The following is a 53226-nucleotide window of genomic DNA, read 5'->3' as shown; positions in this document are numbered from 1 at the left end:
GCTGCTGAAGGCACTGACGGGCTATGTGCCGGGCACACCGGTCGAGGACGGCGTGCGCGCGTTCGTGGACTGGTATCGCGGGTTCTACGGGGCCTGATCTTCATCCCGCCGACAACGCCTCCTCGCGGCTTTCGCTGGAAAGGCGTTCAAGGCGGGCGGCGACCGGCTCGGTCGGTGGGTTGCAAAATAGGAATTGAGCCGCGAACCTGGTCGCAGCTCTTTCGCATCGTCGATCCACCCCTGTCGCCATCGAGGGACGCGTGCGGGTCAGCTTATCCCAAACAGGATTTTTTCACATGGTTGGTGTCAACCGTGTAAACTGTATTATCAAAATAATACACAAGGCAACGTCCGGTCCGATGGTCGCGGACCGCTCGATCGTGCCTCAGCGACTCGCCTTGCCGATGCTCACCAGCTTGAGCCCCGCGCGCTCGGCCTCGGCGGGCGGGTAGACGTTTCGCAGGTCGACGAGCAGCGGCGTCTTGAGCGTCTGTGCGATGCGGCCGAGGTCCAGCGCGCGGAACGCGTCCCATTCGGTCACCAGCACCAGCGCGTCGGCGCCCTCGGCGGTCTCGTAGGGGCCCTTGGTGAACTCGACGTCGGTGAGCAGCTTGCTCGCCTGCTCGGCGCCTTCGGGATCATAGGCCTTGATCGTCGCGCCCGCGTCCTGGAGCGCGGCGATCACCGAGAGGCTCGGCGCGTCGCGCATGTCGTCGGTGTTGGGCTTGAAGGTGAGGCCCAGCACGCCGATCGTCTTGCCGCGGACGTCGCCGCCCATCGCCTTGATCACCTTGCGGCCCATCGCGCGCTTGCGGGCGTCGTTCACCTGCACCGTCGCCTCGACGATGCGCAGCGGCGTGTCGTTGTCCGCCGCGGTCTTGAGCAGCGCGAGCGTGTCCTTGGGGAAGCACGAGCCGCCATAGCCCGGGCCGGCGTGGAGGAACTTCGAGCCGATGCGATTGTCGAGCCCGATGCCACGCGACACTTCCTGCACGTCGGCGCCGACCATCTCGCAGAGATCGGCGATCTCGTTGATGAAGGTGATCTTGACCGCCAGGAAGGCGTTGGCCGCGTATTTGATCAGCTCGGAAGTGCGGCGGCCGGTGAACAGGATCGGCGCCGACTGGTTGAGCGACAGCGGCCGATAGACTTCGCGCATCACCTGGCGCGCGCCCTCGTCGTCGGTGCCGACGACGACGCGGTCTGGGCGCTTGAAGTCCTCGATCGCGGCGCCTTCGCGCAGGAACTCGGGGTTGGAGACGACCTTGGCGCCGCTGTTCGGAGCGACTTCGGCGAGGATCCGCTCGACTTCGTCGCCGGTGCCGACGGGCACGGTCGACTTGGTGACGATCACCGAGGGCTTGGTGAGCGCGCGGCCGATCTCCTCGGCGGCGGCGAAGACATAGGAGAGGTCGGCGTGGCCGTCGCCGCGGCGCGAGGGGGTGCCCACCGCGATGAACACCGCGTCGGCGTCCTTGACGCCTTCGGCAAGGTCGGTGGTGAAGGAGAGCCGCCCGGCGCGGACGTTGCTGCTCACCAGCTCGGCGAGGCCGGGCTCGTAGATCGGCATGACGTTCTGGTGGAGCAGCTCGATCTTGCGCGCGTCCTTGTCGACGCAGACGACTTCATGGCCGAAGTCCGAGAAACAGGCACCGGAGACCAGCCCGACATAGCCCGTTCCGATCATCGTAATGCGCACGCTGCACCCCCGGGGACAGTGAATTCGCCTCGGCTTTAGCGCGCCTTGGAGCGAGCGCAAGCGCGGCGGGCGATTCTTTGCTGTGGTGCAGCATGAATCGGTGCCGCGGCGGGACGAGCGATGCTGCGGGGTGGCGTGGCTGTTCCAGGCGGCTTAGGCTTGTCCCCCGTCGTCATCCCGGCGAAAGCCGGGACCCAGGGCCGCGAGCGACGTCCTCTGCAACCCTGGGTCCCGGCTTTCGCCGGGATGACGGTTGGGTGTGGGGCGAGGGAGGGGAATCGATGACGCTACCGACGGCAACCACCGCGAAGCCGAAGCCCTGGTACGCCCATCTCTATTTCTGGGTCCTCCTCGGAATCGCCGCGGGCGTGACGGTCGGCACGGTCTGGCCCGCGACCGGCGCGTCCTTGAAGCCGATCGGCGACGCCTTCATCTCGCTGGTCAAGATGGTGATCGCCCCGGTGATCTTCCTCACCATCGTCACCGGCATCGGGGGCATGCGCCACATCGGGGCGGTCGGTCGCGTCGCGGCCAAGGCGTTCGGCTATTTCCTCGCGGTCTCCACGCTGGCGCTGGTGATCGGCCTCGTCGTCGCCAACGGGCTGCATCCGGGCAGCGGCATGCATGTCGACCCGAAGACGCTCGATCCCGCGGCGACCGCCGAATATGTCGAGAAGGCGCGCCACCTCTGGGACTTCGTCAGGGAGATCATCCCCGAGACCTTCGTCTCGGCGCTGACGTCGGGCCAGGTGCTTCAGGTGCTGCTCGTCGCAATCCTGTTCGGCATCGCGCTCGCGCTGGTCGGCGAACCCGCCGAGCCGGTGCTCGACCTGCTCGAGCGGGTCGCGCAGATCATGTTCCGCGTCGTCGGCATCGTGATGTGGGCCGCCCCGCTCGGCGCATTCGGCGCGATGGCCTTCACCATCGGCAAATATGGCGTCGCCACCTTGTGGAGCCTCGGCGCGCTGGTCGGGCTGTTCTACGCGACCTCGCTGTTCTTCGTGCTCGTCGTGCTCGGCGCGATCGCCTGGACCTGCGGCTTCTCGATCCTCAGGCTGCTCGCGTACCTCCGTGCCGAGCTTCTGCTCGTGCTCGGTACCTCCTCGTCCGAATCGGCGCTGCCCGCGCTGATCGAGAAGATGGAGCGCGCCGGCTGCAGCCGCCAGGTGGTGGGGCTGGTGGTGCCGACGGGCTATTCGTTCAACCTCGACGGCACCAACATCTACATGACGCTCGCCTCGCTGTTCATCGCCCAGGCGCTCGGCATCCACCTCAGCCTGTTCGAGCAACTCGAGCTGCTGGGCGTCGCGATGCTGAGCTCGAAGGGCGCGGCGGGGGTGACCGGCGCGGGATTCATCACGCTCGCCGCGACGCTGGGCGCGGTGCCGTCGCTGCCGGTCGCGGGGATGGCGCTGATCCTCGGCGTCGACCGATTCATGAGCGAATGCCGCAGCTTGACCAATTTCGTCGGCAATGCAGTGGCGACGATCGTGGTGGCGAAGTGGGAAGGCGCGCTCGACCAGGAGGCGCTGCGGCGGGCGCTCGCCGGCGGCTCCGGTCCCGGCGTGGCGCAGCCCGGGACCGAGTCGGATCCGGACTGAGTCGCAATCCGCGCAGGAACGGCCTAAATAGTCGTCATGTCAGCGTCCCCTTATCGCAATAGCGGCGCGCAGAATGAGGCCGGAAAAACCCCGGCCACATTCGCGCGCGATCTCGACTGGATGACCAGCGAACCCGCCGCCGAGCCCTCCGCCACGTTGCTCGTCGTCGACGACGACCGCGACATCCGCCAGCTTCTCGCCAGCAGCCTTGGTGCGCGCGGCTATCGAGTCGAGACCGCCGCCAGCGTGCGCGAGATGGACCAGATCCTGGCGCGCACCGGCGTGGACCTCATCATCCTCGACGTGATGATGCCCGGCGAGGACGGCATCTCCGCCTGCCGCCGGATCGCGCGCGCCGACGGGCCCGAGATCGTCTTCCTCAGCGCGCTCGGCGACGAGCATGACCGGATCCTGGGGCTCGAGGTCGGCGCCGACCATTATCTTCCCAAACCGTGCAGCCCGCGCGAGATCCTCGCGACGGTGCGCGCGGCGCTGCGCCGGCGCAACGCGGGCGGACCCTCCGAGGGGACGCAATATAGTTTCGAGGGCTGGAAGATCGACCTTGGCAGCCACGAGCTGTTCGATCCCGAGGGCGTGCTGGTTGGCCTCACCGACGGTGAGTTCGCGGTGCTGCGCGTGTTCATCGAGCGGCCGCGCCGCGTGCTGACGCGCGAATCACTGCTCGCCGCGGCGCGCGGGCCCGATTCGGACGCCTATGACCGCGCGATCGACGTGCAGGTGAGTCGCCTGCGCCGCAAGCTCCGCTCGGGCGGCGACGAGATCATCCGCACCGTCCGCAACGAAGGCTATCTCTTCGTGCCGCGCGTGGCGCGCGCGTGATCCGGGCCGCGCGCACCGCATGAACAATGCGCGCGCGAAGCTGCCGTGGGGCACCGGCGACGCCGCGTCGCCGCTTTTCCTGCGCATCTTCCTGCTGATGCTCGTCTGCGTCGCGGTGGTTCAGCTGCTGAACTTCGCGCTGCTCGTCGCGGTCCAGCCGCCGACGCCGCGCGCCTATACGATGGGCGAGATCGCGCGCGTGCTCAAGGAAGGCCGCGATCCCAGCGGCCAGCTCGTCTTCACCGAGCACCAGCAGATCGACCGCTCGATCCTCGCGCCGCGCGCCGAACGTGCCCGCCCGGCCCTGGCGATGGCGCTTGAGGTGCCGCCGGATCAATCGGACTTCGGCTTCGAGCGCCCGCCCTTCCCGCAGCGCGCGCCGACCTATGAGCGCAACGCGCTGCCGCGCGCGCAGCCACCTCGCGACATCGCCGCGGCGCGCGCCTTCATCGTGCTCGATGCCTTCGTCGCTTCGTACAAGCGGCCTGACGGCAGCTGGGTGACGATCCGCCCCGCCTCGCGCGAGTTCGAGCTGTGGCGCTGGTTCGGGCTGCTCTGGCTGTTGTTCACCGCGCTCGCGGTCGTGCCGTTCGCCTGGGCGCTGGCGCACCGGCTCGCCAAGCCGATCCGCGCCTTCGCCGCCGCCGCCGAGCGGCTGGGCCGCGATCCGCGCGCATCGCCGATGGCGCTCTCCGGCCCCGCCGAGATCGCCGACGCCGCTGCGTCGTTCAACAAGATGCAGGCGCGGCTCAACCGCTATGTCGACGATCGCACGACGATGATCGGCGCGCTCGCGCACGACCTGCGCACCCCGCTGATGCGACTCGAGCTGCGGCTCGAGCGCGCGCCGGTCGCGCTGCGCCAGTCGTGCGAGAGCGACATCCGCGACATGGAGGCGATGGTCGCCGCGACGCTTGCCTATGTCCGCGACATGAGCCTGCCGGTCGGCCGCCGTCCGCTCGATCTGCGTTCCTTGACCGAGAGCGTGACCGACGACCTCGCCGACCGCGGCGCGGCGGTGTCGCTCGAGCCCGGCGATCCGATGGTGATCGACGGCCATTCGGCGGCGCTCAAGACGATGCTCTCGAACCTGATCTCCAACGCCGTCAAATATGCCGGCGGCGCGCAGGTGCGGCTGGGCCGCGAGCCGGGCGAAGTGCGGATCGAAGTGCGCGACGAAGGGCCCGGCATCCCCGCCGAGGACCTCGATCGCGTGTTCGAGCCACTGTTCCGCGGCGAGCGCTCGCGCAACCGCGACACCGGCGGCATGGGACTCGGCCTCGCCAGCGCGCGGGCGGTGGCGCGCGCACATGGCGGCGAGATCATCTTGCAGAACCGGCCCGAAGGCGGGCTCCAGGCGCTGGTGACGCTGCCGGTCTAGCGGGCTTCGGGCGGCCTTGGACGGATCGACATTTGGCCTTGTCGATCCTCCCCTGGCGGGTTGTCACGGATCCGAATGGACAAATGCAGACCCGCCCCAGCGCGGCGGCGAGCAGCGCCGCGATCGGCCGCACAAGCCTCTCACGGGCGCGCCGTGGTGGCGCGGAAGGCGGCGTCGATGGCGTTCTGCATGGGTTTTGCCTTGAAGCTCGGATCATAGGGGCAGGGGCGGAGCGGCTGGCCGTCGCTGCGCGGGGAGAAGGTCTGGAGCCAACTGTATTTGTCGCACATCCCCCAGACGAGCACGTCGCTCAACTGGGGATAGCCGAACATCAGGTCGAGATAGCCGCGGACATAGTCGGCGACGCCCTGGTCGCGCTGGGCGATGTTCGCGGGCAAGCCCGAATCGTTCACGTCGAGCTCGGTGATCAGGATCTTGTAGCCGAGCGCGACCACGGCATCGACGAAGGCCTTCCATCCGGGCGTCTGGTTGGCGACCAGCGTCGCCACCGGCGTCGAGGAATAGATGCCGAGGTGGCTCTGGATGCCGAGCGCATCGACCGGCACGCCGCGCGTCTTGAAGCCCTGGAGCAGCGCGAGCACGCCGTTCCGATGCGTGTCGCCGCCCTCGAAGCCCATGTAGTCATTGTACACCAGCTGCGCGGTCGGATGCTCGGCGCGCGCGGTGTGGAACATCAGGTCGAGCACGGCCTCGGGGCTGCCCATCGCGCGGCTGACCGCCGTTTCGTAGAGCGCGCCGGTGCTCGGGTCGACCGCTTCGTTGACCACGTCGTAGCTCATGATCCGCGTGCCGTAGCGCCGCACCACCGCCTGGACATGCTCGGTGAGGATGCGCGTCGCCTCGGCCTGGCGCGCGGCAGGGGTCGCGCCAAAGTCGTAGCTGACCAGCCAGGATGGCAGCCAGCGGTCCTGGTGCCAGAGGAGATTGTGCCCACGCATTGCCATGCCCTTCGCTTCGGCATAGCCGATCAATGCGTCGAACCTGCTGAAGTCGGGCGCCGAATTGGTCGGCTGGATCGACTGCCATTTGAGCTCGTTCTCGGCGACGAGCACCGCGCAGTCATGGTCGAGCAGCGCCTGGTAATTGGGGTTGGCGTAAGAGGCCGCGTCGGCGCCCGAGCCCGACCAGGCGACTGCCGAGCCGAAGCGCATGCGCTTGGCGGCCGCGCTCGCCTTGATGTCGGCGGCGGTGGTCGTGGGCGTCGGAGTCGGCGTGGGGGTCGGCGTAGGCGTAGGCGTGGGTGTGGGCGTGACGATCGTCCCGCCCCCGCCGCCGCCCGATCCGCCGCCGCTGCACGCCGTCGCCGTGAGCGCGAGCAGCGTCGCGAGTGTCTGCCGGCGTGTTTTGGGGTCACCGTATATCATGGACTTGCCTCTCCTCCGCGCTATCCTTTGGTCGCGGTTTGCCGCGACGGCTTTTGCTGGTAGCGCTAACAGTTGCCCTCGGGGGAGGCGGCGAGTCAATCGCCGACGCTCGGGGCAGGCGAGGAGGGGTGCAATGGGTTGGGACGACCATAGCCGCCGCGGCGTGCTGCGCGGATTGGGTGCAGGGATGGTGGCGAGCGCGATCCCCTCTGCGGCGTTCGCGCGGCCCGATCCGGGCAGGAAGTTCGGCTATGCGGTCGTGGGGCTCGGCAATTATGCCGTGAACCAGATCATGCCGCGCCTCGCGCTCTGCGAGCATTCGCGGCTGGTGGCCCTGGTCAGCGGCACCCCCGCCAAGCTCGAGAAATACGGCGCGCAGTACAACATCCCGACGACGCATCGGTACAGCTACGCCAATTACGATGCGATCCGCGACAATCCGGACATCGACGCAGTCTACGTCATCCTGCCGAACAGCATGCACGCCGAATATTCGGTCCGCGCGTCGAAGGCCGGCAAGCATGTGATGTGCGAGAAGCCGATGGCGAACACGCCGGAGGAGTGTCGCCAGATGATCGCGGCGGCCAAGGCAGCGGGCAAGAAGCTGATGATCGGCTATCGCTGCCACTTCGAGGCGCACAACCTGCACTGCGTCGAAGCGATCAAGGCGGGGAGCTTCGGCAAGATCCGGCTGATCACCGCCGAGCACGGCTTCGACGCGGCGCCGGGCCAGTGGCGGCTGGACCGGCCGCTGTCGGGCGGCGGCTCGCTGATGGACATCGGCATCTACAGCCTCAATGCCGCGCGCTACCTCGCCGGTGAGGAGCCGATCCGCGTGAGCGCGACCGAATCGACCGACCGCAGCGACCCGCGCTTCAAGAATGTCGAGGACCGGATCGACTTCCAGCTGCTCTTTCCCTCGGGCGCGATCGCAAACTGCGTCTCCAGCTACAGCTCGGGCCACAACGCCTTCCGCGCGACGGGCAACAAGGGCTGGATCGGGATGGAGCCCGCGACGCCCTACCAGGGCCACCGCATCTTCCAGCGGCTCGCCGGCAAGACCGAGGAAGTGCCGCTCGAGGTCGAGCCCAACCACCAATGGGTGCGCCAGATGGACCACCTCGCCGAATGCGCCTGGAGCGGCGCCGAGCCGCGCGCCGGCGGCGACGAGGGGCTGCGCGACATGCTGCTGATCGAAGCGATCTACCGTTCCGCCCGTGAGGGCCGCGCGATCGAGGTGGGCGGATGATCCCGGAACCCTGGCATACGCTGCTGATCGTCGCGGTCAGCATCGCCGCCGTCATCGTCATGGTGCTGCGCTTCAAGCTGCAGCCCTTCCTCGCGCTGCTGATCGTCGCGCTAGGCACCGGACTCGCCTTCGGCGGTGAGCCTGCGAGCGTGATCGCGGCGATCAAGAAGGGCACCGGCGAAGCGCTCGGCTTCGTCGCGGTGGTGATCGGGCTCGGCGCGCTGCTCGGCGGAATGCTCGAGGCGTCGGGCGGCGTGACCGCGATCGCGCATCGGCTGCTTGGCGTTTTCGGCGAGAAGCGCGCGCCCTGGGCGCTGCTCGCGATCGGCATCGTCGTCGGCATCCCGTTGTTCTTCGACGTCGCACTGATCATCCTCGCGCCGCTGGTCGCGACGCTCGCGGTCGATGCCGGGCGGCGCGTGACCTGGTTCGCGATTCCCTTGCTCGCTGGCCTGATGACGATGCACGCGCTGCTGCCGCCGCATCCGGGGCCGGTCGCCGCCGCCGAGCTGCTCCACACCGACTATGGGCTGATGGCGATCTATGGCCTGATCTGCGGCATCCCCGCCGCGATCGTCGCAGGGCCGATCTACGCGCGGATCGCGCACTCGGCACCCGGCTGGGGCGACATGACCCCGCCGCCGATGCTCGATGAGGGCGCGCCGCAGACGAAACCGGTCGGCTTCTGGTTCGCGCTCGTCGCGATGCTGGTGCCGCTCGCGCTCATCATCCTCGGCACCGTCGCGGGGCAGGCGATGGCCAAGGGGCCGGTTCGCTCGACGCTCGAGTTCGTCGGCCATCCCTTCGTCGCGCTGGTGATCGCCTGCCTGCTCGTGCTGCTCTGGCTGCGCACCACCAAGGGCGCGCCCTGGGCGACGCTCTCGAGCATCATGACCCGCGCGCTCGAGCCCGCCGGTGTGATGGTCCTCATCATCGGCGCGGGCGCCGCCTACAAGGAAGTGCTGATCGAAAGCGGCGCGGGCGTGCAGATCAAGGAGCTGATGGCGCAGACCAACATCTCGCTCTTGCTCTTCGCCTTCCTGCTCTCGGCGTTCGTGCGCGTGGCGCAGGGTTCGGCGACCGTGTCGATGGTCACCGGCGCGGGGCTCGCGGCGCCGCTGGTCGCGGGCGCGGGGCTGTCGGCGGGGCAAGTCGCGCTGGTGACGGTCGCGCTCGGCGCGGGCGCCTCGGTCGCGAGCCATGTCAACGACACCGGCTTTTGGCTGGTGAAGCAATATCTCGGGCTGAGCGAAGCGCAGACGTTGAGGAGCTGGACGATCTGCGCCACGCTGGCCGGGCTGGTGATGCTCGGCATGGCGTCGCTCTTGTGGAATTTCGTGTGAGGGGAAAAGGGACATGAACCGGTTTGAGCTTTCGCGCCGCGCCTGCCTGGGCGCCATGGCGGCCTTGCCCCTCGTCCCGGGCCTCGCGCGCGCCGCGACCGTGGGGCGCATCACCCGGCTCGATCCCGCGCTCGATGCGATCCTCGACAGCGCCGCGCCGATCGAAGTGCTCGCCACCGGCATCCAATGGGCCGAGGGGCCGGTGTGGGTGAAGGCGGGCGGCTACCTGCTCTTCTCCGATCCCCCCGCCAACACGATGTACAAGTGGAGCGCCAAGGGCGGGAAGACGATCTTCATGAAGCCCTCCGGCCTCGCCGGGCCGATCCCCGACGGGGTGCGCGAGGCGGGGTCGAACGGCATGGCGATGGACGCCAAGGGCCGGCTGATCATGGCCGACAGCGGCACCCGCGCGATCGCCGCGGTGGATCTCAAGACGAAGAAGAAGACGATCCTCGCCGACAAATATGACGGCAAGCGCTTCAACAGCTGCAACGACGTCGCGCTCCACGGCAACGGCACGATCTACTTCACCGATCCGCCCTATGGCCTCACCGAGGGCGACAAGTCGCCGCTCAAGGAGCAGCCATGGAACGGCGTCTACCGGCTCGATCCGCAGGGCGAGGTCCAGCTGATCGACAAGGATCTCACCCGCCCCAACGGCGTCGGCGTCTCGCCCGACCAGCAGACGCTCTACGTGACGGTTTCCGATCCCAAGAAGCCGGTGCTGCTCGCCTATCCGCTCGATATCGAAGGCGGGGTGAGCGACACGCCCAAGGTGCTCGGGGATTTCTCGGCCGAAGTCGCGCAGAAGTTGCCGGGCCTGCCCGACGGGATGGAAGTCTCGCGCACCGGCCACATCTTCACCAGCGGCCCGGGCGGCATCTACATCCTCGCGGCCGACGGCAAGCGGCTCGGGCTGATCTCGACCGGCAAGGCCGCAGCGAACTGCAACTTCGGCGATGACGGGAAGAGCCTGTTCATCACCTCGAGCGACATGCTGTGCCGGGTGCGGCTGAAGGTTTCGGGGTGGTGACCCCTTGGCGGCGTCATCCCGGCGAAAGCCGGGACCCAGGGTAGGAGGGGATATCGCTCGTGGCCCTGGGTCCCGGCTTTCGCCGGGATGACGGTTGGTTCTAAATGGATTCCATGTCCGACTCCGACCAGCCGATTCCCGCCGCCACCTTGGTGGTGATGCGCGAAACCACCACGGGCGCGCCTGAGCTGCTGATGGCGGAGCGCGCCGCGGCGATGCGCTTCGCCGGCGGCGCGCTGGTGTTCCCAGGCGGGCGGATCGACCTCGGCGACCATGCGCTTGCCGCACACCTCCCCGGCGACGCCGAAGACAATGCCGCACGCATCGCCGCGGTACGCGAGACGCTCGAGGAAGCCGGCCTCGCGATCGGCTGCGACTGCGACGCCGCCGCGATCCCCGAGGGGCGCGCGATGCTCCACGACGGCGTGCCGTTCGGCGAAGTCTTGGCGCGGATCGGCGGCCGGCTGCGGCTCGACGCGCTGGTGCCCTATGCGCGCTGGCTGCCCCCGAGCGGTTCGCTCCATCGCATCTTCGACACGCGCTTCTACCTCGCCGCCGCGCCCACGAACCTGCCCGAGCCAAGCGCCGACGGCAGCGAGAACACCCGCATCTTCTGGGCCAGCGCCCAGGCCGTGCTCGACGATGCCGACGCCGGCCGCGCGACGATCATCTACCCCACGCGCCGCAACCTCGAGCGGCTCGTGCGCTATGCGAGCTTCGACGAAGCGCGCGCCGACGCCGCAGCGCATGAGGTACGCACCATCTCGCCCTGGATCGAGCCGCGCGACGGCGTCGACCATCTTTGCATCCCCGAGGGGCTGGGCTATCCGGTGACTGCCGAACGGCTCGATCGCGCCGTGCGGGCATGAGGCTCGCGCGCCGCCTGATCCTGGCGGCGTTCGGGCTTCTGCTGCTCGCAGCCGCGGCGCTCCTGGCGCTCGCCGAACTCAGCGATCGGCCGCAGGACCTGCCGTGGACCGACCTCGACCTCCGCCAGCCGCCGGGCTGGTTCACGCGCTCGAAGCTCGTCGCGCTCCAGCACGACTATCCCCGATGCCAGCACCTGCTGCGCGTCATCGACGCCGGCTTCGCGCCTGTCGCGGCGATCCGGCCGGCCGAGCATTGCGGCTATGCGGACGGCGGGCGGCTGGCGCTCGGCGGCACGTCCCGCGCGGGCTTCGCGCCCAACGCGCCGATCCTCGCCTGCCCGCTCGCCGCGGCAGTCGCGGTCTGGGAGCGCGACGTGGTCCAGCGCGCCGCGCTCGCGCATCTCGGCCGGCGCGTCGCGCGGATCGAGCATCTCGGCAGCTATAATTGCCGCCGGCTCTACGGCCAGAAGACGGGCATGTGGAGCGAGCACGCCAGCGCCAATGCGCTCGACGTCGCGGCGTTCCGCCTCGCCGACGGGACGCGGATCAGCCTGCTCGACGACTGGAAGGGGGAGGGCGGCAAGGCCGAGTTCCTGCGCGAAGTGCGCGACGGCGGCTGCCGGATCTTCGCGACGACCTTGTCGCCGGACTATAATGCGGCGCACCGCAACCACCTTCACCTCGACATGGGCGAATGGGGCCGCTTCGGCTTCCGCTTCTGCAAGTGAGAGGGGAGGCCCCTCCCCGGCGCGTGGGGGAAGGGGCGCTATTCAGGAATTCAGTTCGGCAGCGACTGGTTGTCGATCTTCTCGACCCACTGCGGATAGAAGGCCGGCTGGCGGTTCGACCAGCCCGAGGCCGTGGCCGCTGCTTCGCTGATCGACTGGAGCAGCTTGCGGCGCAGGTCCGGATGGAGATGCGGCAGCGCTGCGGCCGAGCAGAAGGCTGCGGGCAGCCAGGGGCGGACTTCCGCGCCGACGAGCCGCTCGTAGAGGAAGCGATAAGCCGAGAAGCTGGTCAGCCGGCCCTGGCCGAGGTCGAAGGCGGTGATCGTGATCAGCGGCGCCAGGAAGGGCTCGACTGCGTCGAGGCCGCTGTCGTCGGGGATCAGCGCGCGAATTTCGGGGAGGCGCTCGTAGATGCGAGCCTGCGCCCGGATGCTGGCGGCCTCGACCACGTCGCGCGACCAGCGGGCCAGCGCGTCGTCGCGCTCCAGGCCGATGTCGAGCGACCGGCGGACGTACCGCTGCGTTGCAGCAGAAAAGCCCGCGAACTCCTTCATTTCTGCCAGCGTCATGGCACCTTCGGCTGGCTTCATTCTCGCGCCCATATCAACTCACTCCCGCCCGATCGAAAACCTCCACCTACGATCATGCGCCGATATGGTTAACACGGCGCTTAACCGGTGATTTCGCCCACGTTCATTATAGGACCAAATCCGATTCTGCGGCGCAACATGGTTGCGATGAACCGAGTCCCACCTGGGGAAATCCTGTGATGGTGATGCAGCCGGGCCACAAAAATGTCATTTCAGGAGTGATCCGTTCGGTGTTCGTCCGATAGGGTTGATTGCGGATGATTCGCGCAGTGCAGCATTAACCTTTCGGGAAGAACCGGCGCCGAGCCGTGCGGCGAAGCACCCGACTCAACGGTTCGTCGGCCTTGCGGCACGACTCGTCAAAAGGTTCCGGAAATCACCGCCCCGAGGCAACGGTTCGTCCCATAAGGGTGTACATCGAGGGTGCGGGTCTGCTTATCAGGCTTCACCGAATAGTTCCGGCGGGGGTTTTTAGTGCATCTTCGTGCTCTTGCAGCGCGTTTCGCGCTGGTGGTGGCTTGTTGCCTGATGGCGGCCACTCCGGCGCAGGCGAAGTTCTGGCAATGCGCCGTGTTTGCGCGCCAGGCCTCGGGCGTCGAGATCTACGGCAATGCCTGGACCTGGTGGTCGCAGGCCGAGGGCCGCTACGAGCGCGGCGAGACCCCGGTGGTCGGCTCGGTCATGTCGTTCCAGCGCACCGGCAAGATGCCGCTCGGCCATGTCGCGATGGTCTCGGCGGTGCTGAGCGAGCGCGAAGTGCTGCTCACCCACGCCAACTGGTCGCGTCCCGGCGGGATCGAGCATGACGTGCGTGCGATCGACGTTTCGCCGGATGGCGACTGGAGCCAGGTCAAGGTCTGGTTCGCGCCGGTCGGCGGGCTCGGCAGCTCGGTGTATCCGGTCAACGGCTTCATCTATCCGCAGGCCCCGAACGCGCTCGAGCTGCTCGCCAGCGGCTCTGCCAGGCAGGTCGCGGTGGTCGCGCCCAAGCTCGGTAACCTCCACCGCCCGGTGCTCGAGATCGACACCGCTTCGCTGCTGACGGCGGACGCGGGGGAATAAGCTCTCCCGTCACCATTACCTATCGATCGTCGTGTTCGACTTGGTCGTGTGATCAAGTGCAGAAGTGGCTCTTCTCCCAACCGTCATCCCGGCGAAAGCCGGGACCCAGGGTTACAGAGGACATCGCTCGCGGCCCTGGGTTCCGGCTTTCGCCGGGATGACGGTTGAAGGCTGCTCATGCTCGTCTTGTACTCGACGACACGCCCCAGTTCAGGGGCAGCGCAACGCGGGAGTTACCCCTTCGGCCGGAACGTCAGCGCCACGCCGTTCATGCAATAGCGCTTCCCCGTCGGCTGCGGGCCATCGTCGAAGACATGGCCCAGGTGGCTGCCGCAGCGCCGGCACAGCACTTCGGTGCGGCTCATCCCCAGGCTCGAATCGGTCCGCGTGATCACGGCGTTCCTGAGTGGCGCCCAGAAGCTGGGCCAGCCTGTTCCGCTGTCGAACTTGGTGCTCGACGCGAACAGCGGCAGCGCGCAGCCGCCGCACAAGAAGGTGCCCGTGCGATGCTCCTTGTTGAGCGGGCTGGTGAAGGGATATTCGGTCGCCGCCTGGCGCAGCACGCGATAGGCCTCGGGGCTCAGCCGCTTCTTCCATTCGGCGTCGGTGAGCGTGAACTCGAACTTCGGCAGGGGCCGGCTTTCGCCGGAGCTGCACCCGATCGTCACGGCGACCGCGCCGCCAGCGGCGGCTCCGAGCAGGCTGCGGCGATTGAAGAGCATCATGGTCACTCCATCCATTTGCACGACCCCAGCCAGAGATGGGATCGCCAGCGCCCGGTTGGAAGCCCCGGCCGCTCAGTAGCGCGTCAGCTCCGCGGACATCTTGCGATAGCCGTGGACGAAGCAGGCGGCGACGCGCTCGGGCTCGCCGAGCACGTTCACGCGCAGGCGCCGCTTCGCCATTTCCTCCATCAGGATGCCGATCTGCAATTCGGCGAGCCGCGCGCCGACGCAGCGATGGATGCCATGGCCGAACGAGACGTGCCGCCGCGCATTCTCGCGGTCGACGATCAGCCGGTCGGCCTTGGGGAAGACGCTCTCGTCGCGGTTTGCCGAAATGTACCAGAGCGCGAGCTTGTCGCCCTCGCGGATCTGCTGCCCCATCAGCTCGACGTCCTGCTTGGCGGTGCGGCGCATGTGCGCGAGCGGGGTCTGCCAGCGGATGATCTCCTGGCAGGCATTGCCGATCAGCTCGGGATTGGCCTCGAGCTTGGCGCGCTCCTCGGGGAACTGGCTGAGGCCCCAGGCATAGGCGCTCATCGAGTTGCGCGTCGTGTCGTTGCCGCCGACGATGAGCAGCAGCAGGTTCCCCAGGAACTCCATGTCGTCCATCTCGGACATCGCGTCCGAGTGGATCATCATGGAGATGAGGTCGGGGGTCGGCTCCTTGCCCACCTTGCCCTTCCACAACTGGGTGAAATAGCCCGCACATTCGTAGAGGATCTGGAGGCGCTCGGCCTTTTTCTCGGGATCCTTCGACAGCTCGATGTCGCCCGCCCAGTCGGACCAGAAGGTGAGCTTGCGCCGATCCTCCCAGGGGAAGTCGAACAGGATCGCGAGCATCTGGGTGGTCAGCTCGATCGAAACCTTGTCGACCCAGTCGAACGCCTGCCCGACGGGGAGCGAATCGAGTACTTCGGCGGTGCGCTGGCGGATGTCGGTGCTCATCCGCACCATCTCGCTGGGCGTGAAGGCGGGCGCGATCGTGCGGCGCTGGCCGGTGTGCTTGGGCCGGTCCATCGCGATGAACATCGGCATGCGGATGTCGCCTTCCTGCAGGTCGGCGACGACGATGCCGGTCTCGGACGAATAGATGTCGGGCAGCGATTCGACTTCGACCAGCGGCTTGTAGGCCGAGACCGACCAATAGGCGCCGAACGCGCTGTTCTCGCAGCGATAGACCGGGGCATTGGCGCGCAGCCAGGCGAAGGGCTCGTGCCAGCGGTCGTCGCGATAGAGCTCGGGGCGCGTGACGTCATAGGGATCGACGCCCGACTCAGGGGTTGGCGCTTCCGGGGCCGGTTCACTCGCAAGCGTTGCCATCGCGCTCTCCTTTGCCGAGAAGGAAAGCGCTAATTGACATTTATGTCAATTGCGCGGCGGCCTGTCTGCGGCGCCACAGCTTGGGGCTTTCCGACTTGAGCACGCCGCGGCGGAAGGTCCTGGCGCCCAGCGACACGACGATCCCCACCCACAAGGCCTGCCAGCCGAGCGCGGCGACGTGCGGCCAGATCGAGTCCGAATTGGCGGCGAAACCCACCATCGCCGAGGGCGAGCTGAACGGCAGCACCTTGGCGGCGATCGAGCCCCAGGTCCCTTCGTGCGTGATCGAATAGGTCGATAGCCCGAACAGCGCGAACTGGAAGACCGTCATCGGCAGGCCGAGCAGCTGGATCTCGCGCGGAGTCGAGGCGAGCGCGCCGAGGCTCAGGAATACTGCGCCCAGCAGCATGTACGACATGGTGAAATAGGCGACGAACAGGAGGGGGAAGGCCGGCACGCCGATCGCCGGGGTCAGATTGCTGAGCCCGCTCGCGAATTCGGGAGGCAGCAGCCGGGGCAGGTTTGCGATCATCGTCCCCCAGAAGAGGATGAACAGCACCGCCGAGCCGAACATGCCGATCAGCTTGCCCAGGAACACGCTCTCGAGCGGCACGGCGGCGGCGAGCACTTCGATCACCTTGTTCGATCGCTCCTCGGCCATGGTGCCGACCGCTTGGCTCGACAGCATCAGCGTCAGCACGAAGATGCCGATCACGCCGAAATAGGCGATGCCGGCGCGGCCGCTCGCCGAGGCGCTGCCCTGCTGGACGACCTGGATCTCGGGCGCACTCTGCCGCGCGGTGCTGCCGAGCTTGCGCGCGCGCTGCGACTGTTCGGCGAGCTGGGTGAGGTAGCGCACGTCGGCGCCCGCGCGCGGGGTGCGCAGGATCACCGGCTGCTCGAGCGGGCCGTAGAGCACTGCGGAGACTTCGTGCTTGTCCTTGCCGAACAGGCCGTGCGCCTGCGCCGAGACGTTGGCGCCGGGCGAATCGATGCGGAGGATCGGCGGCGCGTCGCCCGACGGGAAGATCAGCCGGAGCTGGCGGTCGGTCTCGGCGATGATCATCGCGTCGCGGGGCGAGGCGATGACGACGAGGCGCTTGTTCGCTTCGCCGCTGGTCGCCGCCGACTGGCCCGCAAGGCCGCCGACGATGCCGAAGCCGATCATCAGCACCGGGGTCAGCAGGAACAGCAGGAACATCGGGGTGAACACGGTCGAGGTGAAATCGCGCCGCGCGATGGTGAGGGTCTGGCGGAGGAAGCGCAGGAAGTTGCTCATGCCAGTTCCTCCGGCTCGGCTTCGGGCTCGCCGCCCTGCTGGCCGACGATCCGCATGAAGGCGTCGTGCAGCCCCGGCCGCTCGATCGACAGGCCCGAGATGCCGTAGCCCGCGTCGATCAGCTTCACGAGCATCGCTTCGATCCCCTCGCCCGGCACGGTGAAGCGCCACCCGCCGTTATCGACCTCCGCGTCGGCGGGGAGCAGCGCGCGCAGTCCTTCGTCCGAATGGTGCGGGGTGTAGCGCGCCTTGAGCGGCAGCGTCGCGCGCGCATCGTCGACGGTGCCTTCGAAGCGCACCCGCCCGCCCGCGATGATCGACAGCCGGTCGCACAGCCGCTCGGCATGCGCCATCACATGGGTGGAAAAGAGCACGGTCGCGCCGCGGTCGCGCTGGGCGAGGATCAGCGCCTCGAGCCGCTCCTGGTTCACGGGATCGAGCCCCGAGAAGGGCTCGTCGAGCACGAGCAGCTCGGGCTCGTGCACGATCGAGCCGAGCAGCTGGACGATCTGCGCCATGCCCTTGGAGAGCTTGCGGATCTTCTGCTCGACGGCATGGCCCAGCCCCGCCGCCTCCATCAGCTCGACGGCCCGTTTCCGTCCTTGCGACCAGGGCAGCCCGCGCAGCGCGCCCATGAAGGCGATCGCTTCGCGCGCCTTCATCCCCGGATAGAGGCCGCGCTCCTCGGGGAGATAGCCGACATGGTCGCTGGCTTCGCGCGGGCGCTCGCGGCCGAGCAGCACGCGCTGGCCCTCGTCGGGCTCGATGATGCCGAGCACCATGCGCAGCGTCGTGGTCTTGCCCGCGCCGTTGGGCCCGAGCACGCCATAAATCTGTCCACGCGAGACCGAGATGTCGACCCCATCCACGACGCGCCGCTCGCCGAACCGTTTGACGAGTCCCGTGGCGCTGACGGCCAATACGCTGCTCAAACAGGGTCCCTCCGTTACGAGCGATCTGGTAGCGGGTGCGCGTGGCGCAAGACAAGCCATTGGAAGGCCTAATCCGGGCCAAAGCTGCCGAATTGGGATTCGCGGCGTGCGGAATCGCGCGCGCCGACGCCGCACCGGCGACGGGCGCGCGGCTGAGGCAATGGCTCGAGGAGGGCCGCCACGGCTCGATGATCTGGATGGAGGAGCGCGCCGATCACCGCGCGAGCCCCGCCGGCCTCTGGCCCGAGGTCCGCTCGGTGATCGCGCTCGGGATGAGCTATGCCCCCGCGCACGATCCGCTGGCGCTGGCCGAGGTCGGCGAGCGCGGCCGCATCTCGGTCTATGCCCAGGGGCAGGACTATCACGACGTGGTCAAGAAGGCGCTCAAGGCGCTCGGCCGCTGGCTCGCCGAGACGGCGCCGGCGCCCTTGAAGGTGTTCGTCGATACGGCGCCGGTGATGGAGAAGCCGCTCGCCGAGGCGGCGGGGCTGGGCTGGCAGGGCAAGCACACCAACCTCGTCAGCCGCAGCCACGGCAGCTGGCTGTTCCTCGGCGCGATCTATACCACGCTGGACCTGGCTCCCGACGCGCCCGGCCGCGATCGCTGCGGGAATTGCACCGCCTGCCAGGGAGCCTGCCCGACCGACGCCTTCCCGGCGCCCTACCGCCTCGATGCGCGGCGCTGCATCTCGTACCTCACGATCGAGCACAGGGGCGCGATCCCGCGCGAGTTCCGCGAAGGGATCGGCAACCGCATCTACGGTTGCGACGATTGCCTGGCGGTCTGCCCGTGGAACAAGTTCGCCAGCGCTGCCCAGGCGAACCTCGCCTTCGCAGCCCGCGCCGAGCTCGCCGCGCCGGAGCTTCGCGACTTGCTGGCGCTGGACGAGGCCGCGTTCCGCCAGGTCTTCTCCGGCTCGCCGATCAAGCGGATCGGCCGCGACCGGATGGTGCGCAATTGCCTGGTCGCCGCGGGCAACAGCGGCAGCGCGGCGCTCGTCCCGGTGGTGGCGGGGCTGCTAGACGATCCTGCGCCCGAGGTCCGGGGCGCGGCAGTCTGGGCACTCAAGCGGCTCGATCCGGCCCGTTCGGAAGCGGAGCGGGCGACGCGTGCCGCCGGCGAGACCGACCCGGCAGTGCTAGACGAATGGCTCATTTGAGCTCCGCGAGCATCTCCCTGGCCTCTTCATTGCCGCGAAGCGCCGCCTTGCGTGTCCATTTGAGCGCATATGCGTCGCTCTTGGGCAAGCCGACACCGTCGTGGAGCCGCCACGCATAATCGATCGCCGCTTTGCCGTCGCCGTTCAGCCCGGCGAGCCGCAGATAATAGCTCGACTGCGAGAGATCGATCTCCACATACAGCGCGTCCTTGGGGCTGCCGCGTTTGGCGCGCCGCGTCTCGATATCGCGCTTCCAGCGCTCGACCGAGGCTGAAAATTCCTCCGGCGGTTTCTCCGGCAGCTCGAAATTGTCGTGATAGACCTTGGAGAGCAGCCGCGCCGCCTGCACGTTGCCGCCCTGCGCCGCGCGCTGGTAGAAGCCGAGCGACGCCGGGCCGTCGAGCGGCACGTCGAGGCCGAAGCGATAGGCGTTGGCGAGCTTCATCATCGCCTCGACGTTCCCCTTCGCCGCCAGCGAGCGCCAGATCTGGATGGCGCGCGCGGGATCGCGCCCGGGAAAGGTGTAGAAACTGTCCGAATGCATTCGCGCCAGCTCGGCGCCCGCGCGCTGGTCGCCCGCGGCATAGCCGCGCTCGAGCCATTGAGCAGCCTGCACCTGGTCGTTCTTCACGCCGCGATAATAGAGGCCGAGGGCGGTCATCCCATCGGCATTGCCCTTCGCCGCCTCGGCCTGCGCCTTCGCGACCAGAGCGGCGGCCTCCTGCTCGACCTCGGCGGGGGTCTTCGCCTTTTGCGGCGGTGCGGGCGGGCAGCCATAGGTCTCGGGCGAGCGGATCTGCGCGCATGCCCCGGCGTTCGAGACCGTCAGCCGATAGGCGCCGGTGCCGGGAACGTCGACGGTGCCGACGGCGATCTGCACCCGCGCCGGCTTGGCCAGGACCATCATCGCCATCGAATTGGGGTTCGATTGGCCGAAGATGTCGTCATAGACGCGCGGCGGGGCCTGGAACGCCCCGTTCGCGGGCAGCTCGAGCGCGGCGTCGAAGTCGGTCGAGCGGAGCTCGATCTTGTAGACGATCCCGGGCTTGGCGTCGAAGCTCCAAATGTCGCGATAGGAGCCAAAACGGTCCCTGGCGTCGCCGGGCTCGAGCCGGCCCGCCGCCTCCTGGTCGAGCACCGCCAGTTGCTGAGCGCCCGCCGCCTGCGGAACGAGCATCGCCGCGGCCAGGAGCATCGCCTTCGCTTTGGTCACCGATTCCCCCCGGCCCTGGAATCCCTGGGCAAGGTGTAGCAAGCCATTTCGCCGAAGCAATAAACTCGGTTCAGCGCCCGCCCAGCGTCGCGATGCACGCGCCGGCTTCGGCCGGGCGGCCGTCACGCAGCCGCGCGTCGTAATGCGTCGCCACCGCGTCGCCGCGCCCACGCGGGTAGAGGTAGACGTCGAGCACGCAGGCGCTGCCGGCGAACTGGAGCTTGCGGCCCTTGCCTTCCTGCACGTCGAGCCGCGGCTGGCCATAGGCGGCGATCAGCGCGCGGGCGCTCTGGCCGGGGATCACGCCGGGGTTGGCGCGCGGCGGCGCCTCGGCATAAGGGCCGCTCACCCGCGCCGGCACGGCGACCGGCGGGGCCGGCAGGTGCGCGGGCCGCGCGACTTCGCCTTCGCCGCAGCTGGCGAGCAGCAGCAGCGCGGGCAGGGCGGGCGCCAGCCTCAAGCGCGCCGTCCCTGGTGAAAGGCATGCGCCGCCATCGCCGCGCCGAGGATCGGCGCGATCAGGTTCACCACCGGCACGAGCAGCAGCGCGGTGCCGACTGCGCCCACGCCCAGCCGGCGGAGGCGCGTGCGGCGGCGCCACTGGGGCAGGTCGGCTTCGGGCATGTGACGCACGGCGACCATGTCGCCGAAATCCTTGCCGAGGAGCCAGGCGTTTACGACGAAGAACACCACCGGCGCGGCGAAATTGGCGACGAGATAGAGCGGCGAGAACAGGATGTTGTAGCCGATCGCGCGCAACCCGCTGCGCAGCCCCATCGCGAGCGATCGGTGGAACGGGACCTTGCGCACGCTCGCGAAGGCGGCCGGATAGCGCCGCTTCTCGACCGCCTCGACCACTTCGTCGGCGAAGATCCCCACCACGGCGATCGCGATCGCGCGGAAGAGCAGCCAGTGCGCGAAGATGATCACCACGATCGTGACGATGTCGGCGAAGGCGCCGCTGCCGTAGCCGGCACCGAAGACCTGCGCCGCCGCCCAGTGCAGCCCGAAATAGAGCCCGACGCCGAGACCCGCGAACAGCAGCAGGGTGAGCAGCAGCGACTTCAGGAAGACGCCGGCCACGCGCATGTCGAACAAGTCGCCCAGCGACAGGAAGAATGCCTGGATCATTGCGCTCTCCTTTGCCTGTCCCTAGGGCGTCCGCGCAACCCAAGGGGAGTTTAGAATTGGCCGCACCCACCTATGACGTCGTCGCGATCGGCAACGCGATCGTCGACATCCTGGCCCAGGCCGATGACGCTTTCATCGTCGCCGAAGGCATGACCAAGGGCTCGATGCAGCTGATGTTCTCGCCGGCCGACGCCGATGCGCTCTATGCCAAGATGGGTCCGGGCCGCGAAGTCTCGGGCGGGTCGGCGGCGAATACCGTCGCGGGGATCGCCGCGCTCGGCGGGCGCTGCGGCTTCATCGGCCAGGTGGCGGACGACCAGCTCGGCGAAGTCTTCGCGCACGACATCCGGGCGGCGGGCGTCGACTTCGGCACCGCGACGCGCGCGGGCGAGCCGACCACCGCGCGCTGCCTGATCTTCGTCACGCCCGACGGGCAGCGGACGATGAACACCTTCCTCGGCGCCTCGCAGTTCCTCCCCGCGAGCGCGCTCGACCTCGACCTCATCCGCAGCGGCGCGATCCTCTATCTCGAAGGCTATCTCTGGGACCCCGAGGAGCCGCGCGCCGCGATGCGCAAGGCGATCCAGGTCGCGCGCGAGGCGGGGCGCAAGGTCGCCTTCACTTTGTCCGACGTCTTCTGCATCTCGCGCCACGGCGGCGACTTCCGCACGCTGATCGAGGACGGGCTGATCGACATCCTCTTCGCCAACGAGAGCGAGCTGCTCGCGCTGTGCGAGCATGAGGAATTCGAGGCGGCGGTGGCGCACATCCACGGCAAGGTGCCGGTGCTGGTGGTGACGCGCAGCGAGAAGGGCGCGATGGCGCTGGTCGGCGCCGAGCGTGTCGAGGTCCCGGCCGAGCCGGTCTCGAAGGTGGTCGACACCACGGGCGCCGGCGACCTGTTCGCCGCGGGCTTCCTCCACGGCCAGGCGCAGGGGATGAGCGTCGAACAGTCGCTCCGCCTGGGCGCGATCTGCGCGGGGGAGATCATCCAGCACTACGGTGCCCGCGCCGAGAAGGACCTGAAGGCGCTCGCCGCCGAACGGCTGGGCTGAGCGGATCCTCTCGCAACCGACAAAAAAAGGGCCGGGGGAAACCCCGGCCCTTTTGCTTTGTCCGAAGCGCTCGGCCTCAGGGCTGCTCGCCCACCGGCGCGGGGAACTCGCCCATGTCGGGACCCGAATCCTGGCCCTCGCCATGCTGGAGGTTCGAGAAATGGAACCCATAGGCGAAGTAGAGCACCACCGCGATCCCCATGTAGATGAGGAAGAAGCGCAGCACGTTCCACGGCACGGTCGAGATCAGATAGGCGCACGACAGGATGCCGAGGATCGGCAGCACCGGATAGAGCGGCACCGAGAAGCCGCGCGGCAGGTCGGGCGCCGAGCGGCGCAGGTAGATCACCGAGAGGCAGACGATCGCGAAGGCCGCGAGCGTGCCGACCGAGGTGGCGTCGCCGAGCAGGTTGATGTCGAAGAAGCCCGCGGCGACCGCGGTGATCAGGCCGACCAGCACGGTGTTGAGCGCCGGCGTCTTGAACTTCGGATGGACGTGGCTGAACACCTTGGGCAGCAGCCCGTCGCGCGCCATCGTGTAGAAGATGCGCGTCTGGGCGTACATCAGCACGAGCACCACCGAGGTGAGGCCGACGATCGCGCCGACCTTGATCACCTTGGCGAGCCAGCCCCAGGTCGGGCCGAAATGGTCGACCACCACCGCGACCGGATCGGGCACGTTGAGCGAGGCGTAGGGCACCAGCAGCGTCATGATCGCCGCGACGAGCATGTAGATCACGGTGCAGACGACCAGCGAGCCGATGATGCCGAAGGGCATGTCGCGCTTCGGGTCCTTCGATTCCTGGCCTGCGGTCGAGACCGCCTCGAAGCCGATATAGGCGAAGAACACGATCGAGGCGGCGCGCATGATGCCGTCGACGCCGAACTTGCCGTCGCCCTGCGCGGGGGGGATGAAGGGCACCCAGTTCTTCGCGGCGAGCTCGCCGAAATGGGTGATCACGATCAGCCCGCCGACGACGATGAACGCCGTGAGCACCCCCACCTTGATCGCGACGATGACGTTGTTGACCTTGGCCGATTCGGACACGCCGACCACGAGCAGCGCGGCGAGCGCGACGCAGATCAGGAAGGCGGGCAGGTTGAACACGGTGGTGACGGTATGGCCGTCGACCAGCACCGGGGCGCCGTCCTTCATCAGCGTATAGCCGCTGGGGCCGGTCAGCGCCGCGGGGATGTGGAGGCCGAAGTCGTTCAGCAGGCTGACGACATAGCCTGCCCAGCCGACCGCGACCACCGACGCGGCAAGGCCATATTCGAGGAGCAGCAGCGCGCCCATGATCCAGGCGACGAACTCGCCCAGCGTGGTGTAGCCATAGGTGTAGGCCGAGCCGGAGACCGGCAGCGTCGAGGAGAGCTCGGCATAGCAGAGGCCGGCGAAGGCGCAGACGATGCCCGCGACGACGAAGGAGAGCAGCACCGCCGGGCCCGCATGGAGCGCCGCGGCGCTGCCGGTCCGTACGAAGATGCCCGCGCCGATGATGCAGCCCACGCCCAGCAGGAGCAGGTTCCACTTGCCGAGCGTGCGCTTGAGCTCGCTGGACTCGGTCTCGCGCTGGACCTGCGCAATCGATTTCCGCGCGAACATCCGCGCTAGAAAGCCTCGTTTGGGTGCTGCTGATGCCATCAAGAATCCCCCTCGGCCGGGGCCGCGCCCCGGTAGCAATGGTAATGGCGAGCGAACCTAGCCGCAAAACGGGGAGGCGCAATAGGCTAAGCGCCGCGCGCGCCGAGGCGGGCTGCACCGTTTCTCCTCGGCGCGCGGATCAGGGGTGCATCGCGCGCGGGCATGGGTGAGGCTCGGTCACGGAGGTTGGGCATGAATCGGTGGAGAATGATGGGCTGGGGCGCCGCCGCGGGGCTTCTCGCATTGCCGCTGGCGGCGATGCAGGTCACGCGCGAGGTGGACTGGGGCGTCGAGGACTTCCTCGTCTTCGGCACGATGATCCTCGCGGCCGGCGTCGCGCTTGAGCTGGCGCTGCGCGCGAGCGGCAATCCCGCCTATCGGCTGGGCGCTGCCGTCGCGGTGGCGGGGGCATTCCTGCTGGTCTGGGCCAATCTCGCGGTCGGCTTCATCGGCGAGCCGGCCGACCCGCTGAACCTGATCTTCGCGGGCGTGCTTGCGGTGGGGATCGGCGCGGCGGGGGCGGCGCGGTTCCGCGCGGCGGGCATGGCCGTGGCGATGGCGGCGACCGCAGGCGCCCAGGCGCTGACCGCGCTCGCCATGATCGGGCACGAGCCCCGGCTCTTCGCGATCGACGGCGCCTTCGTCGCGATCTGGCTGGTCTCGGCCGCGCTGTTCCGAAAGGCGGCGCGCGACGAGGGCGTGGCCCGCCTCGCGTGAGCGCCGCCTAGCGCGCCAGCATCGGCCCGAGCGGGCGGCCGGCGAAGATGTGCACGTGGAGGTGCGGCACTTCCTGATGGCCGTCGAGCCCGGCGTTGGCGAGCAGCCGATAGCCCGGCGCGACGAAGCCCGCGTCTCGCGCGACCTGCCCGACCGCGCGGACGAAGCCGGCGATCTCGGCGTCCGAGGCCTTGGCGCTGAAATCGTCCCACGAGACGTACGGCCCCTTGGGGATCACCAGGATATGGTGCGGCGCCTGCGGATTGATGTCGTGGAAGGCGAGCGCGAACTCGTCCTCATGCACTTTCTTCGACGGGATCTCGCCGCGCAGGATCTTCGCGAAGACATTCTGGTCGTCGTACGGCTGGGTGGCGTCGATGGGCATCGGGATCTCCGCTTGGAAGGATCAGTCCGGGTCGGTCCGCGCGGCCTTTTCGGCGAGGCCCGACAGCCCCTCGCGGCGGAGGAGCTCGGCGCGGACGTCGTCGAGGCTGAGGCCCGCGTCGACCAGCAGCACGAGCAAGTGGAAGACGAGGTCGGCCGCCTCGCCGGTGAGTGCTGCGGGATCGTCGCCCATCGCGGCGATCACGGTCTCGACCGCTTCCTCGCCGAGCTTCTGCGCGATCTTGCCGCGGCCGCGGTGGAAGAGCTTGGCGACGTAGGATTCGGACGGATCGGCGCCGCGGCGTTCGCGGATGACGGCTTCGAGGGCGGCGAGCGAGTCCATGGCGCTCCGGCTGCGGGAGCCGGAGTCCGAAGTCAATCCTCCTGGCTGCGCCGGAAGCGCGCGCGCATCGCTCGGCGGACCCACCAGATGCCTCCCGCAGCGATCGCGGCGAGCGCGAGGTCCGAGAGCTCGGGCATCGAGCGATGCCCCGCCACACCGGTGTGTGCAGGCTCCTCGGCGATGGCGGGCGCGGCGAGCAGCAGGGCGAGGGCGATGCGGAGCATGGCGGGAGGATAGGCGAGGGGGCTGGCGATTTGGTTAAGTCTCGGGCGTCACGGCCGCAAATCTCAACGGCTATTGAGAGCGAACCGCGATCCCCGCCGCCCGCAGCGCCGCATGCGCTTCGGCGATGCTCGCTTCGCCGAAGTGGAAGATTGAGGCGGCGAGCACCGCCGAGGCATGGCCCTGCACGATCCCCTCGACAAGATGGCGAAGGTTGCCCACCCCGCCCGATGCCACCACCGGCACGGTCACCTGGTCGGCGATCGTGCGGATCAACTCGAGGTCGTAGCCGTCGCGCGTGCCGTCGCGGTCCATCGAGGTGACCAGCAGCTCGCCCGCGCCGAGCCGCGCGAGGCCCAGCGCATGCGAGACTGCGTCGATCCCCGTCGCGCGCCGCCCGCCGTGGGTGAAGACTTCCCAGCGGCCCTCGCCGATCCGCCGCGCATCGACCGAGGCGACGACGCACTGGCTGCCCATCCGGTCCGCGATCTCCGCCACCACTTCGGGCCGCGCCACCGCAGCCGAGTTGACCGCGACCTTGTCCGCCCCCGCGAGCAGCAGCGCACGCGCATCCTCCACCGTGCGCACGCCGCCGCCGACGGTGAGCGGCATGAAGCACACCTCGGCCGTCCGCCGCACCACGTCGAGGATCGTGCCGCGCGCCTCATGGCTCGCGGTGATGTCGAGGAAGCAGAGCTCGTCGGCCCCTGCCGCGTCATAGGCGCGCGCCTGCTCGACCGGATCGCCCGCGTCGCGCAGCTCGACGAAGTTGACGCCCTTCACGACGCGCCCTTCGGCGACGTCGAGGCAGGGGATGACGCGCGCGCGGACGGTCATCCGATGTGGTCCGGCCGGATCAGGATGAGGATGCCGACGACGACCAGCAGCGCGATCAGCGCGACGTTGACCGCGGTGGAAACCCAGAAGCCCGTCGGGCTCGCCGCCCGGTCGAACTGCCATTGCCTGACGATGCTGGGCGACAGCCAGAAGCGCGAGCGGCCCTGGCGGAAATCGCTCTGGGTGATGAACGCGCCCGGAATCACGACTGCGAGCATCAGCAGCGCGGCGAGATGCGCGCTCATGCCGCCGCCACCCGGATCGCTTCGCCGAGGTCGAGCCGCCCATCGTACAGCGCCCTGCCCGTGATCACGCCCTCGATCCCGTCGGCGACATGCGGCGCGAGCGCGTGGATGTCCTCGATCCCGCTCACCCCGCCGCTGGCGATCACCGGGATGCCCGCGGCCTTCGCGAGCGCCACCGTCGCCTCGACGTTGCAGCCCTTGAGCAGACCGTCGCGGCCGACGTCGGTGAACAGCAGCGCCGCGACGCCCGCATCCTCGAAGCGCCTGGCCAGTTCGGTGACGCTGACGCTCGACACATCGGCCCAGCCGCGTGTCGCGACCATGCCGTCGCGCGCATCGACCGCCACCACGATCCGCCCCCGATTGTCGCGCGCCGCCGCGTGGACCAGCTCGGGGTTCTCGAGCGCCGCGGTGCCGATCACCACGCGCGCGACGCCGAGGTCGAGCCAGCGCTCGATCGAATCGCGGTTGCGGATCCCGCCGCCGAGCTGGACCTTGCCGCCGAAGCGCTCGAGGATGGCCGCGACCGCCGGGCCGTTGACCGATTCGCCCGCGAAGGCGCCGTCGAGGTCGACGACGTGGAGCCATTCGGCGCCGGCGTTCCGGAACAGCTCGGCCTGTGCAGCGGGGTCGTCGCCATAGACGGTGGCGCGGTCCATGTCGCCCTCGGCCAGGCGCACGACCTGACCGGCCTTGAGATCGATCGCGGGGAAGATGATCAAGGCCATTAAATCCTCCCCTGCGCAGCAGGGGAGGGGGACCGCCGAAGGCGGTGGAGGGGCCGCGCCGAAGGCGCGGGAGCCGCTTTCAGTTCAGCACAAGCGCCGCTTCGCGGCACCCCTCCACCATGCTTCGCATGGTCCCCCTCCCCCAGCAAGCTGGGGGAGGATTTAAGAAGGTTCAGGGCCGCCATTGCAGGAACCTCTCCAGCAGCGCGATGCCGTAGCGCTGGCTCTTCTCGGGGTGGAACTGGACGCCGGCGAGGTTGCCGCGGCCGATCGCGGCGGTCAGCGCGCCGCCATGGTCGGTGGTCGCAAGCACGTCCTCGCCTTCGAAGGCGAAGCTGTGGAGGAAATAGGCCTCGCCGGGCTCGATCAGCGGATGATCGGCGAGGGGGACGACGTCGTTCCAGCCCATGTGAGGCACGCGCACGGCCTCCGACGGACGAATCGCGCGCACGCTCCCCTTGATCCAGCCGAGCCCGGGGTGGGTGCCGAACTCCTCGCCGGTCTCGGCCATCAGCTGCATGCCGACGCACACGCCGAGGAACGGCGCACCGCGCTCGAGCACGCGCTCCTCGATCGCCGCGACCATGCCGGGGATGCCGCGCAGCCCGCCCGCGCAGGCCGCGAAGGCGCCGACGCCGGGGAGCACGACTCGGTCCGCGCGAAGCACGACCTCGGGATCGGCAGTCACCGTGACGTCGCGCGCGCCCGCCGCCTTCAGCGCATTGTGGACCGAGTGGAGATTGCCCGCGCCATAGTCGATCAGCGCGATGCTCATGCGGTGAGCGCGGCCAGCTCCGGCGCGGCCATCGTCACTTCGATCTCGACGAATTCATAGTCGGCCGCGCCCGCGAGGCGGAAGGGATCGCTCTCGATCCAGGCCTTCGCTTCGTCGACGGTGCCGCGGACCATGAACATGCCGCCGGTCACCGGCACCTTGCGCCCCGCTGCGAGCAGCCGCCCTTCGGCCATGCCCGCCGCCAGCCAGTCGCGATGCGCCGGGCGCAGCTCGAGGATGGTCGCTTCGGAGACTTTGTAGGTCAGCAGCACGAGGATCATCACAGCACGCCCTTGGTGGAGGGGATGGCATCGGCCTTGCGCGGGTCGATCTCGACGGCCTGGCGCAGCGCGCGGGCGAGGCCCTTGAACGCGCTTTCGGCGATATGGTGGTTGTTCGAGCCGTAGAGCGTCTCGACGTGGAGCGTGATCCCGGCGGTCTGCGCGAAGCTGTGGAACCAATGCTCGAACATCTCGGTGTCCATCTCGCCGAGCCGCTTCTGGCTGAACTCGGTCTTGAACACGAGGAACGGCCGCCCGGAGATGTCCACCGCGACTCGCGTGAGCGTCTCGTCCATCGGCGAGAGCGCGTCGGCGTAGCGACGAATGCCCTTCTTGTCGCCGAGCGCCCTGGCCACCGCTTCGCCGATCGCGAGTCCCGTGTCTTCGACCGTGTGGTGCTGGTCGATGTGGAGGTCGCCGACGGTCTTCACGTCGAGGTCGATCAGCGAGTGGCGCGAGAGCTGCTCGAGCATGTGATCGAAGAAGCCGATGCCCGTAGAGACGGTATAGACGCCGGTCCCGTCGAGGTTGACGGTGACGTCGATCGAGGTCTCGCTCGTCTTGCGGCTGACGGTCGCGGTGCGCATCGGCGCCCCACATAGCGGTTCGCCGCGTCCATGCAATCTTGACCGCAGACTAGGACCCGCTAGTCCAGACACATGAGCTCGAGCGTACCCGACAGCCTGATTCCCTATGACGAGATCGTGCAGGAGGCCCTGCGCGCCGTGGTGGGGCGCGTGCTCGGCTCGGTCGCCAAGACCGGCGGGCTGCCCGGCGGGCACCATTTCTACATCACCTTCAAGACGCACGCGCCGGGCGTCGACATCCCGCAGCGGCTGATCGAGCGCTTCCCGGACGAGATGACGATCGTCCTCCAGCATCGCTTCTGGGACCTGAACGTCGACGCCGAGCGCTTTTCGGTGGGGCTGAGCTTCAACCAGGTGCCCGCAACGCTGGTGATTCCCTTCGCGGCGATCACCGGCTTCCACGATCCCGCGGTGAACTTCGAGCTGCGCTTCCAGGCGCAGGAGGGTCCCGACGGCCCCGATCCGGTCGAGGAAGCGGAGAACGACGGTCCGGGCACCGGCAGCACCGGCAAGGGCGGGTCTGACGAAGGCTCGAACGTCGTCTCGGTGGACTTCAAGCGAAAGAAGTGAGCGTTTGTTTGAAAACGCGCGAAGAGCGCGTTTTGAGGCGGCGCCAGCCCGCTCCCCCTCTCGGCCACCCATAGAATACACTGTCGTTGGGTGGCCGGGAGGGGGAGCGGGCCGGCACCGCCATGCGCCGTGAGGCGCACTCCAAACACGTCCGGCGGGTTGTCCTGCGGGCCCGCTTGCGCCTAGAGCGCGCGCGAAACGCCTTCCGGAGGACCCCGTGACCGATACCCGCACCGAAACCGATTCGATCGGCGCGATCGAAGTGCCTGCCGCCGCCTATTGGGGCGCGCAGACCCAGCGCTCGATCGAGAATTTCCCCTTCGGCGCAATGGAGCGGATGCCGCTCGGCATCGTCCATGCCCAGGCGATCGTGAAGCAGGCCGCGGCGCGGGTGAACGTCAAGCACGGGCTCGACCCCGAGATCGCCAAGGTGATCGACCAGGTCGCGCAGGAGATCGTCGACGGCAAGCTCGACGACCAGTTCCCGCTGGTGATCTGGCAGACCGGCAGCGGCACCCAGACCAACATGAACGTCAACGAAGTCATCGCCGGCCGCGCCAACGAGATCCTCACCGGCAAGAAGGGCGGCAAGTCGCCGATCCATCCGAACGATCACGTCAACATGGCGCAATCGTCGAACGATTCGTTCCCCACCGCGCTCCACATCGCCGCGGCTCGCGCGGTGACGCTCAAGCTCTATCCTGCGCTCGCCACGCTCCACGCCTCGATCGAGGCGAAGGTCGAGGCCTGGGATCACATCGTCAAGATCGGCCGCACGCACCTCCAGGATGCGACGCCGCTGACGCTCGGCCAGGAATTCTCGGGCTATGCCGCGATGCTCGAGTCGGCGAAGGCGCGCTTCGCCTCGGTGCTCGAGATCGACATCTTCAAGCTCGCGCTCGGCGGCACCGCGGTCGGCACCGGGCTCAACTCGCCCCCGGGCTATGCCGAGGACGTCGCGGCCGAGATCGCCAACATCACCGGCCTCCCGTTCGTCACCGCGCCCAACAAGTTCGAGGCGCTGGCGACCAAGGACCAGCTGGTGAACCTCTCGGGCGTCTGCAACACGCTCGCGGTGTCGCTCAACAAGATCGCCAACGACATCCGCCTGCTCGGCTCGGGCCCGCGCTCGGGCCTCGGCGAGCTCGACCTGCCGGCGAACGAGCCGGGCAGCTCGATCATGCCGGGCAAGGTGAACCCCACCCAGAGCGAATCGCTGACGATGGTCGCGGCGCAGGTGATCGGCAACCATATGGCCGTCACGGTGGGCGGCATGCAGGGCCATTTCGAGCTCAACGTGTTCAAGCCGCTGATCGGCTCGAATGTGCTGCGCTCGATCGAGCTGATGTCGGTCGGCATGGTGAGCTTCGCCGAGCGCGCGGTCGACGGCGCCAAGGCCAACGAGGCGCGGATCAAGGAGCTGGTCGACCGCTCGCTGATGCTGGTGACCGCGCTGGCGCCGGCGATCGGCTACGACAATGCCGCCAAGATCGCCAAGAACGCGCACGAGAAGGGGCTGACGCTCAAGGAGAGCGGCCTCGCGCTCGGGCTCGTCGACGAAGCGACGTTCGACAAATACGTCCGCGCGGAGACGATGATCGGGCGCTGATGTCCAATTCCTCCCCTGCACAGCAGGGGAGGGGGACCGCCGCCGAAGGCGGTGGTGGAGGGGCGCGCCGAAGGCGCGGGGCCCGCTCGAAGCTCAGGACAAACGCCGCTTCGCGGCGCCCCTCCACCGCCTTCGGCGGTCCCCCTCCCCCAGCAAGCTGGGGGAGGATTGAGGGAACCCGCCCCCCTCTCGATCGCTTTTCTCCCGAACCAGTTTCGGGAAGGAAGACCATGATCGGGGACGCAATCGCAGGCTGGATCGGCCGCAGCATCGACCGTCGCGACGGCGAGGGCGGCACGATGGGCGCCATCCTCGGCGTCGGCGCCTGGGAAGTCGCCAAGCGCGTGGTGCCGGCGGCGCTGCTGCTGGGCGGTGCGGTGCTCGGCGCGCGTTATGTCTCGGCCAGGCTCCAGCCGGCGACCGCGCCGTGATCGGCAAGATCATGGGCGCGCTGATCGGCCGCTCGATCGATCGGCGCGATGGCCATGGCGGCCTGAAGGGCATGGCGCTCGGAGTCGCCGTCGAGCGCGTGCTCAAGCGACTCGGCCCGATCGGCTGGATCGTCGGCGGACTGCTATGGCTGGTGGCCCGGCTGTTGTTCGGACGCAAGCGGCGGTATCGTTAGGCGACACCCGCGCGGCGACTGGCGCTTGACGGCCCCTGGCTGCCGGGCCACTAGCGCCCATGCCCCAGCGCACCGAATCCGATCCGCATGGCTTCAAGCGCCGCGGCGTGCTGTTCGTCCTGTCCTCGCCGTCGGGTGCGGGCAAGTCGACGATCGCGCGCAAGCTGCTCGGCGCCGACAACCAGCTGGAGATGTCGGTCTCCTACACCACCCGCGCGCCGCGCCCGGGCGAGAAGGACGGCGTCGACTATCATTTCACCGATCTCGAGGGGTTTCGCGCGATGGTCGCGAACCACGAGTTCCTCGAATGGGCGCATGTCTTCGACCATCGCTACGGCACGCCCAAGGCGCAGGTCGACCAGATCCTCGCCTCGGGCCGCGACGTGCTGTTCGATATCGACTGGCAGGGCGCGCAGCAGCTGTTCCAGCTCGCCGGCGGCGACGTGGTGCGGGTGTTCATCCTGCCGCCGTCGCTCAAGGTGCTGCGCGAGCGGCTCGACAAGCGCGCGACCGACACCGCCGAGGTGATCGACCGGCGGATGGCGCGGGCCGAGAATGAAGTCAGCCACTGGGACGGCTATGACTATGTCCTGGTCAACGACGACGTCGAGGAATGCTATTCGTCGGTGCACACGATCCTGAACGCAGAGCGGCTGAAGCGCTCGCGCCAGACCGGGCTGATCGGCTTCATCCGGAGCCTGACCAAGTCGGGGTGAGTTCCGGACGCGCCACTGCCTAACCGTCATCCCGGCGAAAGCCGGGACCCAGAGTTACGAAGGGCATCGCTTGCGGCCCTGGGTCCCGGCTTTCGCCGGGATGACGACTGAGGTGGGTGTCAGAGCAACCCCAGGAACCGCGCGCCCGCGTCGAATTCCCCGCGCTTCGACTCGCGCGCCAGCGTCGCGAGCTCGTCCTCGCCCCATTGCTCGGCCTGCCAGGCCTCGTCGACCAGCGCGGCGGCCCAGGCGACGTCCCGCGACACCGCGCCTTCGAGCAGCGCCAGCCCGATCAGCAGCGAGCCGCTGACCGTCACCAGCGGTGACAGCCCCGCCAGGTGGAACGCGTCGAGCACGCCCACCGCTTCGCCCAGCCGCGCGATCGTCGCGGGCGGCTGGGGCTTGTGGATCACCCCCGCAACCGTCTCGAAATGCACGTCGTAGCGGCCGCGCGCCCAGTCGAGCAGCGGGTCCCAATGCTCGGCCTGGCGCTCGACCAACGGCGGCGGCTCGGCGGCGCGGTAGCAGGTGAGGTCGCTCTCGCCATAGGCCGCGAGGCTCGCGGCGAAGCGCGCGCGGTCCGGCGCCACGCGATCGATCGCGGCATTGGCGAGGCCGGTGAGCGGCATCGCGCGCGGGTCGATCGTCTCCGCCACTGCGTGCCACTCGCCCGCGATCGCCGCGGCGAGCTGCGGCGTCGGCAGCGCGAGTTCGGCGCGGCCGGGGGTGCGCACCAGCCGGCCGTCGAGGCGCAATGCGTGGCCGTGCGCCGTCTCCTCGACGGCGATGTCTTTCCAGAAGCGCCTCATGCCTCCGGCGGCGTCCGCCAGCGGCGTGCCATCGCGCGGGGCACGACGGCCATGACATAGAGCGCCGACAGGATGATCGCGCCGCCGAGCACGCTGCCTTCCCAGCTCGACGAGCGGCCGGCGATCACGAGGCCGAGCACGGCGCCTGCAGTGGCGGCGATGTTGACGGCGGCCATCGCGAAATAGCGGTTGCGCGCCTGCGCTTCGGGGGTGGTCATAGGCTCTCCAGCTGCCGGACGAGATCGAGCGGATGCCCGGCGATCATCGCCGCGCCCGCTTCGGCCAGCTCATGCGGGTCATGATAGCCCCATGCGACGCCGATTGCATGCGCGCCGGTGGCCCGCGCCATCGCGATGTCGAAGCTGGTGTCGCCGATCATCGCGGTGGTGTCGGGCGTCGCACCGGCCTCGGCGATCGCCGCCTCGAGCATCGAGGGGTGCGGCTTCGACGGATGCCGGTCGGCGGTCTGCAGCGTGACGAAGCGCGCGCGCAGGCCATGGTGCTCGAGGATCGCGATCAGCCCGCGGTCGGACTTGCCCGTCGCGATGCCGAGCAGCCAGCCCGTGGCGTCGAGCGCGGCGATCGTCTCGGCGATCCCGTCGAACAGCGGCTCGGGGTCGAGCGCGCCGTTCGATCGCATCGCGAAGAAGGCGCGCTTGTACGAGTCGGCCATCGCCTCGTGGAGCGCGGGATCGCCTTCGGGCAGCAGCCGCGCGATCGCGGGGACGAGGCTGAGCCCGACGATCCGCCGAATCGCCGCGCGCTCGGGTGGCTCGAACCCGGCCTCGGCGAAGGCGGCCTCCATCGCCCGGCAGATGTTCGCCTGGCTGTCGACGAGCGTGCCGTCGCAATCGAACACGGCGAGGCGGTTGGTCATGCGGGCACGCGGCCCGCGATCCTGAGGTGTTTCGACATCTCCGATCTCCCCCGCAGCTGCCGCGCTGCTAGGGCAGGGAAGGCGCCGCGACAATGGGGTGCCGGGAACCTCAGCGCGCCTTGCCCCGGCTCCGCCGCTCGCCGCGGCGCTCCTTGCGGACGGTCTTGGCGTGCGCGCGCGCGCGCGCCTTCTGCTGCTCGCGCGTCGGCGGGGTGGGGCCGTCGTCGAAGGGGAGCGCGTCGCCCTGCGCTTCCTCGAAGCCCAGCGTCGACAGCGATTCGGCGATATGGCCGGGGAGCGGCGCGGTGACGTCGAGCTTGCCCCCGTCGGGATGGTCGATGCGGATGCGCCGCGCGTGGAGGTGCATCTTGCGGCTGATCCCGCCGGTCAGGAATGCCTCCTGCCCGCCGTATTTGCCGTCGCCAACGATCGGATGGCCGATCGCCGCCATATGGACGCGCAGCTGGTGCGTGCGCCCGGTATAGGGCTGGAGCTCGACCCAGGCGGCGCGGTTGCCGGCGCGCTCGATCACGCGGTAGCGCGAGCGGGCGGGCTGGCCGTTCTCGCTTTCGTCGACATGCATCTTCTCGCCGCCGGTGCCCGGCTGCTTGCCGATCGGCAGGTCGATCACCCCATCGGCGATGTCGGGCACGCCGACGACGAGGGCCCAATAGACTTTTCGGGCCGTGCGGCCCGAGAAGCTCTTCGCGAAATAGGCCGCGGCGCGGGCCGAGCGGGCGAGGAGCAGCGCGCCCGAGGTGTCCTTGTCGAGCCGGTGGACGAGCTTGGGTCGCCCCTCGGCTTCGAACTGGAGCGCGTCGAGCAGGCCGTCGACGTGATCATGCGTCTTGGTGCCGCCCTGCGTCGCGAGGCCGGGCGGCTTGTTGAGCACCAGCGCCGCGGCGTCCTTGTGGATCACCATCTCGCGCATGAACGTGACCTGGTCGTCGCTGAGCGGCGCGCGCTGGGGCTTGGCCCTGGCCGCCGGCGTGGGCGCTTCGGCCGGAGGGACGCGGATCACCTGGCCCGCGGTCACTCGGTCGCCCGGCTGCGCGCGCGCGCCGTCGACGCGGAGCTGGCCGGTGCGCGCCCAGCGCGAGACGATGTTGAAGCTGACGTCCTCGAGATGCCGCTTGAACCAGCGGTCGAGCCGGATGCCGTCGTCGTCGGCGCCAACGGTGAACTGGCGGACGCCGGTCTCGTCCTTACTCATGCGACCGCCCTCACGGCGGCGAGGCCGAGCGCGAGCGCGATCAGCGAGCCGATCACCGAGACCAGCGCATAGCCGAGCGCGGTCATCCAGTCGCCGCGCTCGATCATCACCATCGCGTCGAGCGAAAAGGCCGAGAAAGTGGTGAAGCCGCCGAGCACGCCGACGCCGAGCAGCAGCCGCCAGCTCTCGCCGCCCTGGCCGAAGCGCGCGAGGCTGCCGGCGAGCACGCCCATCAGCATGCCGCCGGCGAGGTTCACGGTGAGCGTGCCCCAGGGGTAGTTCGGCCCGAGCCAGCCGAGCATCAGCTTGCCGGTCAGGAAACGCGCCGCGGAGCCGAGGGCGCCGCCGAGCATGACGAGGAGGATGTGGGGCATCCGCCGCCGGTAGCGCGGAATGGCCGGGGGTTCAAATCATCCCGAGGGAGGCGAGCGCTCGCTCCTTGCCGTCATCCCGGCGAAAGCCGGGACCCAGGGCCGCGAGCGATGTCCTTTGTAACCCTGGGTCCCGGCTTTCGCCGGGATGACGGTTGGGGAGCGCGATGTGACCGAAGGGTTGCGGTTGACGCAAGCCGCTGCTACCCGCGCCTTGTCCCTTGGGGAGTAGCCACCGCTTCGGCGGGGCCCGGCGTCAACATGCTCGGTCGAGAGGCCGTGGCGCGGGAGGGGCGGGAAACCGCCCGGGTGAGACCATCGGCATCGGGCCTCCGTTCACCGGGCGGGAGGCAAGATGCCGTTGCGTCCATCGCCTGCCCGGCCCGAAGGAACCTCTCGTGGAAGCATTGCTCACCTCCACCGCGATCGTCGCGCTCGCCGAGATCGGCGACAAGACCCAGCTTCTCGCGATCGTGCTCGCGACGCGCTTCAAGCGGCCCGTGCCGATCATCCTGGGCATCCTCTGCGCGACCTTGGTCAACCATTTCCTCGCCGCGCTGATCGGTGCCGAGGCTGGCAAGCTGCTCGACGGCGCGTGGTTTCGCTACCTCATCGCGGCGTCGTTCATCGCCATGGGGCTGTGGACGCTGATCCCCGACAAGCTCGACGACGACGGCGGGGCCAAGCCGGCGCGGTTCGGCGCGTTCGTGACGACTTTGGTGGCCTTCTTCCTCGTTGAGATGGGCGACAAGACGCAGGTCGCGACGATCGCGCTGGGCGCGCGCTTCCACGACGCGCTCGCGGTGACCGCGGGAACGACGCTGGGGATGATGCTGGCGAACGTGCCCGCAGTGCTGGCGGGGAAGATGCTGATCGACCGGATCCCGATGAAGCTGGTGCATGGCCTCGCGGCGCTGCTGTTCATCGTGATCGGCGTGTGGCTGGTCCTGCAGACGGCGGGATGGTTGTGACGTCCGACTCCCCTCCCTTCCAGGAGGGGAATGGGAGCCTCAAATCCCGTTGTTCGCCACCAGGTCCACGTCGGTCCCGCCGTCGGCGCGCGAACTGAGGTACAGCACATAAGCCCCGCCGTCGCGGTCGCGCGTGCCGCCGAGGATGTGCTCGTCGCCATCGACCTGATGCTCGGCGGTGTACCCGGCGCGCACTGCCCTGGTGTAATACCAGTCCAGTGTGCCCTGCATGCCGACGGGGAGCGAGAAGCTCACCACGCGCAGCGCACATTCACCGGTCTCGGTGCCCGCCGCCTCGGTCACTCGCGCCTGGGGATGGAGCGGCAGGTCGCGCGGCAGGCGCTGCGCCCAGCCGGCCGAATATTGGAGGTTCGCCGCGCAGCCCGAGGTGCGCTTGTCCGCCTGGCGCGCCGCGAGCCCGCCGAGCGTGGCGCTCTCGCGCGCCGCCGAGCAGGCAGTGCAGCCCTTGTCGGCCGTGGTGGGGGCGGGGGTCTTCATCAGCGGGCCGTCGTTGGCCGCCGCCGACGTTCCGGCGGCATTGTCCGAGGGAACGCCGGCCGAATAGGCGCCGCTCGCCGGGCGTACCGCCTGGCCGTTCGACTGCTGCGACAGCTGCGGATCGACCATGATCTGGCCCTGGAGCGCGCTCGCCAGCGCCGGATCGACGGCGTTGGCGTTGCTGGTCGCATCGGCGCTCTCGTCGCTTCCGCCGCACGCAGCGAGCGCGAGCGGCAGGAGGAGAGACAGGAAACCGGTCCGGCGGATCATCGAAGGGCGCTCCCGCATGTGGCGGCAAGCATCGCCGAGGAAGGTTAAGATAGCGTTCGGCCAAAGTACGCCGCCGCCGCCGTTCTATCTTGCCAACACACCCCCGGCGCGCCATATCGGGGGCATGGTGAACATCCTCTCGATCCTCGTCGGCGCTCTTGCCTTCCTGATCGCGCTGATCGGCATCTTCCCGATTCCGTTGCTGCCGCTGGTCAACTGGATCGCGCTGCCGCTCGCGATCATCGGCGCGGCGTTGGGCGTCGTCTCGGGCAAGACCTCGGGCCGCAACCTCAACCTCCTGGTGATCCTGATCAGCGGGCTGCGCCTGTTCTTCACCGGCGGCTTCATCTGATAGGAAAAGGGCCCGGCGCAAGCGCCGAGCCCTTCCCTCTCCACAGCCCTTGAGGGCTCAGCGGCAGCGGACGTTGCCGCGGTCGATCGCCGAGCCGACCGACGCGCCGAGCGCCGCGCCCAGCAGCGTGCCGATCGTCGCATTGCGACCGTTCGACAATGCGTTGCCGAACAGTCCGCCGGCGACGCCGCCGACGATCAGGCCGGTCGTCCCATCCGAGCGGCGGCAGTAATAGCGGCCGTCGCGCCCGCGATAGATGCGGTCGTTCCGGGTCAGGCGGCGCTCGCTGTAATAGCGGCCGTCGCGATAGAAATCGTCGGCGTAATAGGCGCCGCCGTTCGCGCCGCGGTTCCAGTCGTAATAGCGATAGCTGCGCCAGTCGCGGCGATCGCGATTCCAGTCGCGACGGTCGCGATTGTACTGGCGCTGCGCGTCGCGGACGTCGTCGCGGCAGTCCTGCTGCTCGCGGCGATATTCGCGGGCATTGTCGGCATTGCGCAGGTCGCGCGCGCACTCGCGCTGCGCATCGCGCACGTTGCGGTTGTAATCCTGACGCGGCGTCTGCGCCATCGCGGGCAGCGCCGGGATCATGACCGCGGCGGTCATGGCAGCGGCAAGCAGGCGGGTTCGCATCACTCTCTCCTGTCCTTGTGGGAAGTGGCGAACCAACGTCCCGCCGCGGCAAGGGTTTCGTGAACGAGTCGTTATGTCGGGTTCATAGTCGCCGCGCGCCCGGATAGGCGAACAGCAGGTCGCTGCCCACCGCCGCCTCGAGCTCGGCCTCGCCTTCGAGCGTCAGGCACTCGCCTGCGCGGAAGGCGACGCCATCGGCCACGCCTTCGCCGGCGAGCGGCACCAGCCAGCCCTCGACGCCTTGCGGAAGCGCGACCTTGCGGTGGCCGCCCCCCCAGCGCTCGAGCACGAACTTGGGGCCCTCGACCAGGATCGTCCGCCCCGGCTCGACCGGGCCGGGCATCGGATGCGGTGTATAGGGCACCGGCTCGGAGACGGCGACGCCTTCGTCGAGATGCAGCTCGCGCGGCCGGCCATAGTCGTAGAGCCGGTAGGTGGTCTCGCTGTTCTGCTGGACTTCGACCAGCGTGATCCCCGCGCCGATCGCGTGGATCGTGCCCGAGCCCGAATAGAAGAAGTCGCCCGCCTTCACCTGCTTCCAGTCGAGCAGCGCCTCGATCGAGCCGTCGAGCGCAGCGGCGCGCAGCGTCTCGCGGTCGACCGGCGCCTTGGTGCCCAGCGCGATCGTCGAATCGGGCTCGGCCGCCAGGATCACCCAGCATTCGTCCTTGCCGCGCGGCAGCCCGGCGGCATGCGCCTGCTCGTCGTTGGGATGGACCTGGACCGAGAGCTTCTCGCTGGTGAAGAGATATTTGATCAGCAGGTCGGGCGTGCTGTTGCCGGGGCTCTGGAACCAGATCTCGCCCACCGGATCTCCCTCGGCCGAAGGATCGGCGAAGCCCGGCCAGAGATGGTGGCGGCCCCAGGGCTTCTCGACGCGGTGGGTGGCGAGCAGCGTAGCGGTCAACGGACGACTCCCGGTTTGAGATTGCTTTCTACCGCAACGCACAAGCCGTGTCGCGCGATCCGCCCCGAAACCGCCTCGAATCCGCCCTCAAACGGCAATGCGATTCCGGTTGTTGGCCGGGAGCTCACTCGTTAGGAACAGGCACCTATGCGTGCATACCGCTTTCGTTCGCTTGCGCTGGTGGCAATCGCCGTCGTCGCGCTTCCCCTCGCCGGCTGCTCGCGCAAGAGCGCGCGGGCGGACCTGCCCTATGTCGCGCGCGACGTGGGCACGCTCTATCTCGCCGCCAAGGACCGGCTCGACAAGAAGCAGTACAAGCTCGCCGCCGCGCTGTTCGACGAAGTCGAGCGCCAGCACCCCTATTCGGTGTGGGCGCGCCGCGCGCAGCTGATGGGCGCGTTCAGCTACTACCTCGCGAAGGACTATTCGAACGCGATCCAGTCGGCGCAGCGCTTCCTCGCGGTGCACCCGGGCAACCGCGACGCGCCCTATGCCTATTATCTCGTCGGCATCAGCTATTACGAGCAGATCCAGGACGTCACGCGCGACCAGAAGATCACCCAGCAGGCGCTCGATTCGCTCGGCGAGCTGACGCGCCGCTATCCCAACACCCGTTACGCCGCCGATGCGCGGCTGAAGATCGATCTGGTGCGCGACCATCTGGCGGGCAAGGAGATGGAAGTCGGCCGCTTCTACGAGCGCCGCGGCCAGTGGCTCGCCGCCACCGTGCGCTTCCGCAACGTGATCGACACCTACCAGACCACCACCCACACGCCCGAGGCGCTGATGCGGCTCACCGAGACCTATCTGGCGCTCGGCGTGCCCGAGGAGGCCAACAAGGCGGCGGCGGTGCTAAGCAGCAACTATCCGGGCTCGGACTGGTATCAGCGCGCGTACAAGCTGATGCAGGCGCACCAGGACAAGCTGGCGGCGGTGCCCAAGGCGCAGTGAAGGAAGGCGCAATGGACGCGGGCTGTGGCACCCGCTTCCGTTCTTCCTCCGTTCCTGCAATAACGGCGCGCGCATGCTGACCGCGCTTTCCATCCGCGACGTGGTGCTGATCGAGGCGCTCGACCTCGAGTTCGCGCCGGGCCTGGGCGTGCTCACCGGCGAGACCGGGGCGGGCAAGTCGATCCTGCTGGACGCGCTCGGGCTCGCGCTCGGCGGGCGCGGCGAGAGCTCGCTCGTCCGCCAGGGCGCGGCGCAGGCGAGCGTCGCCGCCACCTTCGATCCGCCGCCAGGCATCGCCGAGGCGGTCGCCGACAGCGGGATCGAGATCGAGCCCGGCGAGCCGCTGATCATCCGCCGCATCGTCAAGGCCGATGGCGGCAGCCGCGCCTTCGTCAACGACCAGCCGGCGTCGGCGGCGCTCCTCCGCGAACTGGGCGGCAAGCTCGTCGAGATCCACGGCCAGCACGACGACCGCGGGCTACTGAACCCGCGCGGGCATCGCGCCTTGCTCGACGCGTTCGCGCGGAGCGACGCCGAATCGGTCGCGGGGGTGTATCGCACCTGGCGCGAGGCCGAGGATGCGCTCGCCGCGGCCAGGGCCGAGCAGGACAGCGCCGAGCGCGATCGCGAATGGCTCCAGCACGCCGTCGCCGAGCTGCGCACCCTCGCGCCCGAGCCGGGCGAGGAGGAGCGGCTCGCCGAGCGGCGCGCGGTCATGCAGCGCGGCGAGAAGATCTCGGGCGAGCTCCAGGCCGTCGCCGAGCTGATCGAAGGCGCCGACGGCGGGCTTGCGCAGCTGCGCCAGGCGGCGCGGATCCTCGACCGCATCTCGGGCGATCACGAAGCGCTGGGCGAAGCGCTCGCGGCGCTCGACCGCGCGATCACCGAGGCAGGCGAGGCGCAGGCGCAGGTCGACACTGCGGCCGAGGCGCTGGCGTTCGATCCCGCCGCGCTCGAGGCCGACGAGACCCGGCTGTTCGAGCTGCGCGGCGTGGCGCGCAAGCACCGCGTCCAGCCCGACGAACTGGCGGCGCTGGCGGAGGAGCTGGAGGCGAGGCTCGCGCGGATCGAGGACGGCGGCGCGGGCGTCGCGCGGCTCGAGCTGGCGGTGGAGGAAACGCGGCGCGCTTATACGCAAGCGGCGCGGGCGCTCTCGGCGGTGCGGGTGGAAGCGGCGACTCGGCTCGACCTGGCGGTGGCGGCCGAGCTCAAGCCGCTGAAGCTCGACGCGGCGCGCTTCCGCACCGTGGTCGAGCAGCTGCCCGAAGCGCAATGGGGCGCGGGCGGGATCGACCGCGTCGAGTTCCTGGTCTCGACCAATCCGGGCGCGCCGTTCGCGCCGCTGATGAAGATCGCATCGGGCGGCGAGCTGTCGCGCTTCATCCTCGCGATGAAGGTCGCGCTCGCCGAGGAGGGCGGGGCGAAGACGCTGATCTTCGACGAGATCGACCGCGGCGTCGGCGGCGCCGTGGCGAGCGCGATCGGCGAGCGGCTCGCGCGGCTGGCGGGTACCGCGCAGCTGCTGGTGGTGACGCACAGCCCCCAGGTCGCGGCGCGCGGCTCGCAGCATCTGCTGATCGCCAAGAGCCACGACGGCTTCGTCACGCGCACCGGCGTGACTCCGCTCGACGCCGGCCAACGGCGCGAGGAGATCGCGCGTATGCTCTCCGGCGCGACGATCACCGACGAGGCGCGCGCGCAGGCCGAGCGGCTGATCGAGCCGGCGTGACTTCGCTCGATTAGCCGCCAACCCGGTTTTCGCCGCGATGATCGTGGTTTGGCAGGCGCCGTTAACAAAGCTGAACGAACGTTTCGCAGCTGACACAGCTTGCGACACAAAAGCCACGCACATGGGACAAGCGCGCGACAGGCGCGTTCCATACAGGTCCCAGGCCGCGAGGGGCGGCCCCGTTCAATGAGGAGAGACACCATGAAGAAGATCGCAATCCTGCTCGCCAGCCTGAGCGCAGTCGCCGCCGCGGTTCCCGCGACCGCCGCGCCGCTCTCGCCGGCCCCCGCCTTCCAGGGCGGCGTGTGGCAGAACATCAACGCGCGCCAGGCGCGGATCGAAGCCAAGATCAACCAGGGCATCCGCTCTGGGGCGCTCACGCGCAGCGAAGCGGCGAACCTCCGCAGCCAGTTCCGCGCGATCGCCGCGCTCGAGGCTCGCTATCGCCAGTCGCGCCCCGGCCTGACCATGGCCGAGCGCGCCGACCTGGACCGCCGCTTCGACGCGCTCGAGCGCAGCATCCGCATCCAGAAGAGCGACCGCGACACCCGCGGCCACGGCCGTCACCGCTGATCGGCCGCCGCCGCCGACCAGGAAGGGCTCCGCCGCAAGGCGGGGCCCTTCGCTTTTCCGGGCCGGCGACGGAGTTGGGTTATGCCCGGTTCAGCGGATCGGCTTGCCGCTGTCCTTCCAGCGATCGAGGATCTGCGAATCGTCGGTGACCGGCGCCTGCGCGCGCGCGGTCGCGGGGGCGGGAGCGTAGCCGGGGAGCGGGTCGCCGCTGTCGGCATAGGCGGGCTGGATCGTGTCGCGGGTGGTCGTCGCGGGCCGGGTCCGTGCGACGACGGCCGCAGGCGCAGCGACCGGTGCGGGATCGGCGCTGGGGTGCGGACCCGGAAGCGGCTCGCCGCCGCGATAGGCGCTGCTGAACGCCGCGAGCGTGCCCCAATAGCCCTTCCAGCGATGGAAGAAATGCGCCCCGAACGCGCCGGTCATCACCAGCGCGCGGTTCCACGAAGGGGTGACGGCGTAGGTGTGATAGTGCGTCGCGGTGCCGACCGCCGCGAACACCCCGCCGTCCAGCGCCGCGGCGGCGACTCGCGCGGCGCGGTCCCAGTACTGGCGCTCGGGCGCGCGGGCCATCGCGCCGTCGCAGGCGAAGCTGAACTGGCAGCCGCGCCGCTCGGAGCCCTGGAAGACGACGCCGCAGACGGTATGCGGGAAGGCCGGGTGGCGGACGCGGTTGAGCACCACCTGCGCCACCGCGCGCTGACCGTCGTCGGGCTCGCGCGCGGCTTCGTAATAGATCGCATCGGTGAGGCACTGGAGCGCGCGGGCGCGGTCGGTGGCGGTGCCGGCGAGCGCAAAGGGCCGCGCGGGCTGGATGCTCGCGTCGATCACGGCGTCGGCGGGCACAGGCAGGTCGGGCAGCTCGGCGGTGCCGGTCGTCCCCGAAGCGCTGCTCGGCGCCTCGGCATCGTCGATCACATCGTCATAGGCCGAGCCGGGGAAATGCTCCTCGGCTTCATAGCCCTGCGGCACGGGCGCGGGCGCCGCGACGCGCTTCGCCTGCGGTCCGAGCGCCTGCGCGGAAAAGCCGGCGCCGACCAGCGAGACGATCGCTGCCGCCAGCAAGCCCCGCGCCTGCATCCGAGTGAACCGCCGCCAGACCATCTGCCCATTCGCTCCCGGGGCAGGCTTATAGCCGATCGAGCTTAAGGATTCGCCACGCGATTCGGGCGCGTCCCGCGGCGAAACAGTTGATGGTTAACGTAATTTTCTCGTTGGCGAGCCTCAGTGCCCGCCACCCCTGGAGATCAGCAGCAGCACGCTCGCGAGGTTGAGCGCCATCGCCGCGATCAGCAGCGGATCGACCGGCCGGCCGGGTACGAGATAGCCCGACAGCACCAGCGAGAAGACCCCCAACGCAAAGGAATTCGACGCGATCAGCGCGCCGTTCGCGGTCCCTCTGGGGAGCATCGCCGAGACGACCAGCGCGACGGCGGCAAAAGCCTCGGGCCATTTGAGCACCGGGCTGTGCGCCACGCCGTCGAGCAAGCGCCAGCCGGTGCCCACACCCACCACCAGCGTCAGCAGCCTCAGCACCCACAGCATCGTCGGTCCCCCCTTGGTCGTGCGCTTCGATTAGCCGCTTTCGCTCGTGCGGCAATAGCGCGCGCGGAAGCCGTCGGCGAAGTCTTTGAGCCGGCCCTCGCCGATCGCCGCGCGCAGGTCGGCCATCAGGGTCTGGTAGAACCAGAGGTTGTGCTCGGTCATCAGCATCGCCCCCAGGATCTCGCCCGCGCGGACGAGGTGATGGAGATAGGCGCGGCTCCACTGCGCACAGACGGGGCAGGGGCATTCGGGGTCGAGCGGGCCCTGCTCCTCGGCGAACCTGGCGTTGCGGATGTTGATCGGCCCGGCGCGCGTGAAGGCCTGGCCGGTGCGGCCCGAGCGCGTGGGCAGCACGCAATCGAACATGTCGATCCCGCGCTCGACCGCGCCGACGATGTCGTCGGGCTTGCCCACGCCCATCAGGTAGCGCGGCCGGTCCTCGGGGAGCTGGCCCGGGGCATAGTCGAGCACCCCGAACATCGCTTCCTGGCCCTCGCCGACCGCGAGCCCGCCGACCGCATAGCCGTCGAACCCGATCTCGCGCAGCGCTTCGGCCGACGCCCCCCGCAGCTGCGCGTCGAGCGCGCCCTGCTGGATGCCGAACAGCGCCGCGCCTGACGCATGCTCGACACCGGCGTCGAAAGCATCGCGCGAGCGGCGCGCCCAGCGCATCGACCGCTCCATCGCGCGCGCCTGGACGTCGCGGGTCGAGGTGGTGGGGACGAGCTCGTCGAACGCCATCACGATGTCCGAGCCGAGCAGCCGCTGGATCTCCATCGATCGCTCGGGGCTCAGCATATGGCGCGAGCCGTCGAGGTGCGACTTGAACGAGACGCCTTGCTCGTCGCGGGTGGTGAGGTCGGAGAGGCTCATCACCTGGTAGCCGCCCGAATCGGTGAGGATCGGCCGGTCCCAGCCCATGAACCTGTGCAGCCCGCCCAGCCGGTGGACGCGCTCGGCGCCGGGGCGGAGCATCAGGTGATAGGTGTTGCCGAGCAGGATGTCGGCGCCCGCGGCGCGCACGTCGGCGGGCTTGACCGCCTTGACCGTGGCGGCGGTGCCGACGGGCATGAAGGCCGGCGTGCGGATCTCGCCGCGGCGCATCGCGATGGTCCCGAGCCGCGCCTTGCCGTCGGTCGCGTGGATGGTGAAGTCGAAGCGGGGAGGCATGGCGTGGGGCATTGCCCGCTGATGGCGCCAAAAACCAGCCCAATCCTCTCCCGGAGGGAGAGGGGGACCGCGAAGCGGTGGAGAGGGGTCTCCGCGAGCGACGTCGCCAAGGCTGAACTCCCCCTCCACCAGCCTGCGGCTGGTCCCCCTCCCCCTCCGGGGGAGGATTGGGCTACGAGGGAGGACATGACCGACAATCTCCTCGCCGACCTGCCCGATGCCCGCGCGGGCGAAGCCTTCACCGAGCTGCTCGCGCGCCCGGGGGTGCGGATCGAGCGGATCGTGTCGATGGGGCAGGCCACCCCCGAAGCCGAGCCGATGGTGCAGGGCTGGGACGAATGGGTGCTGCTGCTCGCCGGCGAGGCGGGGCTGCGGATCGAGGACGGGCCCGAGCTGCGGCTGGCGCCGGGGGATCACCTGCTGGTCCCCGCCGGCGCGCGGCATTGGGTGACCCATACGGCGAGCCCGACGGTGTGGCTCGCGCTCCACTTCGGCGCCCAAGTGGTGGTATAGAAGCGTAATACAGTTTACACGGTTGACACCGATAATGTGAAAAAACGCCGTTCGGCATGAACGAATGCCCGAAGGTCCCCGGAGGGACTCTGGTGTGGATCGACGATGCGAAAGAGCGGCACCCAGGCTCGCGCCTCAACTCCTATTTTGCAACCCGGCTGTCGAACCGGTCGGAGCCGGCCGGCTTTCGCCCCCGAATGTCGACTCGCCCTGAAGGTCCATTTCCCAGGTCTCGCCCAGCTCGGGCTTGCCGAACGCTTCGTGCACCTCGCTCGAGACCAGGCGCATGCCCGCCGCGGCGTAGATGCGCCGTGCGCTGGTGAGCACCGCGTGTGTCCAGAGCGTCAGCTTGCGATAGCCCGCCGCACGCGCGAACTCGACGCACGTCGCGACCAGCGCCTGGCCGATGCCGGTCCCCCGCGCATCCGGCTCGACATAAAGCAGCCGGAGCTTGGCGATCCCGTCACCCGCATCGACGAGGAACACCGAGCCGAGCATCCGCCCGCCGCGTTCCGCGACCCAGCATTGCTCGCGGCCTGGCCGGAAGTCGCGCAGGAAGGCGGTGACGACTTCGCCGAGCAGCACTTCCATGCCCCGGCCCCAGTCATAGCCCTCGTTGTAGAGGATCGCCTGGCGCGCGGCGATCATCCCCATGTCGCCGGCACGGAACGGGCGCAATGTCCAGGGCAGCGCGGCGCCCTCCATCAGCGTGCGCGCCGTGTCGAGCGCCTGGGCGAGCGCCCTGCTGCCGCCTTCGCCCAGCGCGCCGAGCGCGCGCTCGGCATCGGCGCGCGTCGCGGCGTCGAGCGACTCGAAGGCAACGCGGCCCGCCTCGGTTAGCGTGATCGGCCGGCGCCTTGCGTCGCTGCCGCGCCCGCGCGCGATCCAGCCGCGCTCCTCGAAGCGGCGCAGGATGCGGCTCGCATAGCCCGCGTCGAGGTCGAGCAGCGCCTGCAATTCGCTGGCGAGCACCGAGTCGCGGACGGCGATCTCGTAGAGCATCCGCGCTTCGGCGAGGCTCAGCTCGCTCCCCATGTAGCGCGGCGTGAGCACGCCGGCGAAGCGCGTGTGCACGCGGTTGAAGGCGCGGAAGCTGGTGACGGCCGAGTCGATTGCAGGGGTCATGCAGGATTGATGCGTCGATTAGTTGACTACGTCAAGTAATGATGCGGTTGAGCTGAACCCTCCGCCGCGTCATGCTGGCCGGGACACGCATGGGGGATGCGGATGGGACCCTATGAATATGTGCTGGTGCTCGCCTCGATCGTCGTCGGGCTGGCGATCAGCGACCTTCTGGTCAGCCTGAAGGGGCTGTTGCGCGCCCGGGCGCGCGTGACGTGGGACTGGGCGGCGCTCGCCGCTGCCGTGGCGGTGCTGATGGTCAACATCATGATCTGGTGGTCGCTCTATGCACCGAGCGAGAAGCCGACGACGATCGGCGCCTTCGTGCCGGTGCTCGTCCAGTTGATCCTGCTGTTCCTGCTCACCAGCGCGGTGCTGCCCGACGAGGTTCCCGCGGCGGGGCTGTCGCTCCGCGACTATTATGCCGAGAACCGGCGGTTCATCTGGACGCTGTTCGCGCTGACGCTCGCCTGGGCGCTGGGCCGCTCGATCGTCGAGGCGGCGATTCGCGACGGCCGGCTGGCGATCGGCGGGCGGATTCCGGACCTGGCGGTACTGGCGGTGATGGTCTCGATGATCGTCGTCCGCGCGCGCTGGTGGCACGGGCTCGTGCTCGCGCTGCTCATCCTCTCGGGCCCGGTCGCCTGGCTGTCTCGCTCGCTCGGCTGAGCGAGTCGTGCCTCAGCGATTCGCCTCGACGTAATCGAGGATGTCCTGCGGTGTGCGGAACAGCGCGTCGGGGCCGAGGCCGGCAAGCACGTCCTCGCTGGCATAGCCCCACAGCACCGAGCCGACGCGCATGCCCACTTCGCGCGCCGCGTCGATGTCGCGCGTCTCGTCGCCGACCGAAAGGACCTCGTCGGCGGCGATGCCGAGCTTCTTGAGCGTGCGGCGGAACTTGGGCGCCTTGCCGAACAGCGAGGAGCCGCAGGCGAAGAAGTCGATTCGTGCGGCATTCTCCTCGCCCAGGATCGCGCGGGCATTGGCCTCGGAGTTCGACGTCACCAGCGCGATCTTGACCCCGCTCGCGCGCAGCCGCTCGAGCAGGTCGGGGGTGCCGGGGAAGAGCTCGATCTGGTCGGCGTTCTGCCCGACCAGCCGGCGGACGTAGCGCGCGATCAGCGGCAGCTTCCAGCGCGCGATGCCGAGATAGTTGATCACTTCGCGCGAGCTCTTGTTCCGCAGCATCTCGACCTCATGGTCGGCGACGGTGCGGAAGCGGAACTTCGCCGCCAGCTCGTCGACCACCGAGAGGAACCAGTCGCCGCTGTCCGACAGCGTGCCGTCGAAATCGAAGATGACCAGGCGAATCGGCGGGAGCTCCCCCGCGGCGGACGCGCGCAGGCCCGGCGCGCCCGGCGCCGTCTCAGCCATGTGCGTGGCCGTGATCATGTTCATTCCCCGTTTCCGCCCCTTCATGGCCATGCGTCATGCGGCATTCCGCCCCGTCGCCCAATTCGATCTGCACGGTCGTATGCTCGATTCCGAAATCGTGCGCCAACCGCTGCTGCAGGTCCATCAGGAATGCGTCACCCGGATGACCATCGGGCATCACGAGGTGCGCCGTGAGCGCCGCTTCGGTGGTGCTCATAGGCCAGATATGGAGATCGTGCACGCGGCAAACCCCGGGCAGGCCCTCGAGCAGCGCCTCGACCGCCTCGGGATCGATCCCCGCGGGCACCGCGTGCATCGCCATGGTGAGCGATTCCTTGAGCAGCCCCCAGGTGCTCCAAAGGATCACGACGATGATCACGAGGCTGATCATCGGGTCGATCCAACTCATGCCGGTGAGCAGGATCAGCCCGCCGCCGATCACCACCCCGGCCGAGACCGCCGCATCGGCCGCCATGTGGAGGAAGGCGCCGCGGATGTTGACGTCGCCCTTGCGCCCGCTGACGAAGAGCAGCGCGGTAGAGAGGTTGATGACGATGCCCACCGCCGCGACGATCATCATCGTGCCGCCGGGCACCTGCGGCTGCCACGAGAGCCGCTGCCGCGCCTCGAGCGCGATCGCGCCGACCGCGACGAGCAGCAGCACCGCGTTGAACAGCGCGGCGAGGATCGTCGAGCCGCGATAGCCGTAGGTGAAGCGCTTCGATGCGGGCCGCTTGGCGAGCTCGGCGCCGCCCCAGGCGATCAGCAGCCCGAGCACGTCCGAGAGATTGTGCCCCGCGTCGGCGAGCAGCGCCATCGAGCCGATCCACATGCCGGCGAGCCCCTCGACCAGCACGAAGCCGAGGTTGAGCACCGTGCCGATCGCGAAGGCGCGGCCGAAGTCGGCGGGAGCGTGGACGTGTCCGTGCCCGTGCGAATGGCCGTGGGCATGGCTATGGCCGTGCCCGTGGCTGTGCCCGTGGTGGTCGTGAGAATGCGCGGCCATCGCCGCTGTCTTAGCGGGGCAAGTGCATGTGATGCTAGGACATCATTCGCCCGGGCCCATTCCGCCGCCGCCCTGGCTGCCGCCCCAGCCGCCGCGCCGCCGCATCCCGCCGCCCCGGCGGTCGCCCGGGCCCATCCCCGGTGCGCGGATCTGGATCAGCTCGCTGCGGGTGATCACGCCGTCCTTGTTGGCGTCGAAGCGCGTGAAATAGAGGTCGAAGCGCGCCGCCAGCTCGTCGAAGGTGATGCGGTTGTCGCCGTTGGTGTCGAGCTCGAACGGGCTGGGCAGCGCGTTGCGGTCGCCGAGCCAGGTCGCCGCCCAGTCCGAATAGCCGATATAGCCCGCCGAGCCGCCGCCGACCCCGGCCCAGGCGTGCCTCAGCCCCGCATCGAACTCGGCGCGGGTCACCCTGGCGTCGCCGTCCGAATCGAAGGCGGCGATCATCATCGCGACCGGCTCGGCGATGATCGTCGCGGCGGGCTGCTGCGAGCGGGCGTCCTGCGGCGGCGCGTCGCCGCGCGGGAGCCGATGGCCCGATTGGGCGAAGGCGGGCGTGGCGACCAGCAGGCCGGCGAGCAGCAGCAGGGGACGCATCAGGCAAGAATCTCCACACGAGGACGCCATCACAGAGCGCGGTATTGTGTCCGAGGCATGGCGACTCGCGGTAGCGGGCGCGCCATAGATGTCGCGGCTTGTCGCAGTGCCGAGGAGCGCTGCTATCATGGCCTCGCCATCGACGGGAGCGACTCGTGAACGATTATCTGGACGACCTCGAATCGCTGTTGCTGGGACTGGACGACGAGGGAATGCTGCTTTCGGAACTCGACGGTTTCGTGACCGGCGTGATCGTCAGCCCCGAACCGATCCCGCCGTCCGATTGGCTCCCCCGCATATGGAACGGAGGCGAGCCGCCCTTCGAGACCGATGGGGAGGCCGAGCGTTTCGTCGCCCTCGTCATGCGCCACCATGACGACACGGTGGCGAGCCTTGGGCGCCCGGGCGAATACGTGCCCCTGCTGGACACCGATCCGAGAGACGGTGAATCGCTATGGGAGCTCTGGATCGAAGGTTTCGCGCTCGCATTGAAGCTCGCGCCGAAAGGTTGGAACCGCCTGCGCGCCAGCGAAGACGCCGTCGCGAAAGCGGCGCTGGACGGGATCGTCACGCTCGTGGCGGTCGCGAACCGGACGATGAGCCTCGACGAGACCGGACTCATCGCTGCGCATGACGACGTGGGTGTCTTCCTCGCGAATTGGGTTCAATTGCTTCACGAATGGCGGCTCGAGAATGATCGGCGTCCCTCGGAAGGGAAGATCGGCCGAAACGATCGCTGTCCCTGCGGTTCGGGCAAGAAATACAAGAAATGCTGTGGCCTGAACTAGGCGGGAAGGGGACTATGGCAGCAGCAGCGACGCATCCCCGTAGGAATAGAAGCGATACCCTTCCGCGATCGCATGCGCATAGGCGTCCTGCATCCGCTCCAGCCCCATCAGCGCCGAGACCAGCATGAACAGCGTCGAGCGCGGCAGGTGGAAGTTGGTGATGAGCCCGTCGACGCCGCGGAAGCGATAGCCGGGGATGATGAAGATCGCGGTGTCGCCCTCGAACGGGCGGATCACGCCGTCCTCTCCGCAGGCGCTCTCGATCAGGCGGAGGCTGGTGGTGCCGACCGCGATCAGCCGCCCGCCCGCGTGGCGCACGGCGTTGAGCCGGTCGGCAGTGGCGGCGTCGATGCGGCCCCATTCGGCGTGCATGCGATGCGCGTCGGTGTCCTCGGCCTTGACCGGCAGGAACGTGCCCGCGCCGACGTGGAGCGTCAGCGTCGCATGCCCCACGCGCGCGGCGTCGAGCGCCTCGACCAGCTCCGGAGTGAAGTGGAGCGCCGCGGTGGGGGCCGCGACCGCGCCGGGCTCGGCGGCGAACATCGTCTGGTAATCCTCGGCATCGCGCGCGTCGGTCGGGCGTTTCGAGGCGATGTACGGCGGCAGCGGCATGTGTCCGGCGCGCTCGAGCAGCAGCTCGACCGGCTCGTCGCCGGCGAAGTCGAGTGCGAAGCTCCCGTCGTCGGCGCGGTCGGCGGCGATGGCGGTGACGCCGGCGCCGAAGTCGATCTCGTCGCCTTCGCGCAGCCGTTTGGCGTTGCGGACGAAGGCGCGCCAGCGCCGCGGCCCCTCGCGCTTGTGGAGCGTCGCGCCGATCTTCGGCCCCGCTGCGCTCTGTGCGCCGTCCCCGCGGGTCCCCCGGAGCCCCTGGAGCTGCGCGGGGATCACGCGCGTGTCGTTGAAGACGAGGCAGTCGCCGGGGCGGAGCTGTGCGGGCAGGTCGTGGACATGGAGGTCGCGCACCGCCTGGCCCTCGAGCACCAGCAGCCGCGCCGAATCGCGCGGCGCGGCCGGGCGCAGCGCGATCCGCTCGGGCGGGAGCTCGAAATCGAACAGGTCGACGTTCATCGCATCGCGGCGCTCCGAAGGGCGCCTGCTAACCTCGGGTCAGGGCTTGGGCGGCGCCGTGCCCGGTAGCGTCACTTCCTTCTCGCCCGCGGGCAGCACCTTGGCCGGCGCCTCGCCCTGATAGGCCGGCGGATTGTCCGAGCCGATATAGGCGTGGAGGATCTTGGTCGGGTTCGCGGGCGGCTCGCCGCGCTGGATCGCGTCGACCCATTGCATCCCCGAGATCACGCGCCCGAACACGGTGTAGTTCTCGTCGAACGAGAGCTTGGGCTCGAACATGATGAAGAACTGGCTGTTCGCGCTGTCCTTGTCCTCGGCGCGCGCGGCCGAGACGGCGCCGCGGACGTGCGGCAGGCGGCTGAACTCGGCGGGGACGTTGGGCAGGTCCGACCCCCCGGTGCCGTCGCCCTTGGGGTCGCCGCCCTGCGCCATGCCTTCGGGCGCGTCGTTGACGCGGTGGAAGACGGTGTTGTCGTAGAAATGCTGGCGCGTGAGGATCTTGATCCGCTCGACCATCTTGGGCGCGACGTCCGGGCGCAGCAGGATCACGACGCGGCCGCCCGAGGAGAGGTCGAGTACCCATTGATTCGTCGCGTCGTCGGGCGCGGGCGCCTTGAAGGCGTCGGGCGCGGCATTGACGTTGCCCAGGATGATCGGCTCGGGCTTCTGCTTGGGCCCGCCGCCTTGGGCCATTGCCGGCGACGAAACGAGAAGTGCGGCCAGGGCGGCCAGGGCAGCGGTCACGAAACGCATCAGGATCCTCACCGGGAGAAAGTCGTCGGCGCGCGGTCTAATCCAATCGGAGGAGCGCGCCTAGAGCATGTTCGGGCAGCGGTTGGGCCGAAAAAAGGCAATCCCTGCTGTTTCAGCAAAGCTGAAACAGATGCGGCACCGGCCCGCTCCCCCACCCGGCCACCCATAGAATAAACTTCCGTTGGGTGGCCGGGTGGGGGAGCGGGCCGGTGCCGCATCTGTTTCAGCTTTGCTGAAACAGCAGGGATTGCCTTTTTTCGGCC

At 69.1% G+C, this 53226-nt stretch carries 63 protein-coding genes (1 of these 63 only partly in view); 26 read left to right on the top strand and 37 right to left on the bottom strand.

Annotation, left to right across the window (positions count from 1 at the left end; all coding sequences use genetic code 11):
- A protein-coding gene (locus J7495_RS16605) for an NAD-dependent epimerase (RefSeq protein WP_294057903.1) crosses the window boundary here: on the top strand, positions 1-97 show its 3' portion. 914 nt of this gene lie to the left of the window's left edge; only the last 97 of its 1011 coding nucleotides appear in the window; the start codon falls outside the window, past its left edge; the stop codon is at positions 95-97.
- 288 nt (positions 98-385) lie between these two features.
- Here J7495_RS16605 and J7495_RS16600 read toward each other — a convergent pair whose 3' ends face one another.
- Positions 386-1699, bottom strand: a complete 1314-nt coding sequence (locus J7495_RS16600; RefSeq protein ID WP_294057902.1) for a UDP-glucose/GDP-mannose dehydrogenase family protein — start codon at positions 1697-1699, stop codon at positions 386-388.
- A gap of 281 nt (positions 1700-1980) precedes the next feature.
- Between J7495_RS16600 and J7495_RS16595 the strand changes: the two genes are divergently transcribed.
- From J7495_RS16595 to J7495_RS16585, 3 genes are all read left to right on the top strand, one after another.
- Positions 1981-3300, top strand: coding sequence for a dicarboxylate/amino acid:cation symporter (locus J7495_RS16595; RefSeq protein ID WP_294057901.1), 1320 nt, complete (start codon positions 1981-1983; stop codon positions 3298-3300).
- 120 nt (positions 3301-3420) lie between these two features.
- Entirely contained in the window at positions 3421-4140 is a 720-nt protein-coding gene (locus J7495_RS16590; protein ID WP_294057899.1) for a response regulator, read from the top strand.
- Positions 4141-4159: 19 nt separating this feature from the next.
- Positions 4160-5521: a HAMP domain-containing sensor histidine kinase gene (locus J7495_RS16585; protein ID WP_294057898.1), complete on the top strand. Its 1362-nt coding sequence runs from the start codon at positions 4160-4162 to the stop codon at positions 5519-5521.
- 140 nt (positions 5522-5661) lie between these two features.
- On the opposite strand, the gene J7495_RS16580 is transcribed toward J7495_RS16585, so the two are convergent.
- Positions 5662-6906, bottom strand: a complete 1245-nt coding sequence (locus J7495_RS16580; RefSeq protein ID WP_294057897.1) for an endo-1,4-beta-xylanase — start codon at positions 6904-6906, stop codon at positions 5662-5664.
- 133 nt (positions 6907-7039) lie between these two features.
- On the opposite strand from J7495_RS16580, the gene J7495_RS16575 reads away from it, so the two are divergent.
- From J7495_RS16575 to J7495_RS16555, 5 genes are all read left to right on the top strand, one after another.
- A complete protein-coding gene (locus J7495_RS16575) occupies positions 7040-8155 on the top strand; it encodes a Gfo/Idh/MocA family oxidoreductase (protein ID WP_294057896.1) in 1116 nt (371 codons plus the stop codon).
- Complete coding sequence (locus J7495_RS16570; protein WP_294057895.1) at positions 8152-9498, top strand: gluconate:H+ symporter; 1347 nt, start codon at positions 8152-8154, stop codon at positions 9496-9498. The genes J7495_RS16575 and J7495_RS16570 overlap by 4 nt, the downstream gene beginning before the upstream one ends.
- A 13-nt stretch (positions 9499-9511) precedes the next feature.
- The gene (locus tag J7495_RS16565; protein WP_294057894.1) at positions 9512-10531 is read left to right on the top strand and encodes an SMP-30/gluconolactonase/LRE family protein; all 1020 of its coding nucleotides are present in this window, start codon (positions 9512-9514) and stop codon (positions 10529-10531) included.
- 113 nt (positions 10532-10644) lie between these two features.
- Positions 10645-11400, top strand: coding sequence for an NUDIX domain-containing protein (locus J7495_RS16560; protein ID WP_294057893.1), 756 nt, complete (start codon positions 10645-10647; stop codon positions 11398-11400).
- Positions 11397-12128, top strand: a complete 732-nt coding sequence (locus tag J7495_RS16555; RefSeq protein ID WP_294057892.1) for an extensin family protein — start codon at positions 11397-11399, stop codon at positions 12126-12128. Before J7495_RS16560 ends, J7495_RS16555 begins: the two co-directional genes overlap by 4 nt.
- Before the next feature lie 50 nt (positions 12129-12178).
- Here J7495_RS16555 and J7495_RS16550 read toward each other — a convergent pair whose 3' ends face one another.
- Positions 12179-12730 carry a hypothetical protein gene (locus J7495_RS16550; protein ID WP_294057891.1) on the bottom strand — a complete coding sequence of 184 codons (552 nt, stop codon included), beginning with the start codon at positions 12728-12730 and terminating at the stop codon, positions 12179-12181.
- Between the two features lie 516 nt (positions 12731-13246).
- Between J7495_RS16550 and J7495_RS16545 the strand changes: the two genes are divergently transcribed.
- Positions 13247-13780 carry a CHAP domain-containing protein gene (locus J7495_RS16545; protein WP_294057890.1) on the top strand — a complete coding sequence of 178 codons (534 nt, stop codon included), beginning with the start codon at positions 13247-13249 and terminating at the stop codon, positions 13778-13780.
- A gap of 233 nt (positions 13781-14013) precedes the next feature.
- Here J7495_RS16545 and msrB read toward each other — a convergent pair whose 3' ends face one another.
- The 4 genes from msrB to J7495_RS16525 form a co-directional block, all read right to left on the bottom strand.
- A complete protein-coding gene (gene msrB, locus J7495_RS16540) occupies positions 14014-14502 on the bottom strand; it encodes a peptide-methionine (R)-S-oxide reductase MsrB (RefSeq protein WP_294057930.1) in 489 nt (162 codons plus the stop codon).
- Between the two features lie 75 nt (positions 14503-14577).
- The gene (locus tag J7495_RS16535; RefSeq protein WP_294057889.1) at positions 14578-15825 is read right to left on the bottom strand and encodes a cytochrome P450; all 1248 of its coding nucleotides are present in this window, start codon (positions 15823-15825) and stop codon (positions 14578-14580) included.
- Positions 15826-15865: 40 nt separating this feature from the next.
- A complete protein-coding gene (locus J7495_RS16530) occupies positions 15866-17104 on the bottom strand; it encodes an ABC transporter permease (protein ID WP_294057888.1) in 1239 nt (412 codons plus the stop codon).
- A complete protein-coding gene (locus J7495_RS16525; protein WP_294057887.1) occupies positions 17101-18036 on the bottom strand; it encodes an ATP-binding cassette domain-containing protein in 936 nt (311 codons plus the stop codon). Before J7495_RS16525 ends, J7495_RS16530 begins: the two co-directional genes overlap by 4 nt.
- Before the next feature lie 41 nt (positions 18037-18077).
- Between J7495_RS16525 and queG the strand changes: the two genes are divergently transcribed.
- Positions 18078-19196, top strand: a complete 1119-nt coding sequence (queG, locus tag J7495_RS16520; protein ID WP_294057885.1) for a tRNA epoxyqueuosine(34) reductase QueG — start codon at positions 18078-18080, stop codon at positions 19194-19196.
- On the opposite strand, the gene J7495_RS16515 is transcribed toward queG, so the two are convergent.
- The 3 genes from J7495_RS16515 to J7495_RS16505 all read right to left on the bottom strand — a co-directional run bounded on the left by J7495_RS16515 (position 19189) and on the right by J7495_RS16505 (position 21540).
- Positions 19189-20409, bottom strand: coding sequence for a tetratricopeptide repeat protein (locus J7495_RS16515; RefSeq protein WP_294057884.1), 1221 nt, complete (start codon positions 20407-20409; stop codon positions 19189-19191). The two genes, queG and J7495_RS16515, sit on opposite strands and share 8 nt — an antisense overlap.
- Positions 20410-20479: 70 nt before the next feature.
- On the bottom strand, positions 20480-20869 hold the full coding sequence (locus J7495_RS16510; protein ID WP_294057882.1) for a hypothetical protein: 390 nt from the start codon (positions 20867-20869) through the stop codon (positions 20480-20482).
- Positions 20866-21540 carry an EI24 domain-containing protein gene (locus J7495_RS16505; protein WP_294057881.1) on the bottom strand — a complete coding sequence of 225 codons (675 nt, stop codon included), beginning with the start codon at positions 21538-21540 and terminating at the stop codon, positions 20866-20868. Before J7495_RS16505 ends, J7495_RS16510 begins: the two co-directional genes overlap by 4 nt.
- A gap of 56 nt (positions 21541-21596) precedes the next feature.
- Between J7495_RS16505 and J7495_RS16500 the strand changes: the two genes are divergently transcribed.
- The gene (locus tag J7495_RS16500) at positions 21597-22595 is read left to right on the top strand and encodes an adenosine kinase (protein WP_294057880.1); all 999 of its coding nucleotides are present in this window, start codon (positions 21597-21599) and stop codon (positions 22593-22595) included.
- A 76-nt stretch (positions 22596-22671) separates the two neighbouring features.
- Here J7495_RS16500 and J7495_RS16495 read toward each other — a convergent pair whose 3' ends face one another.
- The gene (locus J7495_RS16495; protein ID WP_294057879.1) at positions 22672-24201 is read right to left on the bottom strand and encodes an amino acid permease; all 1530 of its coding nucleotides are present in this window, start codon (positions 24199-24201) and stop codon (positions 22672-22674) included.
- 231 nt (positions 24202-24432) lie between these two features.
- On the opposite strand from J7495_RS16495, the gene J7495_RS16490 reads away from it, so the two are divergent.
- Complete coding sequence (locus J7495_RS16490) at positions 24433-24957, top strand: hypothetical protein (RefSeq protein ID WP_294057878.1); 525 nt, start codon at positions 24433-24435, stop codon at positions 24955-24957.
- 7 nt (positions 24958-24964) lie between these two features.
- Here the strand turns inward: J7495_RS16490 and J7495_RS16485 are convergent, their stop codons facing one another.
- From J7495_RS16485 to hisB, 9 genes are all read right to left on the bottom strand, one after another.
- Positions 24965-25342, bottom strand: a complete 378-nt coding sequence (locus tag J7495_RS16485; protein ID WP_294057877.1) for a histidine triad nucleotide-binding protein — start codon at positions 25340-25342, stop codon at positions 24965-24967.
- A gap of 21 nt (positions 25343-25363) precedes the next feature.
- On the bottom strand, positions 25364-25684 hold the full coding sequence (locus J7495_RS16480) for a phosphoribosyl-ATP diphosphatase (RefSeq protein WP_294057876.1): 321 nt from the start codon (positions 25682-25684) through the stop codon (positions 25364-25366).
- Between the two features lie 32 nt (positions 25685-25716).
- A complete protein-coding gene (locus tag J7495_RS16475) occupies positions 25717-25908 on the bottom strand; it encodes a hypothetical protein (protein ID WP_294057875.1) in 192 nt (63 codons plus the stop codon).
- Positions 25909-25978: 70 nt separating this feature from the next.
- Positions 25979-26743, bottom strand: a complete 765-nt coding sequence (hisF, locus tag J7495_RS16470; protein ID WP_294057874.1) for an imidazole glycerol phosphate synthase subunit HisF — start codon at positions 26741-26743, stop codon at positions 25979-25981.
- A complete protein-coding gene (locus J7495_RS16465; protein ID WP_294057873.1) occupies positions 26740-26988 on the bottom strand; it encodes a hypothetical protein in 249 nt (82 codons plus the stop codon). Before J7495_RS16465 ends, hisF begins: the two co-directional genes overlap by 4 nt.
- Entirely contained in the window at positions 26985-27716 is a 732-nt protein-coding gene (gene hisA / locus J7495_RS16460; RefSeq protein ID WP_294057872.1) for a 1-(5-phosphoribosyl)-5-[(5-phosphoribosylamino)methylideneamino]imidazole-4-carboxamide isomerase, read from the bottom strand. Before hisA ends, J7495_RS16465 begins: the two co-directional genes overlap by 4 nt.
- A gap of 172 nt (positions 27717-27888) precedes the next feature.
- Positions 27889-28491, bottom strand: a complete 603-nt coding sequence (hisH, locus tag J7495_RS16455) for an imidazole glycerol phosphate synthase subunit HisH (RefSeq protein ID WP_294057871.1) — start codon at positions 28489-28491, stop codon at positions 27889-27891.
- Positions 28488-28772 (bottom strand): YciI family protein, encoded by a 285-nt coding sequence (locus J7495_RS16450; protein WP_294057869.1) that lies wholly within the window; start codon positions 28770-28772, stop codon positions 28488-28490. The genes hisH and J7495_RS16450 overlap by 4 nt, the downstream gene beginning before the upstream one ends.
- The gene (hisB, locus tag J7495_RS16445) at positions 28772-29359 is read right to left on the bottom strand and encodes an imidazoleglycerol-phosphate dehydratase HisB (RefSeq protein WP_294057868.1); all 588 of its coding nucleotides are present in this window, start codon (positions 29357-29359) and stop codon (positions 28772-28774) included. Before hisB ends, J7495_RS16450 begins: the two co-directional genes overlap by 1 nt.
- Positions 29360-29431: 72 nt before the next feature.
- Between hisB and J7495_RS16440 the strand changes: the two genes are divergently transcribed.
- The 5 genes from J7495_RS16440 to gmk all read left to right on the top strand — a co-directional run bounded on the left by J7495_RS16440 (position 29432) and on the right by gmk (position 32879).
- The gene (locus J7495_RS16440; RefSeq protein WP_294057866.1) at positions 29432-29929 is read left to right on the top strand and encodes a ClpXP protease specificity-enhancing factor SspB; all 498 of its coding nucleotides are present in this window, start codon (positions 29432-29434) and stop codon (positions 29927-29929) included.
- A gap of 217 nt (positions 29930-30146) precedes the next feature.
- On the top strand, positions 30147-31538 hold the full coding sequence (gene fumC / locus J7495_RS16435; RefSeq protein ID WP_294057865.1) for a class II fumarate hydratase: 1392 nt from the start codon (positions 30147-30149) through the stop codon (positions 31536-31538).
- Positions 31539-31768: 230 nt separating this feature from the next.
- On the top strand, positions 31769-31969 hold the full coding sequence (locus tag J7495_RS16430; RefSeq protein ID WP_294057863.1) for a hypothetical protein: 201 nt from the start codon (positions 31769-31771) through the stop codon (positions 31967-31969).
- A complete protein-coding gene (locus J7495_RS16425; RefSeq protein ID WP_294057861.1) occupies positions 31966-32163 on the top strand; it encodes a hypothetical protein in 198 nt (65 codons plus the stop codon). The genes J7495_RS16430 and J7495_RS16425 overlap by 4 nt, the downstream gene beginning before the upstream one ends.
- 59 nt (positions 32164-32222) lie before the next feature.
- Complete coding sequence (gene gmk, locus J7495_RS16420) at positions 32223-32879, top strand: guanylate kinase (protein WP_294057860.1); 657 nt, start codon at positions 32223-32225, stop codon at positions 32877-32879.
- 119 nt (positions 32880-32998) lie between these two features.
- Here gmk and J7495_RS16415 read toward each other — a convergent pair whose 3' ends face one another.
- The 5 genes from J7495_RS16415 to crcB form a co-directional block, all read right to left on the bottom strand.
- On the bottom strand, positions 32999-33688 hold the full coding sequence (locus J7495_RS16415; RefSeq protein ID WP_294057858.1) for an ATP12 family protein: 690 nt from the start codon (positions 33686-33688) through the stop codon (positions 32999-33001).
- Positions 33685-33906 carry a hypothetical protein gene (locus J7495_RS16410; RefSeq protein WP_294057856.1) on the bottom strand — a complete coding sequence of 74 codons (222 nt, stop codon included), beginning with the start codon at positions 33904-33906 and terminating at the stop codon, positions 33685-33687. The genes J7495_RS16415 and J7495_RS16410 overlap by 4 nt, the downstream gene beginning before the upstream one ends.
- Positions 33903-34565, bottom strand: coding sequence for an HAD-IA family hydrolase (locus J7495_RS16405; RefSeq protein ID WP_294057855.1), 663 nt, complete (start codon positions 34563-34565; stop codon positions 33903-33905). Before J7495_RS16405 ends, J7495_RS16410 begins: the two co-directional genes overlap by 4 nt.
- 109 nt (positions 34566-34674) lie before the next feature.
- Positions 34675-35778: an RluA family pseudouridine synthase gene (locus J7495_RS16400; protein WP_294057854.1), complete on the bottom strand. Its 1104-nt coding sequence runs from the start codon at positions 35776-35778 to the stop codon at positions 34675-34677.
- Positions 35775-36152, bottom strand: coding sequence for a fluoride efflux transporter CrcB (gene crcB, locus J7495_RS16395; RefSeq protein ID WP_294057853.1), 378 nt, complete (start codon positions 36150-36152; stop codon positions 35775-35777). Before crcB ends, J7495_RS16400 begins: the two co-directional genes overlap by 4 nt.
- A 395-nt stretch (positions 36153-36547) precedes the next feature.
- Here crcB and J7495_RS16390 point away from each other — a divergent pair, with 395 nt between their 5' ends.
- The gene (locus tag J7495_RS16390) at positions 36548-37120 is read left to right on the top strand and encodes a TMEM165/GDT1 family protein (RefSeq protein WP_294057852.1); all 573 of its coding nucleotides are present in this window, start codon (positions 36548-36550) and stop codon (positions 37118-37120) included.
- 39 nt (positions 37121-37159) lie between these two features.
- On the opposite strand, the gene J7495_RS16385 is transcribed toward J7495_RS16390, so the two are convergent.
- The gene (locus tag J7495_RS16385) at positions 37160-37888 is read right to left on the bottom strand and encodes a hypothetical protein (RefSeq protein WP_294057850.1); all 729 of its coding nucleotides are present in this window, start codon (positions 37886-37888) and stop codon (positions 37160-37162) included.
- Positions 37889-38012: 124 nt separating this feature from the next.
- Here J7495_RS16385 and J7495_RS16380 point away from each other — a divergent pair, with 124 nt between their 5' ends.
- Complete coding sequence (locus J7495_RS16380; protein ID WP_294057849.1) at positions 38013-38240, top strand: hypothetical protein; 228 nt, start codon at positions 38013-38015, stop codon at positions 38238-38240.
- Positions 38241-38297: 57 nt separating this feature from the next.
- Here J7495_RS16380 and J7495_RS16375 read toward each other — a convergent pair whose 3' ends face one another.
- Entirely contained in the window at positions 38298-38846 is a 549-nt protein-coding gene (locus J7495_RS16375; RefSeq protein ID WP_294057847.1) for a glycine zipper 2TM domain-containing protein, read from the bottom strand.
- 109 nt (positions 38847-38955) lie between these two features.
- A complete protein-coding gene (locus tag J7495_RS16370) occupies positions 38956-39780 on the bottom strand; it encodes a class I mannose-6-phosphate isomerase (RefSeq protein WP_294057845.1) in 825 nt (274 codons plus the stop codon).
- Between the two features lie 147 nt (positions 39781-39927).
- On the opposite strand from J7495_RS16370, the gene J7495_RS16365 reads away from it, so the two are divergent.
- From J7495_RS16365 to J7495_RS16355, 3 genes are all read left to right on the top strand, one after another.
- Positions 39928-40731 (top strand): outer membrane protein assembly factor BamD, encoded by an 804-nt coding sequence (locus J7495_RS16365; protein ID WP_294057844.1) that lies wholly within the window; start codon positions 39928-39930, stop codon positions 40729-40731.
- 73 nt (positions 40732-40804) lie between these two features.
- Positions 40805-42460: a DNA repair protein RecN gene (gene recN / locus J7495_RS16360; RefSeq protein WP_294057842.1), complete on the top strand. Its 1656-nt coding sequence runs from the start codon at positions 40805-40807 to the stop codon at positions 42458-42460.
- Between the two features lie 201 nt (positions 42461-42661).
- Entirely contained in the window at positions 42662-43033 is a 372-nt protein-coding gene (locus J7495_RS16355; RefSeq protein WP_294057841.1) for a hypothetical protein, read from the top strand.
- A 90-nt stretch (positions 43034-43123) separates the two neighbouring features.
- Here J7495_RS16355 and J7495_RS16350 read toward each other — a convergent pair whose 3' ends face one another.
- The 3 genes from J7495_RS16350 to tgt form a co-directional block, all read right to left on the bottom strand.
- Positions 43124-44095, bottom strand: a complete 972-nt coding sequence (locus tag J7495_RS16350) for a cell wall hydrolase (protein ID WP_294057840.1) — start codon at positions 44093-44095, stop codon at positions 43124-43126.
- 159 nt (positions 44096-44254) lie between these two features.
- Positions 44255-44575 (bottom strand): hypothetical protein, encoded by a 321-nt coding sequence (locus J7495_RS16345; protein ID WP_294057839.1) that lies wholly within the window; start codon positions 44573-44575, stop codon positions 44255-44257.
- 30 nt (positions 44576-44605) lie between these two features.
- A complete protein-coding gene (gene tgt / locus J7495_RS16340) occupies positions 44606-45745 on the bottom strand; it encodes a tRNA guanosine(34) transglycosylase Tgt (protein WP_294057838.1) in 1140 nt (379 codons plus the stop codon).
- A gap of 186 nt (positions 45746-45931) precedes the next feature.
- Between tgt and J7495_RS16335 the strand changes: the two genes are divergently transcribed.
- On the top strand, positions 45932-46258 hold the full coding sequence (locus J7495_RS16335) for a cupin domain-containing protein (RefSeq protein ID WP_294057837.1): 327 nt from the start codon (positions 45932-45934) through the stop codon (positions 46256-46258).
- A 135-nt stretch (positions 46259-46393) separates the two neighbouring features.
- On the opposite strand, the gene J7495_RS16330 is transcribed toward J7495_RS16335, so the two are convergent.
- Positions 46394-47383 carry a helix-turn-helix domain-containing GNAT family N-acetyltransferase gene (locus J7495_RS16330; RefSeq protein ID WP_294057836.1) on the bottom strand — a complete coding sequence of 330 codons (990 nt, stop codon included), beginning with the start codon at positions 47381-47383 and terminating at the stop codon, positions 46394-46396.
- 102 nt (positions 47384-47485) lie between these two features.
- On the opposite strand from J7495_RS16330, the gene J7495_RS16325 reads away from it, so the two are divergent.
- Positions 47486-48049 (top strand): hypothetical protein, encoded by a 564-nt coding sequence (locus J7495_RS16325; RefSeq protein WP_294057835.1) that lies wholly within the window; start codon positions 47486-47488, stop codon positions 48047-48049.
- A gap of 12 nt (positions 48050-48061) precedes the next feature.
- On the opposite strand, the gene J7495_RS16320 is transcribed toward J7495_RS16325, so the two are convergent.
- The 3 genes from J7495_RS16320 to J7495_RS16310 are packed head-to-tail and all read right to left on the bottom strand — an operon-like array spanning position 48062 to position 50354.
- Complete coding sequence (locus J7495_RS16320; RefSeq protein ID WP_294057834.1) at positions 48062-48778, bottom strand: HAD-IA family hydrolase; 717 nt, start codon at positions 48776-48778, stop codon at positions 48062-48064.
- Positions 48747-49760 (bottom strand): cation diffusion facilitator family transporter, encoded by a 1014-nt coding sequence (locus J7495_RS16315; protein WP_294057833.1) that lies wholly within the window; start codon positions 49758-49760, stop codon positions 48747-48749. The genes J7495_RS16320 and J7495_RS16315 overlap by 32 nt, the downstream gene beginning before the upstream one ends.
- A gap of 42 nt (positions 49761-49802) precedes the next feature.
- Positions 49803-50354: an EF-hand domain-containing protein gene (locus J7495_RS16310; protein WP_294057832.1), complete on the bottom strand. Its 552-nt coding sequence runs from the start codon at positions 50352-50354 to the stop codon at positions 49803-49805.
- A 155-nt stretch (positions 50355-50509) separates the two neighbouring features.
- Here J7495_RS16310 and J7495_RS16305 point away from each other — a divergent pair, with 155 nt between their 5' ends.
- The gene (locus J7495_RS16305) at positions 50510-51142 is read left to right on the top strand and encodes a UPF0149 family protein (RefSeq protein ID WP_294057831.1); all 633 of its coding nucleotides are present in this window, start codon (positions 50510-50512) and stop codon (positions 51140-51142) included.
- 12 nt (positions 51143-51154) lie between these two features.
- Here J7495_RS16305 and queA read toward each other — a convergent pair whose 3' ends face one another.
- Positions 51155-52210 (bottom strand): tRNA preQ1(34) S-adenosylmethionine ribosyltransferase-isomerase QueA, encoded by a 1056-nt coding sequence (gene queA, locus J7495_RS16300; RefSeq protein WP_294057830.1) that lies wholly within the window; start codon positions 52208-52210, stop codon positions 51155-51157.
- Between the two features lie 39 nt (positions 52211-52249).
- Entirely contained in the window at positions 52250-52963 is a 714-nt protein-coding gene (locus J7495_RS16295) for a peptidylprolyl isomerase (RefSeq protein ID WP_294057828.1), read from the bottom strand.
- Positions 52964-53226: the final 263 nt, after the last annotated feature.

It is taken from the genome of Sphingomonas sp. (genome assembly GCF_017745215.1).
Taxonomy (GTDB): domain Bacteria; phylum Pseudomonadota; class Alphaproteobacteria; order Sphingomonadales; family Sphingomonadaceae; genus Sphingomonas.
This window is presented reverse-complemented; position numbering and strand designations above follow the sequence as displayed.

Bases quoted from the DNA above. Each gene is read 5' to 3' on its own strand.
- J7495_RS16595 (WP_294057901.1), top strand. From the start codon at position 1,981: ATGACGCTACCGACGGCAACCACCGCGAAGCCGAAGCCCTGGTACGCC.
- J7495_RS16590 (WP_294057899.1), top strand. From the start codon at position 3,421: ATGACCAGCGAACCCGCCGCCGAGCCCTCCGCCACGTTGCTCGTCGTC.
- J7495_RS16585 (WP_294057898.1), top strand. From the start codon at position 4,160: ATGAACAATGCGCGCGCGAAGCTGCCGTGGGGCACCGGCGACGCCGCG.
- J7495_RS16580 (WP_294057897.1), bottom strand. From the start codon at position 6,906: ATGATATACGGTGACCCCAAAACACGCCGGCAGACACTCGCGACGCTG.
- J7495_RS16575 (WP_294057896.1), top strand. From the start codon at position 7,040: ATGGGTTGGGACGACCATAGCCGCCGCGGCGTGCTGCGCGGATTGGGT.
- J7495_RS16570 (WP_294057895.1), top strand. From the start codon at position 8,152: ATGATCCCGGAACCCTGGCATACGCTGCTGATCGTCGCGGTCAGCATC.
- J7495_RS16565 (WP_294057894.1), top strand. From the start codon at position 9,512: ATGAACCGGTTTGAGCTTTCGCGCCGCGCCTGCCTGGGCGCCATGGCG.
- J7495_RS16560 (WP_294057893.1), top strand. From the start codon at position 10,645: ATGTCCGACTCCGACCAGCCGATTCCCGCCGCCACCTTGGTGGTGATG.
- J7495_RS16555 (WP_294057892.1), top strand. From the start codon at position 11,397: ATGAGGCTCGCGCGCCGCCTGATCCTGGCGGCGTTCGGGCTTCTGCTG.
- J7495_RS16550 (WP_294057891.1), bottom strand. From the start codon at position 12,730: ATGGGCGCGAGAATGAAGCCAGCCGAAGGTGCCATGACGCTGGCAGAA.
- J7495_RS16545 (WP_294057890.1), top strand. From the start codon at position 13,247: ATGGCGGCCACTCCGGCGCAGGCGAAGTTCTGGCAATGCGCCGTGTTT.
- msrB (WP_294057930.1), bottom strand. From the start codon at position 14,502: ATGCTCTTCAATCGCCGCAGCCTGCTCGGAGCCGCCGCTGGCGGCGCG.
- J7495_RS16535 (WP_294057889.1), bottom strand. From the start codon at position 15,825: ATGGCAACGCTTGCGAGTGAACCGGCCCCGGAAGCGCCAACCCCTGAG.
- J7495_RS16530 (WP_294057888.1), bottom strand. From the start codon at position 17,104: ATGAGCAACTTCCTGCGCTTCCTCCGCCAGACCCTCACCATCGCGCGG.
- J7495_RS16505 (WP_294057881.1), bottom strand. From the start codon at position 21,540: ATGATCCAGGCATTCTTCCTGTCGCTGGGCGACTTGTTCGACATGCGC.
- J7495_RS16495 (WP_294057879.1), bottom strand. From the start codon at position 24,201: ATGTTCGCGCGGAAATCGATTGCGCAGGTCCAGCGCGAGACCGAGTCC.
- J7495_RS16490 (WP_294057878.1), top strand. From the start codon at position 24,433: ATGAATCGGTGGAGAATGATGGGCTGGGGCGCCGCCGCGGGGCTTCTC.
- J7495_RS16485 (WP_294057877.1), bottom strand. From the start codon at position 25,342: ATGCCCATCGACGCCACCCAGCCGTACGACGACCAGAATGTCTTCGCG.
- J7495_RS16480 (WP_294057876.1), bottom strand. From the start codon at position 25,684: ATGGACTCGCTCGCCGCCCTCGAAGCCGTCATCCGCGAACGCCGCGGC.
- J7495_RS16475 (WP_294057875.1), bottom strand. From the start codon at position 25,908: ATGCTCCGCATCGCCCTCGCCCTGCTGCTCGCCGCGCCCGCCATCGCC.
- hisF (WP_294057874.1), bottom strand. From the start codon at position 26,743: ATGACCGTCCGCGCGCGCGTCATCCCCTGCCTCGACGTCGCCGAAGGG.
- J7495_RS16465 (WP_294057873.1), bottom strand. From the start codon at position 26,988: ATGAGCGCGCATCTCGCCGCGCTGCTGATGCTCGCAGTCGTGATTCCG.
- hisA (WP_294057872.1), bottom strand. From the start codon at position 27,716: ATGGCCTTGATCATCTTCCCCGCGATCGATCTCAAGGCCGGTCAGGTC.
- hisH (WP_294057871.1), bottom strand. From the start codon at position 28,491: ATGAGCATCGCGCTGATCGACTATGGCGCGGGCAATCTCCACTCGGTC.
- J7495_RS16450 (WP_294057869.1), bottom strand. From the start codon at position 28,772: ATGATCCTCGTGCTGCTGACCTACAAAGTCTCCGAAGCGACCATCCTC.
- hisB (WP_294057868.1), bottom strand. From the start codon at position 29,359: ATGCGCACCGCGACCGTCAGCCGCAAGACGAGCGAGACCTCGATCGAC.
- J7495_RS16440 (WP_294057866.1), top strand. From the start codon at position 29,432: ATGAGCTCGAGCGTACCCGACAGCCTGATTCCCTATGACGAGATCGTG.
- J7495_RS16430 (WP_294057863.1), top strand. From the start codon at position 31,769: ATGATCGGGGACGCAATCGCAGGCTGGATCGGCCGCAGCATCGACCGT.
- gmk (WP_294057860.1), top strand. From the start codon at position 32,223: ATGCCCCAGCGCACCGAATCCGATCCGCATGGCTTCAAGCGCCGCGGC.
- J7495_RS16415 (WP_294057858.1), bottom strand. From the start codon at position 33,688: ATGAGGCGCTTCTGGAAAGACATCGCCGTCGAGGAGACGGCGCACGGC.
- J7495_RS16410 (WP_294057856.1), bottom strand. From the start codon at position 33,906: ATGACCACCCCCGAAGCGCAGGCGCGCAACCGCTATTTCGCGATGGCC.
- J7495_RS16405 (WP_294057855.1), bottom strand. From the start codon at position 34,565: ATGACCAACCGCCTCGCCGTGTTCGATTGCGACGGCACGCTCGTCGAC.
- J7495_RS16400 (WP_294057854.1), bottom strand. From the start codon at position 35,778: ATGAGTAAGGACGAGACCGGCGTCCGCCAGTTCACCGTTGGCGCCGAC.
- crcB (WP_294057853.1), bottom strand. From the start codon at position 36,152: ATGCCCCACATCCTCCTCGTCATGCTCGGCGGCGCCCTCGGCTCCGCG.
- J7495_RS16385 (WP_294057850.1), bottom strand. From the start codon at position 37,888: ATGATCCGCCGGACCGGTTTCCTGTCTCTCCTCCTGCCGCTCGCGCTC.
- J7495_RS16380 (WP_294057849.1), top strand. From the start codon at position 38,013: ATGGTGAACATCCTCTCGATCCTCGTCGGCGCTCTTGCCTTCCTGATC.
- J7495_RS16375 (WP_294057847.1), bottom strand. From the start codon at position 38,846: ATGACCGCCGCGGTCATGATCCCGGCGCTGCCCGCGATGGCGCAGACG.
- J7495_RS16365 (WP_294057844.1), top strand. From the start codon at position 39,928: ATGCGTGCATACCGCTTTCGTTCGCTTGCGCTGGTGGCAATCGCCGTC.
- recN (WP_294057842.1), top strand. From the start codon at position 40,805: ATGCTGACCGCGCTTTCCATCCGCGACGTGGTGCTGATCGAGGCGCTC.
- J7495_RS16355 (WP_294057841.1), top strand. From the start codon at position 42,662: ATGAAGAAGATCGCAATCCTGCTCGCCAGCCTGAGCGCAGTCGCCGCC.
- J7495_RS16345 (WP_294057839.1), bottom strand. From the start codon at position 44,575: ATGCTGTGGGTGCTGAGGCTGCTGACGCTGGTGGTGGGTGTGGGCACC.
- tgt (WP_294057838.1), bottom strand. From the start codon at position 45,745: ATGCCTCCCCGCTTCGACTTCACCATCCACGCGACCGACGGCAAGGCG.
- J7495_RS16335 (WP_294057837.1), top strand. From the start codon at position 45,932: ATGACCGACAATCTCCTCGCCGACCTGCCCGATGCCCGCGCGGGCGAA.
- J7495_RS16330 (WP_294057836.1), bottom strand. From the start codon at position 47,383: ATGACCCCTGCAATCGACTCGGCCGTCACCAGCTTCCGCGCCTTCAAC.
- J7495_RS16325 (WP_294057835.1), top strand. From the start codon at position 47,486: ATGGGACCCTATGAATATGTGCTGGTGCTCGCCTCGATCGTCGTCGGG.
- J7495_RS16320 (WP_294057834.1), bottom strand. From the start codon at position 48,778: ATGAACATGATCACGGCCACGCACATGGCTGAGACGGCGCCGGGCGCG.
- J7495_RS16315 (WP_294057833.1), bottom strand. From the start codon at position 49,760: ATGGCCGCGCATTCTCACGACCACCACGGGCACAGCCACGGGCACGGC.
- J7495_RS16310 (WP_294057832.1), bottom strand. From the start codon at position 50,354: ATGCGTCCCCTGCTGCTGCTCGCCGGCCTGCTGGTCGCCACGCCCGCC.
- queA (WP_294057830.1), bottom strand. From the start codon at position 52,210: ATGAACGTCGACCTGTTCGATTTCGAGCTCCCGCCCGAGCGGATCGCG.
- J7495_RS16295 (WP_294057828.1), bottom strand. From the start codon at position 52,963: ATGCGTTTCGTGACCGCTGCCCTGGCCGCCCTGGCCGCACTTCTCGTT.